The following is a 40697-nucleotide window of genomic DNA, read 5'->3' as shown; positions in this document are numbered from 1 at the left end:
CATTAGCCCTCCAAGACTCGCTACGAGTGAATGGCTAGTTCTTTCTCGACGGGAATCCCACCCGCTATATGATACGACCTAGGCTCGGCCGCACAAGCACCTCGTTAGTTGAATAAGAACTTATTTCTTTTATTAAATTCATAGTTGCCTAATTAAATAACTACTTCTCAATACTATGTGGAAATATTACTCCTTATTTCTTGAGAATATAATTTCCATATAAGAAGCACTTCCGTAAGTTGATGTTCCGGGTGTAAATATTTGTACAAGTTCCCATCCTTCTTTAGCGTAATTATGAATTATTTCTTGATAGTCTTCTTTTGGTTTGCTTTTTAAACCTTTTATTCCAGAATAATCTATTTTTTTAAATTGATACTCTTTCACACTTTTCCCTCCTCATAACCAAATATTCTTCTTCAACTAACCTGCCCTTTACTTTCATACGTTCGAAACGTATAGAAGTTTCAATTATTAGTTAATTTTCCATTTGAATTAACAAAAATCGATTAACTGCTTATTGAACTAAACTGCTAGTTAGTTCAATAAGAAAAAGCTACCCTCACAGGCAGCGACTTGTTTAACTAAAGCTACCCGTTAGTTGAAGCACATTCTCTTTTTTGGCCATTATGAATGCGATATTATTCATTATTCCAAATATCATCTTCATCCAGAATCAGATGTACATTAATGTTAGAATCAGAAATGGTAATAAGAATCCAATTCAGTTGGTTACTAATTATAAGTACCTCTTTTCTTGTACCATTCATCATTACTTTCATGATTTCCTTCGTCAACATGGTTTCTTTGTAATTTACTAAAACTATTCGTTTGCAAAACTAGTAATTCAAATTGTATGGAAGCGTGTAGGTTCACTTAACACTTAACCATGATTTTAGATAATCAATGAACTTTTTCGTAGCCGGAGCAAGGGATTTAAAAGAAGTAGTAGCAATACCAAGTGTACGATAATTTTCTCCCTCTAACTTAAGAATTCGAACGTTGTTTGGAACCCGATGTAAAACCATTTCAGGAAGGATACTAATTCCCATACCATTTTCAACCATTGAAATAATTGCTTGATCATCTGCAAGTTCAAATTTTATATTAGGTGTGATATTGTTTTCTTTTAAAATTCGTATTAAATCGTTATCGCTCCCTTTTTTCGACTTAATGAGAGGCTCCTCGTTAATCATTTCAAAACTAATCTCCTTTTGCTCGGCAAGTGGGTGTGCATCTGAAAGGACACAGAGCATTCTATCTTTTTTTAATGTCATCGCTTCAAAGTGTTGCAAAGTGGGAAGTGACACAAAGCCAAAATCAACCAAACCTGTTGATATCCAATGCTCGACATCATCATAATCCCCTTCCATCAGTTTGATTTCGATAGCAGGGTAATTTTCATTAAACTTTTTCATGATTTCTGGTAGCCAGTGAATCGACACACTCGAGATCGTTCCAATCCTTACTGTACCGACTTCCAGGCCATTGATATTAGCTATTTCTTGAACCATTTCTTCATTCCACTTTAGAATTTCTCGTATGTACTTTAAGATTCGTTCTCCGTTACTGGTCAATTGGATACCCGAACGTCCTCGATTGAGTATAGAAAATCCACATTCTGATTCAAGGCTGGCAATGGCATGACTTACAGCGGATTGAGTTAAACCAAGTGTTTCACCCGCTTTAGTGAGGCTCCCTAATTCTACAACGGCACTAAATATTTCAAACTTAGCAAGAGACAGTTTTACCACTCCATTTACATTAATTTATTTCATGCAAGCATTTAAAAACATTCATTTTTCTAATCTTCATCTTACAATTATACTAATTAATAATCAATTCGGGATAAGGTAGGTGACCAGAAAATGAATCAGAATAAACTGCTTGGGATAGGAAATGAGAGAAGATTTGACACTCAATTAAAAGCAGATTTCATGATGTTGATTGTTACTATATTATGGGGTACATCCTATTTGTTTATGAAGATGGGTCTCGATTCTCTACAAGTGTTTAACTTAATAGCATTACGTTTTGGCATAGCCTTTATTTTAGCCGGGGCTGTATTTTACAAGCGTTTAATTCGTATTAATTTTAAAACGTTTTTTTATGGATTTATATTAGGATCCATCTTATTTTCATTAATTTCTGTTGTCACTATTGGATTAAAGTTCACGTCTATTTCTAATGCGGGATTTTTATTTAGTCTCTCAGTTGTATTTGTCCCGTTGTTATTAGCGATATTTTTCAAAACAAAACCCGAAAAAAGAGTCGTAATTGGCGTGGGTATTGCTATTATAGGGATTGCTCTTTTAACATTTAATAACGAATTAAAGATAAATTCCGGAGACTACCTAATCATTTTGGGTGCATTGTTTTATGCGATACAGATCATCGTTACAGCTAAGTTGACGAAAAATGTTGATTCGATCACACTTGGAATTATACAACTGGGGGTTGCAGGAGCATGGGGACTGCTATTTTCCTTATTTTTTGAAAAGCCACATCTTCCTAGCACGACTGAATCATGGGTTTCAATCATGGCATTAAGTGTCCTATGCAGTGCTATTGGATTTATCGGCCAAGCTGTAGCACAAAAACATACCACTCCAACGCACACCGGTCTTATATTTTCATTAGAACCAGTTTTCGCGGCATTATTTGCTTTTATTTTCGTAGGTGAAACACTCCCAGTAAAAGGATATGTAGGGGCAATCCTAATTTTAATAGGTGTCTTAGCTGCCGAAATCAGTTTTAAAAAGCCCTTTATGAGAAAGAAATTCAACAAAACAGTTGACGGCTCTGAAGCCTAGCTTACTATCGCAATAGAATAAGGGATGCACTGGGGAATATAACTTCTTCAATGCATTACCCTAATGGTATTTTTAGTTAATAGAAGATATTGCACTTTAGTATAAGTACAATCTTTTTTAACTAAATACTATCATTAACATACATACAACTTTGCTTGAGATATTCTTTCTCCATTAAATTGCCCAATTGTTGAACAAAGTTAAAACATGTTTATTGAACTAACGTCGTGCTTTAGCTAAACAAGACCATCATTATGATGGTCTATTTTTACGTCCAAAACATCAAGATTGATTTCGGCGATACAATGTGAAATGTTACACTTAAACCAACGTAGCAGTTTAGTTCAATAAGCCATATAGATTTTTACTTATTATAAATGGAAAATTTATATAAAATTGGAACATCTATTTGTTTCAAACGTATTAAAGTAAAGCAGCAGGTTAAATGAATAAAGAAGATTGAAAGGAAAGTAATTCATAAAAAAAGGAGGTATAGAAGGTGGACTTATTACTCTGGATAACTACTGGTTTCATGCTAATCGGATTAGTTGTTCTCGTTTCTATGAAAAAAGGTATGGAAAGTAAGGTCGCTTTTATAAAAGCGAATATGGAAGACAAGGAAAATTTATCAAAAGCTAAATCTGTAATTTGGTGGATATGTGGTACCACTGCTTGGGGAGTAGGGGCTATATCTCTTGTTGGTTGGTGGTTTCATGGATAACTGTCGGTTTCGAATGTACTTAAAGTAACGGGTGCTTTACTTCAAAAAGGAGTAAAGCCTTTTTTTCTTATTGAACTCACGGGGCAGTTTAGCACAAGAAATGGGGGCAGATTAATTGGGCAGATGACTATAAGAACCATTTCTTTTGTATATTTGAAATGGGCTCTTTTTATTGATTTATACAGTCAAACTGTATACAATCAAACTATACAGTGTTAATGTATAGTTTAACTGAGTATTGGAGTGTTAAATGACATGGACTTAAATAAGCATTTACCGTTGACGGAAACAACATATTATACTTTATTATCCTTACTTGAGCCTGCTCACGGTTATATTATGATGCAAAAAGTCGAGCAATTAAGTAATCAAACAGTGAAGATTGCTGCGGGTACGATGTATGGAGCAATTGAAAATTTACTTAAACAGCAATTAATAAAAGCAGTAAAGAGTACGGATAAACGTAGAAAAACATATGTCATCACAGAAAAGGGCATAGAAATGCTGCGACTAGACTGTGAACGAATGAAGCATATCACCTATATTACTGACAAATTGCTACCGCCTACAGCATTGGGAAATGGAGGGGTTGAAGATGCATAAGTTTAAATTCTTTATCGACTTTGAAAAGGAAGAAAAATGGCTAGAGCAAATGGCAAATAACGGTTACCATTTGCAAAATACTTCCTTGGGTTATCAATTTAAACGTGAGAGGTCTGAAACGGCAACTATAAAAATCGACTTTAGAAAATTTAGGAGAAAAGAGGATTTCATCGACTATTGTACTATGTTTGAGGATAGTGGCTGGAAGCATCTCGCTGGCTCCAAAAGCTCGGGAATGCAGTACTTTAAAAAAACTGGTGATACCGATGGAGATGATATTTTTTCTGACAATAATTCAAAAGCTGCCAGGTATAAAAGGTATGCGAATATGAGTTTTGAGTTGGCTATGAGTTTTTTACCATTATTAGTAGTGTTTTATTTGACCGATATCATTGATTTTAAGGCGTTTATTAATCCAAAAGAACTCTATTTTACACCTGGTTTATGGGATAAAACAGGAACATCATTCTGGTTTTCCTTTCTATTTGAAACACCATTGGCACTAATGCGAGGTTTCGCTTGGTCATTTATTCCCCTTACAATAATTTTATATTTATTATTTGGTTATAAATCGAATAAACTTTATTTACAAAATAAATCTGATAAAAAATAGGCTTAAGCAATCGGACGCGATTGTTTAAGAAGCGTCTCTGTTCTTATTCAACTAACGGGTGCTTTAGCAAAAAAGGGCATCAAAATAAAATGAGCTTGGAGAACATATCCTAGCTCATTTTTTATGTGCATTTTAAAACAACCTTTACCTTTACCTTTAACATAGCCTTTTCTTTTTAAATCATGGTGACTTGCTGAAGTATTTTATGCTGATATATTAAGGATTAAGTCAATAATTAATAAATTTTATTGTTTGTACAATTTAGGTAGCTTTTGCAACTCTTTTTTTATTTATATGTTTACTTAGTGTATATGCAAGTGTATATACACATGATATGGTGAGAGTAACAAAGCAAATAGATAGGGGTAGATGGAAATGGCAAAACAAATGAACATCAGACTGGATGAAGTTCATGCAGCTCTTTTAGACAAAATGGTTGAGAAGTTAAAAAGCATGGAGTAGAAACGAATAAAACAGATGTGATTGAAAAAGCACTATAAGGGGAATTGGGAATGGGTGGAGTAGACCATTAAGTAAATATGAAAACATATACCTCTTTACACATCAAATGCTATCTGTTTACAATCACCGGTATTACAGCCCAAAATTTATTGATTAACTTGTGGCCGCACACTCGTGACTTTAGTCGTGGGAGGTTCAAATTCGAGTTAAAGCTTTTATGCCTTTATTGGAGAAATATAAAGATTACGATACAAATCTAGCAAATAAAACCTTTGAAAGAGTAATTACGAGAAGTGAATAATTGTAATGATGGATTTTATCAAGTATTATCTTTTAACACTATTGTAGGTGGCATCTGCGCTTTATGAGGGAAATATGTACAGCATTGGATAAGTCCCATGTCTATTCTTTCTTTTCATCAAGGAAAAGGAATAGCTACTAATTCTTACAAACACTATTTTTTAGGGACATTTCCTTAAAAGAGGGGTATAATATATTTAATCCAATATGTTTAGTGTGGATTAAAAAGGAGTGCGATAAATGGATGATTCTCTTTATGATAAAATGGAAACAGAAATGGTAGCAGGGTTTTATTATTTTATAAATGAAAAGATAGATCAAGGTATTCTATCCAATGCTATGCAATCAGAAATTAATTTAATTAAACGTACTGCTAAAAAAAGAGGAATCACATTAGAAGAACTGTATGAACAAGGTTCACATCTAGTTGAAATGCAAAGACAAAGCAAAGTACAGCCGTTCTAAAAAACACTGTACAGCCTCTTACATAACGCCTTACACGTCTTTAGAGTGAAGGAGATAAGAAGAAGGGGACGCACACATCACAGTAACCACAAGTGGACCACTGATAAAAGGGAAGAACTCCAAGTACAACAGCAACAAACAGCGACAATAGAAATGAAAGAGATACATAATATTTACCTATACAAAACTATATGTAGTTATTACTAATAGTAATAAATCCCACATCTATTATCTTATAAGCTCCTATATGGCGGGTCTACTGTATAAAAATATAAGCACTGCTTTTCAAACCTTTTTGACATAATTCAATCAGTAGTCACATTTCAAAACACTGTTTCCCCTTTATGATTATTGGGAAAGGTGCTTTTATTTGTCTCATTTGTTTAGGTCAGTGCTTTACGTCAAAGAGGCTCTTTTACATTGTGTATGTTTTCTTTTTTCCTATAAGAATATTTAAAGAAAGACAATTTTATTGGCTGTATTACTGTGTGGAGGAAAGCGAATCGAATTATTAGGGGTAGAAGCTCTAGAATTCAAAAAAATAAAACCAATCAAATCGAATTTTATATTCAATCTGACTGGATTTATGGAATGCTAGGGTACTTAATTTTAGCTATATTAATAAACATTCCTCCGTTTAATTAAGTTGTTTAATCACGCAAGATACTTATTAAGTAACTTATCTAATTCTTGACTGCAAGATACTACTTGTGGATGTGTGAACCCTAAATCTATAGCTTTTTCATACATAAATTTTCTTTTCATTTCAATTTCATGTTTTAATGTATTTTCTAACAAACCATTTTTCATAATAATTCCTCCATCAAATTTCTTTAGCTTTATTCATCGGTGATCCTTTAGTTTAAATAATAAAACAACTTTTCAATTGTATCCTATTGAAAACGTATAAAGTGTCGAATTATGCATCAAAAAAGAATTTTCACAATATTGTCATAAGTGATGGTTGTTCAAATAATAAATCGATTTAGTACTTGACTGCAACTCACTATTTGTGGATGTGTGTCTCCTTATAGTGTAATTGAATAGTTAAATATTCAACTTCATCATATATTTAAACGAAATAAAGGGGTGGACTGTGTGTGGACGTTTTACCTTGTTTGCTACGTACGAAGAAATAATAGATCAATTTGATATTCAAAAAGCATTTGATGAGCATTACTATACGGAGAGCTTTAATATTGCTCCTACGCAAAAGGTAGTGGCAATTATTAATGATGGCCGTATGAATCGAATGGGTAATCTAAAATGGGGGTTAATTCCTTCTTGGGAAAAGGATGATAAAACAGCTTCAAAGTTAATCAATGCACGATCGGAGACAATCCATGAAAAGCCTAGTTTCAAAAAATCCTTTTCTCAAAGACGCTGCCTGATTCCAATGGATTCGTTTTTTGAATGGAAACGAGTTGAAAAGAAGAAAACGTCAATGCGAGTTAAAATGAAGGACGATTCGTTATTTGCTGTAGCTGGATTATGGGATACATGGCAATCGCCAACCGGGGAAGCCATTCATACATGCACGTTTCTGACGACAGAACCAAATGACCTGATGAAAGATATTCATGACTGTATGCCTGTTATTTTACCGAAAGAACATCAATCTATTTGGTTGGACTCAACTATTATTGACTTGAACCGGAAAACCATTAAAACCGAAGATAAAATGCATTCATTTCAGCTAAATTTTGATGAAATTGTAGATGTAAATTTATTGACGTAATTTTTAAAAGGTAAAAGGAAATTTCTCTTTCATAACTCATTTAAAAAGTTATCCGTCTGCTAAATAGTGGACCACTTGTGGACGCTATTTAGAGGAAGAATCGTGCGTTGATTGTACTAAATATGTCATTTAAGTTGCTTCAATTTACTTGTCCTATCCTTATTTTTGCTTGTTCATTGCACTACTAGTGACCACTGATAGAAATACTCTAGATATTCTTTTGATTTTATTGTCCAACTTTTTTATTTTTGAATTATGCGATTTAACCTTGCTAACAAGGCTAAATCGCCCGGGATTTTTGAAATTAACAAGAACAAGAGGGGCGAAGCCCTCTTGTTCTTGTTAATTCATATATCCTTTTTCTTTCAGGCTTAAGTATGAACCTGGAGTCACAATCAGATGGTCAAGTAGCTCAATGCCTAATATAAGACCGGCTTCTTGTATACGTTTTGTGACTTCAATATCTTCGCTACTTGGTGAACAATTAAACGAAGGATGATTATGTGAAATTATTATACTTGCGGCATTGTTGAGAATAGCTGATTTAAATACTTCCCTTGGATGTACGATGCTTGAATTTAGTGAACCTACATGACAACGATGGATGGCTACAACATCATTTTTAGTGTTTAAACATAAAACAAGTAAAACCTCTCTATCTTCGCTACCGATTAAATCTACTGCTAACATTCCGCAATCCTTTGGACTACGAACCTTATACACTTCTGTAGCCTCATGATTTTCACGAACAACTTGTTTGATGCTTACGATTTCAAAGATTGGATTGAATTTTGTCATTTTTATTTCCTCCTATGTTTTTTGATTTTGTGAGCCGTAATCGAAGTCGGAAGGCTGAATTTTTTCCGTTTTCTTGGCTATGCCATGTAAACATGTGCAGCAATAAAAATGACAAGGAATTGCGTAGCAATAGCTTAAAATTTATTTGTAGGTGTAGCCGTTAAGCAAAAAAAATTTAACGGTCCTTGCGTTTTTAGGTGAAACTTAGATAGCAGTGTGGTAGGCAGAATCTGCCGCGCTGATTGCTATAGTTGAACGCACATGTTGAAGGAAACGCAAGATTTTGGCGTTTCCGTATGGCGAAAGAAATCGAAAAAATGCAAATAAAAAAGGAACGCTGCATTTGCGTTCCTTCCTTTTTAGAGGTCTTAGATGTACGTATTTTGCTTATTCTTGGTCTATGATCCGATTCTTCATGGCAAGTGTATCGCTGTTCTTTCTCCATAATTTCGTACAAAAGATTACTCTCAAACTGGGATAATTTACATTAAACGTGTATATTTTATACAGAAAAAACATACGTTCGCATATAATAGATATATGGGAGGGAACAAATGTGCGCATCGAGTTAGAGAGTTATTTAAATCGTGGTTGGATTGTCGAGTTAATGTATCTTTCAAGAATTGGTGAAATGAGTAAGAGAAGAGTGCAAATCATTAAAATTCAAGGTGATGTATTCCAGGCTTATTGTTTTAAAAGGAATTCGAAGAGAACTTTTCTGATCGAGAAAGTGCTTGCACTTGTTCCCGTGATTCCTAGAGAAAGAGGCTTGGCGGTCGATCTTAATATCATCCCCAAGGCTACATAACCCCCGCGAAGATGTGATGTGCACTCTATAAGGTGCTGAGTATGTCTCCTAAACAAATAGGAGAATTAGCACAAGGAAATAGGAGAATAAACGAAGTATACAAATCCCCTACTAGTTGACCTGAATCTCAGCTAGAGGACGCTTAATTAAAATATTCCAATAAGGATAATTTACTCTTAGTAACTAATCCTCCCAAACACTAACCAGCGTTTTTGAGTTTTGCTCTACCTTGTAAAGGTTCATCTTTTTTGGTTATCCGTTTGTCTTTTTCAAATGCTACAACATCATTAACTGTGACGTGAACCTAATTACTTTTTAAAATATCTTGCGACGACCCACTAATTTCACTCACGACAAATTGTTCTTCAAAACAAAATGGAATTCTAAATAACACCTAACAAAAGTAGAAATCTCTACTTTTGTTAGGTGTTATTTTGTTACTTTTCTTCATGAAACGCCTCAACCATGAAATCAAACTGACGTTGCTGACGATCTGTTAGCTCATTTTTTACGTAACTATCAATTAACGTTTGTAAAATGGTATAGGTTTTATTTTCATCCATGAAAGAGCCTAGTAAAAAAATTTCACTATGTATGACGGTAGGTACTTTAATGCTTTTTGTGCTGTTCATTTTGCCGACACCAAGCTTTTTACGTGACTGAGCAGGTTCTACTCTTGTTATTTCCTTCACTAGTTCTTGAGTAGGTGCAACTTCTGTATTTACTACTTCAGAATAGCCGAAATCCATTTCTTGTATTTTCTTGACTGGGGCAGGGGGCTGCATCAAAGGCTTTTTCTTTTTTTGGATTAATCCACCTTTTTGGTTATTCATATTTTCCAGCCTCCTCGAAGTGGTCAAGTTTTTCAACCATTTCATCGACTACATCTAAGAATACACGGTGTGCCTTTTTGTCATGTTGGTCATTATTCGTGATACCTGTTATATCCCAAGCCTTTAGTCGTTCTAAGTGTTTGATAACACTCTTCATTACGTTGTCCTCACCGAATATTTCCGTCGCACGTTCAATAGTAGACATGTCCACGCGCCCACCAGGACGAAGTAGAACAGGTAGAACACCGACTACTTGAATATTAGCATCATAGTTATCAGCCATGAATTGAAGGTATTTTACGTATGTCTCGGCACCTTCGAGTGACAGCTCTTGCGCTTGAAGAATGATTAATACATAATCAGACGCCATCATCGCATTATCTGAGAAGTCGCTTATTGTTGGTGGTACATCAATGAAAATATAATCATAGTCATCCCGAATAGGATCAAGTAGCTTCTTTAAATAGGAAACTTGATCGATTTCTTCTTTGACGTTTTGATATAAAAATTTGGGCAAGTTCTTAAACGATACTTGTGCAGGAATCATGTGCAGATTATCTGTCACTTCGACAATACATTCCTTTAAAGAACCATTTTTAAAGCCATCAAAAATACTTGTATTAATCTCTGGCACACCTGTTGAACGTGCAATCAGTGTACTTGCGTTTCCTTGTGGGTCCATATCTACTAAAAGAACTTTTTTATTACGTTCGTAAGCAAGTTCCCAACTAACCATAACTGAAACCTTAGTTTTTCCTACTCCACCTTTAAAGTTTCCTACTACAATTGTTTGAGCCATCCCTACATCCCCTTTTATTTTACTAGTTTTATATAGAGTAAATAACAATAATCTACTTTGCTAAAATCTACTTTGCAAATTTCTACTTTTGTATATTTTATCATATCGTATTTTTCAAAGATACAGTAGATCTTGTTTTTATAGATTCTAATTCCTTTATTTCGTTTAAAAGAACATAAATACACCTAAATAGAAAGAAAAATCTGTAAAATATTCTGATTTTGAATTAGACTTATGCCATAAGAAAATAAGGGGGATTTTAGTGGAAGGGATCTTTATATCATTGAAGATTGAACTGCATTTAAATGAAAGATCTAGCATCATGATAAAAACATGAATGCATTCAATAAAAAAACAGTTTGCTACTTTAATATGTTGGAAATTACAAAACTTGCTACTGATAAGGTATGGATTTGTCGTTTTCTTTATTAATAAATCTATGGAACGGATTAAGTTGATTTTTCCACTAGAAAAGTAAAATGGCGTATTATTTTGATGAAAAATAAAATGTAACACAAATGTAATATTTCATAAACTTCTCGCAAAAGTAGAAAAGTAGAAATTTCTACTTTTGCGAGAAGTTTATTCTACTTAACAAAAGTAGAAATTTCTACTTTTGCGAGAAAATATGATATTTGAGAAAATGATGAAAACCCTTGCTATTACTTGGTTAGCAAGGGTTTTTTAATAATAAAAAAACAGACTATTATTAATTTCTACTTCGCAAAGGTAGAAAAGTAGAAATTTCCACTTTTGCGAGAAACATGAACTTCCCAACAAAAGTGGAAAAGTAGAAAAGTGTGGAGAAAAGTAGGTTTAATAATGATTTCTAGCAGTTTACAACACTATTATTTTATGGTTTCATGGTAATTAGATAGTTTTAGGCAAAATAAAAAAGCCATTCCTTAAGTCTTTTGCGGGACTGGAATGACTTTACACAATCTTGCCTAAACAATAAAAACTTAATAGGTGAACCTCAGTCTTGCCTAAACAATAAAAATTTAATAGGTGAAGCTCAGCCTTGCCTAAACAATAAAAACTTAATAGGTGAACCTCAATGGTACATTTTATAATCATCGTGCTACCAACACTTTGATTATGTATTTTACTAAATGTTAATGTACTTATTATAACAAAACCGGTTCTTATTTTCAATATAGATGATTGAAAATATTCTTTGTGTACTCTTTTTTAGTATACGAAATATACATATTTGTTATAGCCATTGGCGTTCACCGAAATTATGGAGGTGGATTCTGATGGCTATTTTTGCGCTTCAGGAGCATAAAACGGATGAAAAGTTAACACGTGTAATCAATATATTGATGCAAGAGGGTTTAACCAAATATAAAACGAAGCATTCAAAAGCAGCTTTGCCAATGCGAGTAGAAGCTACAAAAGCAGATATGCTCCATAAAAAGGGTGCTGTATTTGCTGTGCGTGATAAAAGTCATTTTACTTCTGGAGGCGTGAAGGGGTATATCATTACGTCGAACGAAACGTTAATTGAGCAAGCTAATAAAATTACACATTTCACACCAAACGTTTATCGACGCTATCAATATGCCGATCAAGACCGACGTTTAATTAAAGGTTTTGTAGAAGAAAATCTACAGCAGATTAATACCTTTGTGGTCGACATTGATACCAAAAAGCATAGCGTACAGGATATTTTACTTGCATGTTTAGATCAAAGCATAGGTCAACCAACACTTATTTTGTCATCAGATCGAGGCTACCATGTATTTTTTGCACTTGAGACACCTATTTTTATTTCAAACAAGAAAGAGTTTCGTAGCATTAAAGTAGCCAAACGTATTTCGGATAATATTAAACGTAGTTTGCAGTCGGTCGATGCAGATATGTATTGTAATGATTTTGGCTTTTTCCGTATGCCAAATAGCCATAATATCGAATGGTTTGATGAAACAGCCATTTATCATCCAGGGACACTTATTAAGTGGTCACAACAGAAAGATGATGATCTGGGACGTTCTTTATATATAGTGCCGAAAAAAATGCACGTAACATCTTTAATTCATTCTGAGTGGTTTAATAAATTGATTCACGCAACAGACGTAAAAGGAGAAAAAGGACAAATTGGGCGAAATAATGTATTGTTTACGCTAGCTTTAGTATGTTTTCAAGATGGACAAGAGAATTCTCTTACATTCGATTTACTAGATCAATATAATACTAATTTACGATATCCATTATCTGCTCAAGATATGAAGGCAATTATCTCTTCGGCATATTCTGGTCGTTATAAAGGAGCAAAGAAGGAATACGTTGAGCAGTTGCTTGCATTATATGTACAGGGAGCCGAGAATATTCCATTGTATTTCGGCAATAAAGTTTGGTACAAGCATAAAAAGGCACGTGAGGATCGTCAGCGTAGTCATTATGATGAATGGGAAGAAGATATGGTCAAATATATTACGGCAGAAAAAAGCAGTTCTGAGCCGTTTATTTGGCGTACGCAAAAGGAGATATGTGAAACTGTAGGTATTGCCAGTAGCACACTCAATAATTTGATTAAGCTATCAACTAAGTTACTAAAAACAACAACGGGGAAAGGTCGCCACTCCAAAACAGGCTGGACAACGGTAGAGCTATATATCGCGTATATCATTCAATTGAAAAAAGATTCAGCAGTGCGTTTTACAAAATATGTACAAGAAATGGTAGCTGAACAAATTGAAAGCTTAGAGATTATTGGTGGCTATCATCGATTAATAAATTACTTAGATAAACTGAGGAACGACAAGGATTTAAACGTACACTTACTCACTGAAGTAAGAATAAATAACACTGGTTAATTCAATACTCCACTATGCCTTTACATATTTCTTTTCTCCTTTGGTTTGAATCTAGATAGACTATGTATTTGATACTGATCTTATCTTGGTTTGTATGGTTATAGAGAGTATATGAATTAGTTATTATTTAAGTAATCTTCATCCTTGTGACTTACCGTGCTCAGCCACAAGGGGAATACCTGGTGTACTCAATCTTTTCATATCACGATGAATGGTACGTTCAGTTACCTCTAATTCCTTGGCTAATTCTCTGGTTGTCAATTTTTTTTATGTTGCAGCAGAAGTAAAATGGAAATAAGCCTATCACCGCATATAACTACCCACCTAAATAATTATTTAAAAGATATTTAATTATGATAATAGATGTCTGTGTAGATATGGAACTTATTTATGTAATAAGTATTAGGGAGATACAAGCCTGATTTTTATGCTTACGATGTGAACCAATATTACTTAGGGGACATGATCATGCTAGGTGAGTGGAGATGAAGTCAAAATTTCTTTTTGTATGTAGGAGTCCCTGCAGAAAAAATGGATGTTTACTATTACTTTCTCTCGTTTTTTATGTAGGTTAATGATTAACGTAATATTTGGTTACATTACTACACACAGGCCATATCTATTTGATTAAAGGGAGGAAGAATTATGTCCAAAAACGTAGGATCAAGAAGAATAATTTTAGATTTAGCAGTAACTTTAGATGGTTTTATTGAGGGAAAAAGTGGGGAAGTTGATTGGTGTATCATGGATTCTGAGATGGGTTTTATTAATTTTTTAAATCAAATTGATACTATTTTATATGGTAGAAAAAGTTACGATCAATGGGGACAATATATCCCGAAAACGGAAGAACCTGATAGTGACAAGGAAATGTGGGATCTGGTTCATAGTAAAGAAAAAATCGTGTTTTCCAAAACGCAAAAAGGGACAGATAAAAAGGCAATATTCATAAATGATAAAGTTCTTGAAGAAGTAAATAAATTAAAGATTAAGCCGGGTAAAGACATCTGGCTATATGGTGGTGCAAGTCTTATAACAACTTTTATCAATTTAGGGCTTGTTGATGAATTTAGATTATCTGTTCACCCTGTTATTTTGGGAGAAGGAAAACCGATGTTTATTGATATAAACCAGAGAATTAATTTAAAAATGGTTAATACAAGAACGTTCTCCTCTGGCGTTGTGCAACTAATCTATCATTTGAATAGGAATTAATAATATTGCACATTCGAAAGATAAAATACATTAAATCATTAGGAAATATTTGATAGTAATTTTTACTTCTTCCATAATAGGGCGCTTTAATGGCGTAATCGAATTATTGAAATGATAGGCCTATCAAAGTTAATGAGTACAAGGAAAAAGGATATGAATGACCTAATGGAGTCATCAATACTTAATAACTGTGATCTAGTTGAACTTAAAAAGCATGTAGATGAAGTAGTAACATATTTATCATATACCGTTCAATATAATTACTTATCTTGGGATGAACTTCTTGAAAAAAGGGCATTATCATTGTCATAAGAAAAAAATCAACATGTAATAAACCTATAGAAAGGAGGAACTAACATGACAAACTTCGTTAAAGTAGGTGCTTCTGTTAATAATGATAAAAGAGTTTTAACTGAAAAGGGAACATCTTATGGTAAGGGGACTGCTGTACTTGCTTCGCAATTGTTAAATGATTTAGTTTCCTCTAATCATGATTTAAACAACAATGAAAAATTAAGCCGTCCTCAATTACGTAGGTTAGTTAAAATGAAGTATAGATTAGATAATGAGCGAGCAGACGATGTAGCAAAATTTGTACACGTTCATTTACGAAGTGAATAAAGATTAGCAGATGTATACGCTGAAGTAGATGCCTATTTAAAAGGTTAAATTATGGATAGGATAACCAAATATAATGAATTTATATTCGAAAACCCTTTCTCAATTGAAAAAAGGGTCACATCTTGTCAAAACGCTAAGACAAGTACTGACGTTCTAGAACACTAACGGGTAGCGTTAATCCAAGAAGGATTGATGTTTTTTAAAAACTTATTGAAGTAACTGGAAGTTTAGTTTAAGATGGGGTACGCTTGATGTAAGAAGATAAATAAAAAAGCCGGTTTCTTTGAATGGAATCGACTTTTTATTGGGTTGAAGAATAAATGTTTTTTCGACCAAGCTTTCTCCATCTACTCCAAAATGATTGATATTTTAATAATGAATAGCGTTGTCTGTACCTCTACTTACATCAATAACATCGCCCGTAATAGAAACTGACAATGGTGAGGAGAAGAATGTAATCACATTGGCTATCTCCTCAGCTTTAACTAAGCGTGCGATTGAATTCCTATTCTTCGTACTTTCTACAACTTCTGTTTGCCATACAATTCATGGGATTAAGTGAAGGCTACACCAGCTCAAAAGTAAACAATTTACGATGAAGGATATTATTTATTTTAAGTAGGTTCTGTTATCTTTCGTTGTTGATTTACTTTAATAAACTATTTGGAAGTTTTGTATAACAAGTTGTAAATTTAACATTTTAAAGTAAGAGCATTTCTTTGTAATGAGAAATGCTTTTTATTTTTGTCAAAATTAAAAGGATATTTCAATAACAATGATAATATAATGAAAAACAATGAAAATTTATTGTAAAACGATAAATTTCATGATAAAATCATGTTGTCATTAAATAAGTGAGGTGTTTTAAATGAATGTTAGACGAGGTTCAACTACTTTTTTAAAGGTAATAATTTTTCTAATTGGAATTGCAGTGTTTGCCCTGTGTATATTTTTGTTACCTGAAGCAGCCAGAAGAGACGCGATAGAGCGTCCAGGTGATTATTCGTTATATCCACTTTTGGTATGTGCATATGGAATATGTATTACGTTTTCTATAGCGTTGTATCAAGTATTTAAACTTTTAACCTACATCGAAAAGAACAATGCTTTCTCTGAGTTATCACTTCAATGTTTGAAGGTAATAAAAAAATGCGCTTTTACTATCATTTTCTTCATTTTGTTAGCAATAGTTTATTTAAGGGTGCATGCTCAATTCACAGGTGATGATGCAGCAGGTCCTATATCACTAAGTCTAATGGGTATTTTAGCAACAAGTATCATCGCAGCCATTGTGGATGTACTTCAAAAGCCATTAAAAAATTTCCCAGATATTAAGTCAAAAAATGATTAACGGTTTGAGAAAATTTAATTAACGAGGTACTTTTTATGAAACTAGTTACGACACTCTTTTTAAAGCTAGCTGTTATTTTTATAGGAATAACAGTTCTTGCATTGTGCATATTTTTAGTGCCCCATATGGCAAATTTCGTAGCAAAATTGTATCTAAATATTGCCCCAATGAAATATCTCATTTTCATCGTAATGTATGGAGCGACTGTGCCTTTTTACTTTGCTCTCTATGAGGCTTTCAATTATTTACGGTACATTGACGAGAACACAGCGTTCTCGGAATTATCTGTAAAGGCGTTAAAGAACATAAAGTGCTGTGCGATTACAATCAGTGGTTTGTATGTATTAGGTTTGCCACTCTTTCATTTTATAGCGAAGAAAGTTGACCCTCCTATTGTATTAATGGGACTCATCATCATTTTGCCTCTATGGTGATCGCCGTTTTTGCTGCTGTTCTCCAAAGACTTTTACAAGAAGCTAATAATATAAAATCAGAAAATGGTTTTATGCTTTGAGGTGATGTTGGCAAAAAGGAAAATGAGCGTAATAGAACTTTCGGAGAGGGTTGAAATTACTATGGAGAACCTTTCCATTCTGAAAAATGGGAAAGCAAAAGCGGTTCTTTCCTCAACATTAGAAGCGATATGTAAGACTTTGGATTGTCAGTCGGGTGATATTTTGGAGTAAAAAAGTGACGAAGACACTTAATAAAAACAGACAACAACTTTCTTCAACCAACGGGATTAGATAGTGAAATTAAGATGAAAAGATAGTGATTAAGCTATCCATTCTCTGAGTTTATTATTGTTATTTAATTAGAGAATTCCATTGATATTAGTGACAAAAAATGTGATGTGATTTGCAATGTTTGCACCTCAAAAGGGAACCCGTTAATAAATTATGGATTCTCTATACGATGAAATGGAAACATTATGTATGGTAATTATTTATAGTATTCAACGTACACAAAGATAGGAATTTACTTGGAGGGGTGGGTATGATAGGCTGGGCTGCCTGATGAAACACGTGCTTCAGCCTTTCAAGACGAATCATACTCACAGAGGCTCCAAGTCAAGTCCTTAAACGTTTATCTATGGGCTACATGTACACAATGATAATAGAGGCATTCTCTCAACCTTTTTTCGCTGATACTGTAGATAACTGATGCTTTAGTTTAAGTAATTATTGTTGTGTTTTCATATAGGTTAAGGTTACAATGGGAACGTATGTTTCTATACAGAGAAAGAAGCCTTTACTAATCCGCAAACAGATGAACCATAAATATCTATAAAAGAAAGGAAATAAAATGAAAAATATGAATTTTAGTGAAGTCGTAGAACGTTCTATACAATTAAGAAAAGTCTATCATCGTTTAGAACGACAGTATCATGAAAAAGAATGGACAGTAGAAGAAGATGCGTTAGCTTTCCTGACAGATGCTGGTTTGGTCGGACGTCTAATAATGTCTCAACAGGGTCGTTGGCCAACAAATGGGGAAACTGAATCTGAACTTGAACATAAGATCGGAGAATGCATATGGTGGCTGATTAATTTGGCTGAACGTACGAATATTGATAGCGGTGAAGCGTTGGAAAAATTCTTATCCAAAACGGAAAAAAAATTAGAGGATTGAACTAACGTGGTGCGTTTCTACAATAAGTGGAGACGCTTTTTCACTAAAGGACAGTTTAGTTGACGAATGGACATAATAATATAAGTTGATTATATTTAGATAATAGACACTAAAAGGAGTAGATTTATAATGGAAAAGGTAACATCATTCTTAATGTTTCAAGATGACAATGCAGAAGAAGCGATGAATTATTACACATCCCTCATTGAGGATTCTCAAATTACAAGTGTTGTTCGATATGGATCTAATGAATCTGGGAAAGAAGGAACTGTAATGCAGGCTACTTTTACTTTAAAAGGGCAAGAATTTATGTGTATTGACAGTAATGTGAAGCATCAATTTTCTTTCACTCCTTCATTCTCAATCTTTGTGACTTGTGATACTGAAGAGGAACTTGACAACCTTTATCATAAACTCATCGAAGGTGGACAAGCACTCATGCCTTTAGGTGATTATGGTTTCAGTAAAAAGTTCGGTTGGATAAATGACCGCTTTGGAGTTTCTTGGCAACTAAATCTTCCTAAATAATATGAAGAACTTAATGAGCCAGTTGATGCCAATAATAAAAAAGAATAAATTGTTAAACAAACAGGTAGCTTTAGCTAAACAAGACCATTATTACGATGGTCTATTTTTACGTCCAAAACATCAAGATTGATTTCGGGGATACAGTGTGAAATGTTAAACTAACGAACGGTTTAGTTTAACAAGGAATTAAAGAATACATCATCCGATTACTTCCTAAAATGTAAAAGTGGAAAGAAGGTGTAGTTTTGATAAAAATAGTATTTGTAGGTTTAATATCATTTATCAGTGTAAGCAGTTTACTTTTATTGATTGGATATTTGTTTAATTTTAAATTGTTCATGTATAGTTTTTACAAAGAAACTTCAACAGGGTTCGAAGCAGGAGGTTCAGTAATTACTTTTATTATCGGGATAATTTGTAGCTATTTTATCGGTAATTACTATCAAAAAAGACAACATAGTTGTTAAGGTAACAGGTAGTGTTACTTTAACAATCGATTAATTGAAATTAGTTTTTTTATAGGTAAAAACTTCTGTAGCGTTGTAAATCTGTATTTTCTTGACGCTACCGAATTAAGCAAAGAAATTAGGCTGTATTACTTTTTCTTACTGGTTCTTTACTGCTGTTATTTGAAGCTAGAGTATGCATCAAAACAATCATATTAAATTTAAAGAAATACAAAAGTGTACTTTTCAAAAGTAGAAATTTCTACTTTTGAAATAAAGATAATTGTATATATTTATTTCAAAGTGTTGTTAAATAAGGACTTATTAATGAAATGAACAAAAAGCATTCTTAGCATAAGTAGAAATTTCTACTTATGCTAAGAATGCTTTTTGAATTTATCTTTACTTGGAGTGTATTTATACTGGGTTGCTAGGTCTCACATATTTGCTTGGGGAACCGTATTTACAGCTGTCATTGGATAATAAAAGATAGTTAGGTTTAAGTTCACAAAATGTGTTTACATCGTGGTAATACGGTCATCGAAAATTAGTTTCGCAATAGGGGCGAGCGTGAGAAAAATGTGGATTTCAAGGAATCGATTATTGAACTAAAGCACCAATTTTCACCTATGTTCCCCTAGTTGAGTATCTTATTGTTGAAACACAATAATTAAACGGAGTGAACAACATGGGATACTTTGTTACAGTGGAACCTGGTGTAAGAATATATGTAGAGGATGTAAACCCAGAGGGAAATAAAACCATTCTATTTATACATGGTTGGCCATTAAATCATAAGCAGTTTGAATATCAGTTTAATGTTCTTCCAGCAATGGGATATCGATGTATAGGGATTGACTGGAGGGGTTTTGGTAATTCGGATAAACCATTCACTGGCTACAATTTTGACAGATTGGCAGATGATATCCATGCAGTAGTAGAGGCGTTGCAGTTAAAAGACTTCACACTAGCTGGACACTCCACGGGAGGCTCGATCTCGATTCGATATATGGCTCGATATAAAGGTTATGGCGTTTCAAAACTTGTCCTAATAGATGCTCAATCTCCGTCTAGTTTACAAGAAGAAGTAGCAAATACGTTTATTACAGAAACACTTAATGATCGTCCTAATATGTTGCGGGGACTAACGGACACTTTCTTCTTCCAATATATTACTGTGCCATTATCTGACTGGTTCTCTCAGCTAGGATTACAAGCTGCTGGTTGGTCGACTGCTGCGGTCATGATGTCATTGAGAGATGAGAATGTGTACTATGATCTTGGCAAAATATTAGTTCCTACGCTAATTATTCACGGCATACATGATAAAGTTGTTCCTTTTAAAAATGCACAAGAAACAAACAAATTAATAAGAAATTCACAGCTCGTCCCATTTCAATACAGCGGCCATGCTCCTTTCTATGAAGAACGTGACAAGTTCAACAAGCTATTAATACAATTTATTGGATGATAGTTCAAATTATGTCTCATAATATGTTTAGATGATATTCAACTAAGGCAACTGTTACTTCAAGAAGGTACGTAATAAAGAATTAGGTTTCTTCTTTAATTAAGAGGTGCTAATAAGATAACCGACACGCCAATTAAATATATAGTTACACCTATCCAATCATATGAATCAGGTGTTTTTTTATCAATGCTCTATCCCCATAATACAGAAAGAACGACAAATACCCCTCCAGAGGAAGCATAGACTCTACTGAACATGGGGAAGGATTGAAATGTAGTAATAATATCATATAAAGCCAAATCTAAACCTAAACCTCCAAAGATCCCCCAATAGCTATCTCATCTGAAACATTGTGGATGAACAGAGAAGAATGCGAATGAGTTGACCATACAAATGGCATTCTAAGCGTTCTTTTTTCATCTCTTTAAATGGTGAATTTTGAACAAGGACTTCCATGTTTTAAATAAGATTTCAATTTGCCATCTAAGGGAGTAAAGTACATGGATGGATTCTATCGGCATGATTCGTGATGGCATGTTCGTTATATAAACATTCATCCCCATTAATTTTTTACTCTTTTCTTTCATAATGAATCCTTTTTTCTTTTCACAGATCGTTTGATTGTGTAACCGTGTTTGGGTTTGTTTTTCTGTCAAACGATGAAGGATGACACGAGCTTCTTTCAAATCAAAGTAACCTAAATCAGGTAAGCATAAATCTCCGCTTTCCACGGTTTTAAGACAAGTCGTACCATAGGTCTTATCGTTACGATTTCCGGGACTAACTTGTACATGAAGAAATTGACCACGGAGTACATCGTATTCGAGTTGAATCTTAACTCCTGCCACCTGACCCTGGATATTCAGAAGAAAAGACATCTGGTAATTGAAAAAAGGTCACATCTAAAATGCGAATTCGTTTGAATAGAGACATGGTCTGAGGCGATAGGGATTGTGATGAACAGAGTTTTTGTGTTAGAAGGGATGTAAATACTGCTTGTAGAAAGGCTACAGTGGTCTTATTAAACCGTTGATTTCAATAATACACCTGTTGAAACATGTAAGAGGATACATAATTAGGTAAGAGACGTACTCGCTACTTCATGACTAAGCCATGTACAAAGCGCGAGCAATTCGTTAGCTTTATATTTACTGAGGCGTTGAACAAATCCTACTTGATTGGCAAGTTCTTGTAAGACAGTTGGAGATAAAACAGTTTGTAACTCTTCTGCGAAAAGATATAGTTCTTCTGAAATAATAGACATAAAAAACACTATCCTTTCTCGTAAATTTCTTACGAGAAAGGATAGTGTTTTTTGACTTTTCGGGTAGCATTACAGCTTAGCTTGATGGGTATGTGACTGTACCCCAATAGTAAGTTTTAGGACATATTTCATCAGCATAATTGGCTGCAACAGGCTTTATATTTGAATGAATTTGTAAACTAGCTCAAGATGTTCTCTTTCAGGTAAATCCTGTATTTCTGTTAATTTAGGAGGGAGAATTATCAATTTTGGTTATATTAAACTCAGTAAAAAACAAAAGTAGAATTTTCAAAAGTAGAAATTTCTACTTTTGAAATAAAGAATTCCGTATATATTTATTTAAAAACGTTGTTAAATCAGTATTTATTAATGAACTTCGCAATAAGTATTCTTAACATAAGTAGAAATTTCTACTTATGTTAAGAATACTTATTGCAATTCCTCGTTGCTCGGAGTGTATTTATGCTAGTCCGTTAGGCTCACATAATTGCTTGGAGAGATGTATTTACAGCTGATATTGGGTAATAAAAGATAGTTGTGTTTAAGTTAACTGAACGTGTTTACATCGTGACAACATGGTCATCAAACATTGGTTTTGTAAGAGGAAGTTCTAGGGTATATTTCATCAGCTTAATTGGCTGTAGCAAGGTTCATATTTCCAATGATTTTTTCTTTTTTTAGATCTCATTCAACAAAGGAATTTAGCTGAATTATTATTCTTTTTAAATCTTTTATTTCCGTTATTAGAAGGTGGAGTATGCAACGAAATGATTAAAATAAATTTTAATCACACAAAAATATACTTTTCAAAAGTAGAAATTTCTACTTTTGAAATAAAGAATTGTGTATATACTTATTCCAAAACGTTGTTAAATAAACATCTATCCATAAATTAAACGAAAGTATTCTTAGCATAAGTAGAAATTTCTACTTATGCTAAGAATGCTTTTTGAATTCCTCGGTACTTGGAGTGTATTTATACCGGGTTGCTAGGTCACACATATTTACTTGGAGAAACGTATTTACAGTTGTCATTGGCTAATAAAAGATAGTTGAGTTTAAGTTAACTGAACGTGTTTACATTGTGACAATATGGTCATCAAAAATTGGTTTCGCAAGAGGAAGTTCTAGGATATGTTTCATCAGCTTAATGGCTGCAACAGGGTTCGTATTTTCAATGAGTTTGTAAACAAGCTCATTGCGTTTTTCTTTGTTGTAAGGATGTATCAGATCTATTAACGAATCAAACGAAAAATATTTAACTAGCTTTTATTTTGCATCAAAAAAGCATCCACCGATAATTAATGGACGCTTAATCTTTAGAGTTTTGTGAAGTATATGTTTCAAATTTCTCAAGGAGATTTTCAAGTTGCTGTGATTTAAAATCTTCTGCAAAAGCTCTGGTGAATACTTCTGATGGGTTAATATCAAGGACATTGCAGTAATGAATGATCCAACCAAGTGACAGGTTTAATTTACCATTTTCAGCTTTGGAAATACGTGGTGCGTATTGATCACTCATTTTTTCAATTTGTTGTAGAGTTAACTTTTTTTCTTGACGGATATCTTTTAGGGCTTTTCCTATTTTTTGATATATATCCAATTCTAAATTTGATGTCATAGCTGAAAAGTCCTTTCAAAGCAATTGTATTCTTTGTGAGCTGATTATGGTATACTTCATCTAAATTTTATTCTATATGTTAAAAAACTCCATTTACTATGCTTTTGTTAGTTTGATGACTAGCAAGAACAAAGTACTAGAGTAGAGAGTTATTTTTTCGGTTATCTTCAGTATATCATGGGTTATAAGAGTTGTGAACAAAGACAGTTTTATTTCTCAATTGCCTAGAATGATGACGTAAAAAATACTTTTTTGGAGTTTTCTCATAGATTTGGAGAAAGGAGATGCCTTTTTGTGACGAATACATTTAAAATTACTGAGCAAGTGGCAGAAAGATTTTATCGACTCCCAAAAGTGTTTTTTACAAACTGTAGATATAAAAAAATGAGCAATGATGCCAAGATAGCCTATGCATTATTACAAGATCGACTTGAATTATCGATTAAAAATGATTGGTTTGATGAAGAAGGTAGCATTTTTTTCTTGTATGGCAATGAACAGCTGGGAGAGATTTTGAATTGCAGTAAACCAACTGTGATTAAAATAAAAAAAGAACTGCAAAAATGTGAACTTTTATCGGAAAAAAGGATGGGTTTATCTAAGTCTAATCGTTTATATCTGTTAAAACCAGTGGCGGATATGGAAGATGTAAGAGCTTTAACTTCAGAAGTCGATACACTTCAATCCCTAGAGCCGCAACAGAAGTTAAATATTTTAACTTCAAGAAGTCAAAATTCTTTACTTCAAGAAGTTAAAATTTTTAACACTAATGATACTGACTTTAGTGATACTGACTTAAACGATACTGAAGTATCCATCCATCATATGGTTGTGGAACTTGAGATTCCGACTTCGCTAAAAGATGTCTTGATGCAAAACCAAATTCGATTGATGGATGACAATATTGAAATAAAGGATATTGAGCGTCATTATAAAGCTCATGCTGGAATCTTAACTGATTATCAATATGCTAGTGCACTGCAGTATTCCCTAGAAAAGACGCCTGGAAAAATTAAGAGTATTTCAGCAAGGCTAACAAAGGCTTTAAAAGACAAACAAAAATGGTTAAGCGAGCAAAAACAAGGTTCTTCTAAAAACGCAAGAGAAGAAATTGTACCCGATTGGTTCAATGAACATAAAGGTGAGCGTGGTAAAGGTGATCAGGGAATAGATACACTAAGTGATGAGATGCAACTTGAAAGAGATCAACTACTTCAAGAGCTAAAAGGTTAACTTCTTTTAGCTCTTTTTATTTTATAAGTTAAAAAATATTTATTGATTATTTAATTTTTTCCAGGGTGCGGACACTTTGATATCAATAAATATCAATACTTTTTAACCATTTAAAAAAGTATATAGTGCCTATAATTATTTTAAATTTAGGTCTTGTCTAATTATTGGCAACTCGATAAGGTAATATAAATACAAGATTCAGGAGGTGGAGGAAATGTTTGAAAGAATTCAAGGATTTTTAAATACACTATTTAGCGATATGCAAGGAACCTTTATTACCGTTTTTGCAATTGGTTTACTCATTTGTGCAATTGGAGTTTGGGCAGGTGATGAACAATCAACTCCTAAATTTAAAAACGGAATCAAGTTATGTGTGCTAGGGGTTGTTCTATTCTTACTCGCTCGTCCAGTTATTGAATATGTTCAAACGAATCTGTAACTAGAAAGATGTGATTTAGATGCGTTCAGAAGAATATTTTGATCGACAAGAACGATTAAGGGCTTCTGGAAAAGTGGATTTGCCTTTAAATATCGATACGAAGAAATATCTATACGGCAATATTTCATTTCAGGATGTTTTTGTGCTATCGCCTTTTGTCCTACTGGGTATTTTAATAACTTATCTCTTTTATCGTTTTGGAATATTAGATCAAAGGATGATATTAATCGCTTTTGCGCCTACATTCCTTGTTGCGGTTTTTCAATTAAACAAGCATCCTATCAGAAAAAACTTATCGCTTTTGCAATACAAAATCTTTTGGAAAATAAAAGCGAAGCATCGTCAAAAAGAGTTTTATTATGCGAAAGGGGAATTGCCGATGAACCGGAAAAAAGGCGATACACGAACTGAGCTTGGTATATCAAACATTGCCAATGGTTGCATCGAATCCTCGAGTCGTCAATTAATTAAAGTATTTGAAGTATCATCCGTTAATTTGTCCCTGATGAATGAATTGTCGAAAGAACGAGTGCTAGAAGCTTATCAAGCTTTTATCAATGACACGGGAGAAAAACAAATCCAGATGATGCAAGTGGCACAACCTGTTAATTTAACGAATTACCTAATGTGGTTCAATGATCAACTAGATACGGACTCTTCTTACGCGAAGCGAGTCCTGAAACAGGGGTACTTCAATCAAATTGAGCGCATTCAGAAATCGAAGAATATGGTGACGAGAAAACGGTATGTTGTTATTTCAACGTCTATGACAAGTTCTGATAAGGATTACATGAAAATCGATACTACGGCGAATATTCTTAAAGCAAAACTGGAACAAATGCTTAGTGGTTATGAAAAGTTAGACGTGAAAATTCTTAATAACGATGAATTGCTGAAGTTTTACTATGCATGTATTGATTTTGAAAGTGCGCAGGCACAAGGAGAGAACATCATAAGTAAAATGAACGCTAGTGCTGACGTAATTATAGGGAAAAATACGGCAAAAGAACTTTTAAACTATTACAAGAACCAGATAAACGAACGATTCGAATAGGAGGTGTCGTGATGAATTGGTTAAAACAGAGGTTTTCTCGTAAACAACAGGAAGAGACTTTTGAAGAGACAGTACGTGGGATGAATAAATCACTATTAACGGTACTCGCTCCCGATAATATCACGGAATACGATTCGTATGTGCGTGTAGGTGCTAACTATACCCGGTCCTTACTGATTGTTGATTATGATCCAGTGCAAGACCAAAATAAAATTCAACAAGTTACGGAGATTCCGGAAAATGTTTCGATTATCAATTATGTCCAGGAATACCAAACAGGGGAAGTTCGTGCGCAACTCGTTAAAAGTATTAAGCAAAACCGAATGAAAATGAATACTAGGTTTGCAGATGAAAATACGATGATTGATGCACAAGGGCAGATTGATAGTGCTTCAGAAATGTTAAAAAATTTAGCGTACCGTAACGATAAAATCTTCTTATTTCATACAATTATTCATTTGGTTGCGAGTTCTGTTAGTGAACTAGACCAACTGACAACCACTGTTAAAAGCAAGTTCTCCAAAATCGGAATTGTCCATAACCCGACAGATCGTGCCATCGATGCCTTCCGTTCCTTTTTGCCCCTGAATGAAAACAAAGTGGATGAGTTAACGTACAAGATGACGAACTCAGAAGCCATATCTTACTTCTTTCCATTCCATGAAAATGAAATGTTTTCCCAAACTGGACTTATTAAAGGTCGAAATATGACGACCGGTAATGTCGTAATTGTTGATGATACAACATTATTAAATCGACATGAGTTTGTTATTGGGATTTCGGGAATTGGAAAATCAACGTATCTCTTTGCGAATATGACTAATAAACACATGCTCGGACGTAAAATCATCACTATTGATCCAAAAGGTGAGTTTGGACGAGTTTATGCTGATTTAGGTGGGGCATGGGTGAAGTTCCAGCTAAAAGGCGGTAACCGGATCAACCCCCTCGACTTACCGAAAGTAAATGACAAAATCAAGCTTGAGGAAACGGAGTTCGGCAATATTCTGTTGACGAAAATATCGAATCTTCTCGTTATGTTTAGGCTAATGTATAGCAGCATGACGGATCTACAGGAAGAGATCTTAAGTAGTTATATTCAGAAGGCATACGCTGGAAAAGGCATTAGTGACTCGACGAATACGAATAATTTAACCGTAACGGATTTCCCTACGCTGCAGGATTTATACGATTTGATTGAGCGAGACAAAGAAGAGGATTTGTATTTATATGAATCTATGCAAGATTTTCACACGACGCTCAAAACGTATGTAACTGGGATGTACTCGGAGCTCTTCAATGGCTACACGAACATTAACATTGATAATGAACTAGTTTGTTACGACTTGAAAGAGATGAGTAACAACGAAAAGATTCAACGTATTCTTTTTTATAATATTCTATCGCACACAACTTACGAGATTATGAGTGGTGATCGAAGGCCAAGTGAAATTTTTATAGACGAGGCACATGTTATTGCGGATCCGAAAGTTCCAAAAGCAATGGAGTTTATTTATTTCATGATGAAAGTCTTAAGATCGTTTAATTGTGGAATTACAACAGCATCTCAATCAGTGGAAGATTTCCTATCAGCAAGAGACGAGAATCGGAACTACGGAAAGGCGATTATCACACAATCGATACAACGACTGTATTTGCCAATGAGTGAGGAAGAACTGAAGTATTTAGAAGAAGAATTAGGCAATACCTTTTCCAAAGGGGAAAGAGAGACGCTTATCTTAAAAGACGGTAAGAAAAAGGAACAGGCAGGAAAAGGGATATTCTACACGGGTTCCAAAAAGATTAAACTCGAAGTCCAGCTCAATGAAGTAACGGAAATGTTGTGGTTTGACCAAAAAAGTATTAACGATATAACGATTTAAAAAGGGGGTGGGGAGATGAACACAAAAGAAACTGCCAAATCACTTGGACATTTCCTCCTTCTGAAAATCTTGTTTAATCCGTTCGGACTTATTGTATTAGGGTCCATGTTACTGGTCCTGATTATACCAATTTTGATATCAATGAACGGAAAAGATAAGTCGTTTGATCTGGAGAACCCTGACACTAACATAAATGCCCTCTCAAGCTTCGCAGGAGGTGCTTATTGTGCGGTGGATGGAGAAATCAATCAAGGGTTGTGGGAAGGCAGAATGGATACGTCAGGCGTCTTCTCGACTAAAGGGAACCTGATAATAGAGATTGCGACCAGGCAGGGGATTGATCCAGTATTGATGGCTGCCATTGCATTACATGAAACGACGAATGGTACATCGCGTGCTGTTGTGACGAAGAATAACCCTGGAGGTTTAATGGGATCTAATGGATTGATGACATTTTCAACATTAGACGAAGGATTAGAAGCGATGGGTCGGACTTTACACAATCGTATTATCAAAGATGGATTGGTGACGATTGAGGATTTAGGTTCGGTATACGCGCCTATTGGTGCAGAAAATGATCCAGCCAATTTAAATACCCACTGGGTACCCAACATTACAACTTTCGTCAGTTCGCTTGGTGGTTTGACGATGAATTGTACTGTCCAGTCTGGTGATTTCGTGCAACCAGTTCCGAATGTCACCATTAATTCTAACTACGGTTTACGTATTCATCCAATAACCGGAAAGGTTAGGGCTCATGAAGGTGTGGACCTTGCTTGTAGTAGACCGGATTCAATCTATGCAGCAAAGGACGGGGTAGTAGTTTTCGCGAAGTTTCCAGATGCTCCTCTTCATACGTACGGTAATATCGTGGTCATACAGCATGAAAACAATGTGTACAGTGCTTACGCTCATCTGAGTGGGATTAGTGTTGAAGTAGGACAAGAAGTTCGTCAATTAGAAGTTATCGGGCAATGTGGTACTACTGGAGGCTCAACGGGTGATCATCTTCATTTCGAAATCCATGTTGGTAGTATGTTTAAAAACCGGGTCAATCCAATGACATATCTTTCCAAAGAGACGAAGGAGTGAGTAAGGAGATGCGAGGAAAACCAAAACTCTCGAGTATTTTACTACTCATCGGACTAGTGGCTGCATTATTATTGGCTTTTAATTTATGGTCATCTAATCAGGATTTAAAGAACAAAAACCATCGGCTCTCGAATACTATTGGGCAAATGGAGACAGTAGCGAGTGAAGAAAAGGAACTGTTTACGAAGACAGAATCATTTTTGACTGATTCCATGCAAGGTAAGTCAATGGATTATTTTTCAGAAAGGTACAAAAAGGAAGCACAAGAAATAATTGATTCAGAAGATATTCACCAAGATGGTGCCATCAGTGAAATGAAAGAAATTGACGTTTTTAATATTTCAGTTCGGAAACAGGATAAAGAAGTCCGTGTGTATGCCATCTATAAGGTGACTTTGACAGGAATTGAGGGTGAATTTGTAAAACCAGGTGATCAATCCGTACTATTCCTCATGTCGACCATTGATTGGGTAAAAGAAAACGGTGAATACAAGGTAAATAATCATACATTAGAGCCCCTTAACTCTGCTGAACAGGCAGTAAAGAATATCACGTCTTAAATGAGCGAAAGGAAGGTGTACAGAATGGATTTATTAGGTGTAATCCACAGAAGGCAACAGCAATTGCAACGATTTATGAACCAAATTATCGAACGTCTTGCAAGAAAAGAAATAGACAAATCGAAACGTTATTATGAACTGCAATACGGCCAACCATTGAGTGAGCAAGAAGAAATTGAAATCAAAAAAGGCATAGTGCTACGCCTCGGTTTCTTTGTGTTCATTCCACTTCTTATTCTTTTCCTTACGCTCATGGAGAGAGGGATGTCGGGATGAAAAAGATTTTAGTAATGATTTTGTTCATGATTGCTACTCCGTTTGTAGAATGGGATATTGTTCACGCAGCTGAAGGTGAATTTATGAAAGATACGTTAGATAATTATAAAAACACATCAGAAATAAGTACAGAAGAAGTTAGTCGTGCCGAGGCTTATATGGAAAATGCCTTATTTCTAGATAAATATGATTACGAAACGAATCAATTCGACTGTAAGTGGTATGAAGTAATGTGCCAAACGAATGGCTTCATTTTTACAACTGTCAGTGGATTTGTATTTGCAGCAATTGATAGTTTCGGAAATTTTCAGATTGATTCATCTGTAATTACGGGAACTGCCATATATGAAGGGTATATGTTGAACTTCAAATCGTTGGCATGGACGATAACATCTATTTTTATTTTGTGGCAGACGGTTAAAATTGTCATCCTGTATTCAGGAAATGGTGATGAAGGCATGAACACCCTTTATGAAAAAATGGTTGCGGTAATAACAGGAGCCATTTTGCTTGGTATTTACCCACAATTATTCAATTGGATCTTAGAGCTAACACATCTTTTAACTGAGACGATGTTAACGAATCCTGCAACACACTATGATGTCATGCAAGTATTGGCTGTTAATTCCGTTGGATATGGCATCATCTTAATGTTTGTAGTGTCGGTCATACTGTTTGTTTATTTTTTATCCATTATGTACCGAACGGTGTTGTTTGTGATTCTATATATTTCTGGTGTATTAGCGATTCCAACGATTGTAAACGACCAATATAATTTTTTTGGATTATGGCTCAAAATTGTAGTTAGTAACGTTTTGACGTTAATGCTCCAATTGTTATGTTTTGTATTGGGTGTAAAAACGTTAGTTAGTTTAGAAAGCGGAAATATGTTAATGGGTATGTTATTTTTCATCGTGGGATTATCGATACCTACGTTACTAAATCAATTCGGAGCTTCTACAGGTTCTGCTAAAGCTGTTGGATCTACCGTAAAATACGTAGCTCGTTATGCGAAAAGATAGGGAGATGAATTTTAATGAAAAAGAGGTTTATGTTAGGCATTTTTTCACTGTTTCTTATATTGCTAGTTACTGGATGTAATCAAGAAGAAGAACCAGGTAATAACATCAAAAAGACAGAATCATTTTTTAATGAAAAGGATAAAGAAAAAGCCATTGGAATGATTGAGGACTTGAACGAAAAACTCATATTGTTCGAGAATGAAACAAATGAAGCAATCTCTAAAGGGGAAATTGATGTTGGAAATAATGAAGTATTTAGGCAAAAAGTGGACAATATGAGTGAAAATATTGTTATCCAACCTTTTCTTAAAAAATTCCCAAAAAGTTTAATTAGTGAAAGGGGAGTTTTGAAAGTTACTTATACTTCAAAGAGCACTGATGATTGTACTTTTGGCAACTGTAGTTATGATTCCATCGTAGTTCCTACATTAGAGTTTAATGAAGAGGAGTGGGAGATGTATAGTTCTGAGGAATTTGAAATTACGGAATTAATATTATCAAATGTAGTTATGTCTTATTTAAATAAACCAGATGGTGAATCAACGAATATTAGGTTTGTAAAAGGCGCATCTGATGAAATATTCTTTTCTTTTAATCCGATAATTAAGTCACTGAATTTCAATTTAAAAGAATGGGATGAAGAATTTCAATCAATAAAATCAAATGTTCCAGAAAGTGAAATTGAGGCAGAGGAAGAGGATTTTAAACAAGAAGTAGAAGAGGTTTTAGCAAAGTATCCGCCACTTCAATAATAAAACTGAGTTATAAGAAAGGGTGAGAGAGATGGTACTTCGAACGATTGCCAATAAAGTCGGTACTTTTGAGGTGAATGGAAATGCCGTTTCCTATTTGCAACCATTATCGACTTTCAACACGCAGGAAATGGATCTAATACAGAAATGGTATAGGGAAAAAGTACATTCGCTGCAAGGGTATCCGCAGGTGGTTCCTGCAAAAGATATCAACTTTCAATCTGGGCAAGTTTGTTATGCTTATGACGTTACGAGTTATAAGTCATTTAATACGTTGAAAACGATGTATTTAGAAGAAAAAATGCCGTATTATTTATCCCTTATCGAACTAGCGAAGAATAAAGAAATAACACTTCTGTGGAATACACAAAATCTGATGGTAGATGAGGAAACTCAAACTGTTAAAGTACTAGTCATTGACCATAAGGCATTTGATATAGACAATGACAAATCAGATTTAATCACATTAAAGGAACTCATCGTTATTACTTTAACTAATTTAGAACAGGTATATGGGCGCCCGAAACGCAGTGACTTCTTTGAACAAAATGAAGAAGTTATCCAATTCGCCGAAATGATTTATTTGCACTTGAATTCACTAGATCATATGAAAGAATATATTGAAGCAATGAATCGTGAAGTTAATGAACGAAAGCAAAGCGAACATGAGGAATTAGAAAAACAATTGGCAAATAAAAGGCGTAATCCATTGTTTAAGTATCTACCTTTTCTATTACCACAAACTAAGAAGATAAACCGACTCGATATAGATCAAACAAATAGGATTCAATCACAGAATAAAACGGCATCGCCTCACAAACAAAAGGACAATAACAAACGTTTTTTAATTGGGACGGTAGCTATTATTATATTTGCAATTTTACTCAATTTTACTCTGACAAACGTTAATAAAAATGCCCTATCAAAAGAACAGCCGTTGTCATCCACAAGTTCAAAAAAAAGTATGGAAACCTTGTATTTACAAGGGCTTCTTGGTCAAAAAGAAAAATTGATGGATACACTGGATGAAAAAGAGTATGATTCCTTGAGTAAAGATCAAAAAAGCTTATTAACTCAATTATGGGTGGAACATGGTGAGTATAAGAAGTTGCTGGAACAAGATGGAAAAGCAATTAGTCAAATCACGGAATATCTAACTAATCAAAACCAACTAAAAGAACTGGATCGTCTGCAAGAAATAGTAAAAGTGGAGAATCCGCATATTATTTTTGCTAAAGGAGTTCTGGCTAAAGATTGGGATGTAATCATAAACAACAGGAACTTAGTTGAACTTACGGAAGAACGTAAAACGTATATCGTGAAGGCATTGCTTCAAAAAGGTGAAGTCGAAACAGCTAAAGGCTTTGTGAGTGATAAAGCTTCAGAAGATGATGGATTGATGGATACTGTGTTAATTGCCGAGAAAAACGTTGTGGAGTTGAAAGCATTGCAAGAACAGCAAGCTTTATTGCAAAAGACCATTGATGAAAGTACAGACCAAGAGAAAGTTACGGAAGCGGAACAGGAGTTAAATGTGGTTAAGAAAGAAATCACCAATTTAGCACAAACCACTGGATTGTGAGGTGTTAAGCAATTGCATACGAAACGAATTGGGAATTTAGGAAGAATAGTAATCCCAAAAGACATTATGGACCGATTTCAATTAGGAGCTGGCGATCTAATTGATATTTCATCTAATGAGACCCAAATCATTCTAGAACCCCATCGTGAATCCTATGTATGTGCAATTACAGGGAAAGTATCAAAAGAAGCCGTAAAAATTGGTGAAGCGTGGGTAAGTAAAGAAGGTTTAAAGAAGTTAATTGAATATATGAATCAATGATAAAAAGACGATTAGCCTGTGTAAGGGTCAAATCGTCTTTTACTATTTAAAATAATATTCAGATACGATTTTGTAATACGGGCATCCTTAGGATATGCCTTTTCAACGAGAATAGATGATTGCTATAGGGTCATTATATCATTATTTTTGTTTCAGATTAAAGTTGACCTCAAATTGTATTAGCTGTACATTTATGGTAAATACTTTAGAAGAAAAGAAGAAACGTTTCTACCAATAAAACAACGAAGAATATTCGGGGGTGTTAAATTGGCTATTACGATAACAATGGGAATTCAAAAAGGTGGATGTGGAAAGTCTACCACTACTGGAATTCTAGCTCATTTACTGAATAATGATGGTTATCGAGTTCTTGCGATTGATATGGATTCACAAGGGAATTTGACAGAGCTTTTGTCCGGAGAGTCGTCTAATGAGTTTATAGGTAAATCAGTTCTTGAAGCGATGCAGCAGAATAATGTAAAAGAATTTTTATATTCGGTAAATGAAAATTTAGATCTATTACCGGCGAACAATTTCCTTGCGACTTTTGCAAGATGGATTTATACAGGGAAAACGTATACAGGTGATATGATTCCTTTTTCAGGAAGCCCTACGTTGATTTTGGATAATCTATTGGAACAAGTAAGAGAAGACTATGATTTTATATTAATTGACACGCCACCATCTCTAAGTGAGCAAACAACAAATTCCTTGTGTGCGAGTGAATCTGTTGTTGTCATGTATGAATGCTCGAATTGGTGTTATTCTGCTGTACCTAATTTTATGGATTCAGTCGAGAGTGCTAAAGAGTTTGGTATACGTGGTACTGAAGTGATCGGTATTTTAAGGACAATGAATGATGTGCGAAGAAGTGATGCGAAAGCATTTAACGAAATCATAGCAGAGGACTTTCCGGAACTCGTATTTCAAACAGTGATTACGAGAAAAGCTCCCGTCGGACGATTGTCGTTATATGGATTCAAAGAAAATAAAGAGCTTAATAAAGCTCTAGAGCTTTATATACATTTTTACAAGGAGTTGATAGAACGTGTCAAAAATCGATGAAATTAAAAATTTAAAAAGGCAACAAAAAATAGTATCACCTTCTCAGGTTTTATCAGAAGAAATAAAAGAAGGAACGAACGAAAGAATAAAAGAAGAAAACAACGTTTCTTTAAAGATTGAAAGAAAGCGGGTTTCATTTGACTTGCGAACTGATATTCATCAAGAATTAAAGATGCAGTCTGTTATTCAGGACAAAAACATTTACATTTTAATTGAAGAAGCTTTAATGAACTATTTAAAACAAAAATAACTTGATTTACTTTATCGATGAAAATATTGACCTTGCAGAGTTACTTTTACTGTGCTCAAAAAGATAACTTAAGCGTCAAGAAAAAAGAAATCCATCTTCTTCGGGGGTGGATTTTTACGTTCTAATTATAGGGAAGGACAATACAATAACTACTTGTTGTTTAATCATTTATTTTTAATTTTTCAGAAACAATCCATTGCATTGAAGGGGTTATTTTTTTATGCAATCTTTTTTCTGAGGTTACAATAAAAAAACAGTATCATCCTCGCAGGTTTTATCAGAAGAAGTAAAAGAAGAAAACAACGTTTCTTTAAAGGTAGAAAGATTGTTTTATTTGACCCGCGAACTGATATTCATCATGCTAAAGGTTTTGTGAGAAAGCTCTACAAGATAGTAGATTGATGGATACTGTGTTAAGTGCTGAGAAAACCAATTAGAAGAGATTTTTGTGCCGTTTTTAATTAGAAGCTGGCGATCTAATTGATATTTCATATTATGAGATATTGATTCAAAAAAAAACATATATTGAGAGGTTAAATAATGAAAACCATAGCATTGTACAGCTGCTATGGTTTTTTTCATTAATATAGCTTATTGTTTTACATTAAATGTATAATCTATTTTACTTGAACCTGTGTTTTCTAACTTAATACGATATGTTGCACCTTGAGTAACATCATAAAAAGTCAAGGCAGTATAGCCATTTTTAGTAGGGTATTTTGTGCGGTAATTTTGCCAAACACCATTTACAGATTTTTGAAGAATCGCTTTGAATGTTCCTGTTTCTGAGCTATTAGCTTGTACACCAGCTAATATTGTACTCCCACTCGAAGGTTTAATTGTTCTTTGGTATACATAACTAGAGAAAGAACCAGAATGATAGTATGTAGTCCAAATACTTCCTGTTGATGTCCAATCTGCGGCTACAGCTTTTTGTGTGCCTCCTAAACTTGAAAAGCTTAGAACAAGAGCAAGAGCAATTGCAAGAATAATACGTTTTTTCATAATGCACGACCTTTCCTTATTTTTCTTCACTTTTTACTTTATCACAAATATTTCCAATTTCTATGATCTCCTTAAAATTCAAAACCTTTTACCTATCATTTCAAGAGTCGCCTAGTAACTTACCACTAAATATAATTCCAAGTGACCGATCCTAAAGGTAAAAGGAAAGGTTGTTTTATTTGACTTGCAAACTGCATCAAGAATTACAGCTGCAATCGAAGCTCTGATGAATTACTTAAAATAAATACAACTCGATTTACTTTATAGATAAAAATATGAACCTTTCAGAGTTATCTTTACTGTAGTAAATAAAATCATCTTCTTCGGAGGATGGCTTTTTATGCTCTAAAATATAGGGGGTGACAATACAATAACTACTTGTTGTTTAATCATTTTTTTAAAATTTTTCAGAAACAACCCATTGCAATGAAGGGGTTATTTTTTTATGCAATCTTTTTTCTAAGGTTACAATAAAAAAACAATATCATCCTCGCAGGTTTTGTCAGAAGGAATAAAAGAATAAACAAAGGAAGTAATAAAAGAAGAAAACAACGTTTCTTTAAAGGTAGAAAGGAAGATTGTTTTATTTGACTTGCGAACTGATATTCATCAAGAATTAAAGCTGCAATCTGTTATTCAGGATAAAAACATTTACATTTAAATTGAAGAAGCTTTGATTAAACTATTTAAAACAAAAATAGCTCAATTAACTTTATAGGTAAAGATATTAACCTTGCAGAGGTCTATTTCCTCTTTTTCTTGTTCATAATTGAACGAAAAGGGAGTGGTGTTATTGTCCAGTAGTGGTGAAATCATACGGGGATGCCACATTCCTAGTAAAACTACATAAAGGATACACAAATGCCCACCCGTTTCGACTAGGTGGGCATTATTTGGCGCTTACATATAATTTCAAAATCAATCATAAAATTACTTGAGATAGTTAAAGGGTTTATATAGTAAATGTTGTATGATAATGAAAACTTAGATAGATATTCAACTAGCGGGGTTGTTGAAAAAGAATAGGGGGAAAAATTTGAAATTAAACGAGGTTAGAAATGAACTATCAGTAAGAGGGAAAAACGGGATAGGATTTTTATTTTCAGCTATTGTAATTTGGTCAATAATTACAATAATATTTTTACAGTCAATAGAAATTAATCAGAAAAACACCTATATGTTGTTTTCAACAGGTTTAATGTTCCCATTATCCGTCGGAATTTCTACTTTAATAAAGGCTGATTGGAAACTTAAAAATAATCCATTAGGTAATCTAGGTTTATTGTTAAATCTGGCTCAGCTTATCTATTTCCCTATACTTTTTTGGGGAATTATAAAAAGTCCGAATGATGCTATCGTATTTTTTGCAATTATAACAGGAGCCCACTTTTTTCCTTATGGCTGGTTTTATAATGCTAAAGCCTTTTATGTAATGGCACCAGTGATTTCGGTCTCAATTATGTTTTTGGGCTTGTATCTAAACGGAGATAATCTATGGTTGATACCAATTTCTATTACCATTTTTTTGTTCTTTTTAATTTTTTGGCTTTACTTAGATTATAGGAGGAAAATGAAAGGGATTGATTATCCTAAATAGCAAAACCCACCAATCCAATCATTTTGGCCGGTGGTTTTTTTCGGCTGGACACCAAGTAATAACGCTATGGGGGTACATATCATACTGACTGGCCAAGCGTGCAGACAATATGAAGCAAATAAATCAATACCAAACATCATAACTAACACGAAGAGAACACTAGCGCGACATAAATTTACTCGCATCGATATCGCAATCGATGACGAGCACGATAGAGTAATAGTCTTTGATAAATTTTTAAAATACAGTGAAGATGGCAATATTTCAAGCTTATGGTACAAGTACTCGCTACTGATGGAAAAAAGAATTTCAGATACTGAAAACCTAGGTCGAACACTCTACTTCGGATCAAAAAAATCAAAGCTCTTCATGCGCGTGTACGATAAAAAACTCGAACAAATAAAAAAGTTAAAAGTAAATCAAGAACAAAAAGAAGAGCTACTGAAAGCGCAGCCTGAATGGACTAGAATGGAGCTAGTATTTCGCGAAGAACGTGCAAATATGGCCGCAGATTATATTGAAATGCAAGGTCAAATTGGTATACTAATAAGAGGTGTACTCAATCAATATATTCGATTTTTAGAACCAAATCCAACCTCCAAAAACCAACAAAAACGCCGCTGGGACACAGCTCGCTGGTGGGAAGAGATCATCGACGACGTTAGCAAAATCCAACTAAAACAAAAGAAAGCAGATAGAAGAATTGAAGACATGCAAGATTGGGTTGTTAAACAAATTTCTCCAACACTCGCAACAATTCTAGAAGCAACGCAAGGCGACATGGGATGGCTTGTTAACGTAATTGTAGGTGGTAGCAATCGATTAAAAAATAAACACAAACAAGCAATTCAACAGTATATGACAGAACAAAAAAAATAATAAAAAGCGAGGGATTTTCTATGGATTTTACTGAAGAAGAGTTCGCACTAATACCACTGGATTTAATTGATGATACAACAACATTTGCGTCTCCACTGGACAAACTTTTAATGATTTGTTTTATACGAAATGAATATGAAGAAAGCATACGTACAGAACAATTAGCGAAGATGACATGTACAACAGTAGAGGAAGTAGAAGAAAGTTTCATGCGCTTGATTGAGATGGGCTTGCTTCAAACACACGATTTAACACTTCAATGATGAAGTAAAATAAACTTAATGGTTGATTTGGTATGGAAAAATGAGCTTAGAGAAGCATTTCCAAGCTCATTTTTTCCTGTCTTTTTTTCTAACGCACCCGTTTGTTCAATAAAAAGGCTTCATTCTGAGGTCAAGTATCTGTGGAATCAGCGGATTCTTTTTTTGTTTCTTGGACCTTTTGGGTACTAAGGACAAAACTAATGATTGCTACAATGCTACAAAAATATGGAAGAAAAGGATATCCCCAATTAGATATGACATAACCTCCAATTATGGAACCAATGGTAATGCCTATATAGAGAGCCGTGTTATTCCACGCCAAAACAATTCCTCGTTCCTCTGGATATTCGACAGCTAATCGTGCTTGGTATGATGTAAATCCTGCATACCCTACCAAAGCCCATATGAATAGAAAGAAATAAATCCAATCACCAGAAGAGAAGAATATACCTAAACAAATTAGTATTAGAGTCAAAAAAAATAGCGTGACTTTCGAAATCTTCCTTTCTCCAAACCTATCTGTGAATTGTCCACTTATAAGACTTCCTAAAACAGCACCGATACCATAAAAAATAACAGCTAATGCTATTTCTGATGATGAGAATCTATTTTCGGAATAAAGAGCCGCACCTAAGTAAACATAAAGAGCATACATTGAAATCGCCCAAATGGTGGTAACACTTACTGAACCAAGTATTCTTAGCAGATTTCCTTCTAATTGATTTCTTGTTAAATCACTTCTGGGAACATATTTCCACGTTTTGAAATTTACTACAGCCAATATAGTCCCTAAAGTAGCCATTACAACAAATACTGAACGCCAACCAAGAAAATACTCTAGTAATATACCTAATGGAGCACCTGCCCAAAGAGCTGTTAAATGTCCTGAAACCACAATAGAAAGCCAAGTTCCTCTTCGGTTTGATGGTGCAATATCCCCGATAATGGCATAAATCAAAGGGGTAATCGCAGCAACGGACAAACCAGCTAAAATACGACTAATGATTAACCAAGTAAAAGAAGGTGAAAAAGCAGTTAAGACATTAGAGAAGGAAAATAACAATAACCCAAATGTAATAAAAATCCCTCTTCCGTTTTTATCTGAAGCCCAACCAAAGAAAGGTGCTGCAATTGCATATGTTACAGCAAAAACAGTTACCATCCATCCTGTCATCGCTGAACTAACATTATACTCTTCCGAAATGAACGGTAGTAACGGAGACACTATAAATAAATCAGTCCCCATTAGAAACAAAGTTACCCAACCAACACTTAAACTTACTCTCCCTCGCAACCCCATTGCATCCTCCATTTACAGTTATTATTACATGTATATTATTCAGAGGTGTAAAAAGGACTTCTTGTTCAAGTAAACTGCTGCGTTAGTTTAGGTGTAACATTTCACAATGTGTCACCGAAATCTACCTGAAGTTTTGGGTAAAAATTAGACCATCGAAATGATGGTCTTGTTTATAGTGATAGGTAAGCCTTTGAAGTTATCTCCAGCTTTTCCCCCACTTCACACCGTACGTGAGACTTTCACCTCATACGGCGTTCCAACTAATC

The 40697-nt window shown here is 34.2% G+C and carries 41 protein-coding genes and 4 pseudogenes; 33 read left to right on the top strand and 12 right to left on the bottom strand.

Going from position 1 to position 40697, the window contains the following annotated elements:
- Positions 1–186 precede the first annotated feature (186 nt).
- Positions 187–384 carry a DUF4177 domain-containing protein gene (locus C7437_RS15635; RefSeq protein ID WP_111440940.1) on the bottom strand — a complete coding sequence of 66 codons (198 nt, stop codon included), beginning with the start codon at positions 382–384 and terminating at the stop codon, positions 187–189.
- A 485-nt stretch (positions 385–869) separates the two neighbouring features.
- Positions 870–1742 (bottom strand): LysR family transcriptional regulator, encoded by an 873-nt coding sequence (locus C7437_RS15630; RefSeq protein WP_111440941.1) that lies wholly within the window; start codon positions 1740–1742, stop codon positions 870–872.
- A gap of 123 nt (positions 1743–1865) precedes the next feature.
- Between C7437_RS15630 and C7437_RS15625 the strand changes: the two genes are divergently transcribed.
- From C7437_RS15625 to C7437_RS15600, 5 genes are all read left to right on the top strand, one after another.
- The gene (locus C7437_RS15625) at positions 1866–2810 is read left to right on the top strand and encodes a DMT family transporter (RefSeq protein ID WP_111440939.1); all 945 of its coding nucleotides are present in this window, start codon (positions 1866–1868) and stop codon (positions 2808–2810) included.
- Between the two features lie 499 nt (positions 2811–3309).
- Positions 3310–3531: a hypothetical protein gene (locus C7437_RS15620; RefSeq protein WP_111440938.1), complete on the top strand. Its 222-nt coding sequence runs from the start codon at positions 3310–3312 to the stop codon at positions 3529–3531.
- Positions 3532–3786: 255 nt separating this feature from the next.
- Positions 3787–4134 carry a PadR family transcriptional regulator gene (locus C7437_RS15615; RefSeq protein WP_111440937.1) on the top strand — a complete coding sequence of 116 codons (348 nt, stop codon included), beginning with the start codon at positions 3787–3789 and terminating at the stop codon, positions 4132–4134.
- On the top strand, positions 4127–4747 hold the full coding sequence (locus C7437_RS15610) for a DUF2812 domain-containing protein (RefSeq protein ID WP_111440936.1): 621 nt from the start codon (positions 4127–4129) through the stop codon (positions 4745–4747). Before C7437_RS15615 ends, C7437_RS15610 begins: the two co-directional genes overlap by 8 nt.
- 1002 nt (positions 4748–5749) lie before the next feature.
- On the top strand, positions 5750–5974 hold the full coding sequence (locus tag C7437_RS15600) for a hypothetical protein (RefSeq protein WP_111440935.1): 225 nt from the start codon (positions 5750–5752) through the stop codon (positions 5972–5974).
- 654 nt (positions 5975–6628) lie between these two features.
- Here the strand turns inward: C7437_RS15600 and C7437_RS15595 are convergent.
- Positions 6629–6784, bottom strand: coding sequence for an aspartyl-phosphate phosphatase Spo0E family protein (locus tag C7437_RS15595; RefSeq protein ID WP_111440934.1), 156 nt, complete (start codon positions 6782–6784; stop codon positions 6629–6631).
- Between the two features lie 286 nt (positions 6785–7070).
- Between C7437_RS15595 and C7437_RS15590 the strand changes: the two genes are divergently transcribed.
- Positions 7071–7712, top strand: a complete 642-nt coding sequence (locus C7437_RS15590; protein ID WP_111440933.1) for an SOS response-associated peptidase — start codon at positions 7071–7073, stop codon at positions 7710–7712.
- A 342-nt stretch (positions 7713–8054) separates the two neighbouring features.
- Here C7437_RS15590 and C7437_RS15585 read toward each other — a convergent pair whose 3' ends face one another.
- Complete coding sequence (locus C7437_RS15585) at positions 8055–8510, bottom strand: JAB domain-containing protein (protein ID WP_111440932.1); 456 nt, start codon at positions 8508–8510, stop codon at positions 8055–8057.
- Between the two features lie 556 nt (positions 8511–9066).
- On the opposite strand from C7437_RS15585, the gene C7437_RS15580 reads away from it, so the two are divergent.
- The gene (locus C7437_RS15580; protein ID WP_111440931.1) at positions 9067–9318 is read left to right on the top strand and encodes a transcriptional regulator; all 252 of its coding nucleotides are present in this window, start codon (positions 9067–9069) and stop codon (positions 9316–9318) included.
- A 437-nt stretch (positions 9319–9755) separates the two neighbouring features.
- Here the strand turns inward: C7437_RS15580 and C7437_RS15575 are convergent, their stop codons facing one another.
- Positions 9756–10151: a hypothetical protein gene (locus C7437_RS15575; protein ID WP_111440930.1), complete on the bottom strand. Its 396-nt coding sequence runs from the start codon at positions 10149–10151 to the stop codon at positions 9756–9758.
- Positions 10144–10950, bottom strand: coding sequence for an AAA family ATPase (locus C7437_RS15570; protein ID WP_111440929.1), 807 nt, complete (start codon positions 10948–10950; stop codon positions 10144–10146). The genes C7437_RS15575 and C7437_RS15570 overlap by 8 nt, the downstream gene beginning before the upstream one ends.
- Before the next feature lie 1259 nt (positions 10951–12209).
- On the opposite strand from C7437_RS15570, the gene C7437_RS15565 reads away from it, so the two are divergent.
- Entirely contained in the window at positions 12210–13769 is a 1560-nt protein-coding gene (locus C7437_RS15565) for a primase C-terminal domain-containing protein (RefSeq protein ID WP_170122394.1), read from the top strand.
- A gap of 141 nt (positions 13770–13910) precedes the next feature.
- Here the strand turns inward: C7437_RS15565 and C7437_RS15560 are convergent.
- Positions 13911–14083 (bottom strand): annotated as a pseudogene (locus C7437_RS15560) (HTH domain-containing protein); the annotation flags it as partial.
- A gap of 331 nt (positions 14084–14414) precedes the next feature.
- On the opposite strand from C7437_RS15560, the gene C7437_RS15555 reads away from it, so the two are divergent.
- From C7437_RS15555 to C7437_RS15520, 9 genes and pseudogenes are all read left to right on the top strand, one after another.
- On the top strand, positions 14415–14984 hold the full coding sequence (locus C7437_RS15555) for a dihydrofolate reductase family protein (protein ID WP_111440927.1): 570 nt from the start codon (positions 14415–14417) through the stop codon (positions 14982–14984).
- A gap of 111 nt (positions 14985–15095) precedes the next feature.
- Complete coding sequence (locus C7437_RS17020; protein WP_281269980.1) at positions 15096–15296, top strand: DUF6036 family nucleotidyltransferase; 201 nt, start codon at positions 15096–15098, stop codon at positions 15294–15296.
- A gap of 45 nt (positions 15297–15341) precedes the next feature.
- Positions 15342–15605, top strand: a complete 264-nt coding sequence (locus C7437_RS15550; protein WP_111440926.1) for a hypothetical protein — start codon at positions 15342–15344, stop codon at positions 15603–15605.
- A gap of 868 nt (positions 15606–16473) precedes the next feature.
- On the top strand, positions 16474–16956 hold the full coding sequence (locus C7437_RS15545; RefSeq protein WP_111440925.1) for a DUF2975 domain-containing protein: 483 nt from the start codon (positions 16474–16476) through the stop codon (positions 16954–16956).
- Positions 16957–16991: 35 nt separating this feature from the next.
- Positions 16992–17470 (top strand): annotated as a pseudogene (locus C7437_RS15540) (DUF2975 domain-containing protein).
- A complete protein-coding gene (locus C7437_RS15535; protein ID WP_111440924.1) occupies positions 17454–17642 on the top strand; it encodes a helix-turn-helix domain-containing protein in 189 nt (62 codons plus the stop codon). The pseudogene C7437_RS15540 and the gene C7437_RS15535 overlap by 17 nt, the downstream one beginning before the upstream one ends.
- A gap of 619 nt (positions 17643–18261) precedes the next feature.
- Positions 18262–18588 (top strand): nucleoside triphosphate pyrophosphohydrolase family protein, encoded by a 327-nt coding sequence (locus C7437_RS15530; RefSeq protein WP_111440923.1) that lies wholly within the window; start codon positions 18262–18264, stop codon positions 18586–18588.
- A gap of 129 nt (positions 18589–18717) precedes the next feature.
- Positions 18718–19116 (top strand): VOC family protein, encoded by a 399-nt coding sequence (locus C7437_RS15525; RefSeq protein ID WP_111440922.1) that lies wholly within the window; start codon positions 18718–18720, stop codon positions 19114–19116.
- A 1134-nt stretch (positions 19117–20250) separates the two neighbouring features.
- Positions 20251–21033 (top strand): alpha/beta fold hydrolase, encoded by a 783-nt coding sequence (locus C7437_RS15520; protein WP_111440921.1) that lies wholly within the window; start codon positions 20251–20253, stop codon positions 21031–21033.
- Between the two features lie 95 nt (positions 21034–21128).
- On the opposite strand, the pseudogene C7437_RS15515 reads toward C7437_RS15520, so the two are convergent.
- From C7437_RS15515 to C7437_RS15505, 3 genes and pseudogenes are all read right to left on the bottom strand, one after another.
- Positions 21129–21362, bottom strand: a pseudogene (locus C7437_RS15515) (YnfA family protein); the annotation flags it as partial.
- Between the two features lie 7 nt (positions 21363–21369).
- Positions 21370–22297 (bottom strand): annotated as a pseudogene (locus C7437_RS15510) (IS4 family transposase); the annotation flags it as partial.
- Between the two features lie 1312 nt (positions 22298–23609).
- The gene (locus C7437_RS15505; RefSeq protein WP_111440920.1) at positions 23610–23918 is read right to left on the bottom strand and encodes a helix-turn-helix domain-containing protein; all 309 of its coding nucleotides are present in this window, start codon (positions 23916–23918) and stop codon (positions 23610–23612) included.
- Between the two features lie 294 nt (positions 23919–24212).
- On the opposite strand from C7437_RS15505, the gene C7437_RS15500 reads away from it, so the two are divergent.
- The 13 genes from C7437_RS15500 (at position 24213) to C7437_RS15440 (ending at position 35387) form a co-directional block, all read left to right on the top strand.
- Entirely contained in the window at positions 24213–25151 is a 939-nt protein-coding gene (locus tag C7437_RS15500) for a replication initiator protein A (protein WP_111440919.1), read from the top strand.
- Positions 25152–25365: 214 nt separating this feature from the next.
- Positions 25366–25590 carry a hypothetical protein gene (locus tag C7437_RS15495; protein ID WP_111440918.1) on the top strand — a complete coding sequence of 75 codons (225 nt, stop codon included), beginning with the start codon at positions 25366–25368 and terminating at the stop codon, positions 25588–25590.
- Positions 25591–25609: 19 nt separating this feature from the next.
- A complete protein-coding gene (locus tag C7437_RS15490) occupies positions 25610–26644 on the top strand; it encodes a TrsD (protein ID WP_111440917.1) in 1035 nt (344 codons plus the stop codon).
- 11 nt (positions 26645–26655) lie between these two features.
- Entirely contained in the window at positions 26656–28527 is a 1872-nt protein-coding gene (locus C7437_RS15485) for a VirB4 family type IV secretion system protein (protein ID WP_111440916.1), read from the top strand.
- A 231-nt stretch (positions 28528–28758) separates the two neighbouring features.
- Positions 28759–29619, top strand: coding sequence for a peptidoglycan DD-metalloendopeptidase family protein (locus tag C7437_RS15480; RefSeq protein WP_245909312.1), 861 nt, complete (start codon positions 28759–28761; stop codon positions 29617–29619).
- A gap of 8 nt (positions 29620–29627) precedes the next feature.
- Positions 29628–30179, top strand: coding sequence for a hypothetical protein (locus C7437_RS15475; protein WP_111440914.1), 552 nt, complete (start codon positions 29628–29630; stop codon positions 30177–30179).
- 24 nt (positions 30180–30203) lie between these two features.
- Positions 30204–30455 (top strand): hypothetical protein, encoded by a 252-nt coding sequence (locus tag C7437_RS15470; protein ID WP_111440913.1) that lies wholly within the window; start codon positions 30204–30206, stop codon positions 30453–30455.
- A complete protein-coding gene (locus C7437_RS15465) occupies positions 30452–31477 on the top strand; it encodes a conjugal transfer protein TrbL family protein (RefSeq protein WP_111440912.1) in 1026 nt (341 codons plus the stop codon). Before C7437_RS15470 ends, C7437_RS15465 begins: the two co-directional genes overlap by 4 nt.
- A gap of 14 nt (positions 31478–31491) precedes the next feature.
- Positions 31492–32229: a hypothetical protein gene (locus tag C7437_RS15460; RefSeq protein ID WP_111440911.1), complete on the top strand. Its 738-nt coding sequence runs from the start codon at positions 31492–31494 to the stop codon at positions 32227–32229.
- A 31-nt stretch (positions 32230–32260) separates the two neighbouring features.
- The gene (locus C7437_RS15455) at positions 32261–33811 is read left to right on the top strand and encodes a hypothetical protein (RefSeq protein WP_111440910.1); all 1551 of its coding nucleotides are present in this window, start codon (positions 32261–32263) and stop codon (positions 33809–33811) included.
- A gap of 12 nt (positions 33812–33823) precedes the next feature.
- Entirely contained in the window at positions 33824–34072 is a 249-nt protein-coding gene (locus C7437_RS15450; protein ID WP_111440909.1) for an AbrB/MazE/SpoVT family DNA-binding domain-containing protein, read from the top strand.
- A gap of 267 nt (positions 34073–34339) precedes the next feature.
- Complete coding sequence (locus tag C7437_RS15445) at positions 34340–35137, top strand: ParA family protein (RefSeq protein WP_111440908.1); 798 nt, start codon at positions 34340–34342, stop codon at positions 35135–35137.
- Positions 35121–35387, top strand: coding sequence for a hypothetical protein (locus C7437_RS15440; RefSeq protein ID WP_111440907.1), 267 nt, complete (start codon positions 35121–35123; stop codon positions 35385–35387). The genes C7437_RS15445 and C7437_RS15440 overlap by 17 nt, the downstream gene beginning before the upstream one ends.
- 591 nt (positions 35388–35978) lie before the next feature.
- On the opposite strand, the gene C7437_RS15435 is transcribed toward C7437_RS15440, so the two are convergent.
- Positions 35979–36392, bottom strand: coding sequence for a hypothetical protein (locus C7437_RS15435; protein ID WP_111440906.1), 414 nt, complete (start codon positions 36390–36392; stop codon positions 35979–35981).
- 1036 nt (positions 36393–37428) lie between these two features.
- On the opposite strand from C7437_RS15435, the gene C7437_RS15425 reads away from it, so the two are divergent.
- From C7437_RS15425 to C7437_RS15415, 3 genes are all read left to right on the top strand, one after another.
- Positions 37429–37989 (top strand): DUF7010 family protein, encoded by a 561-nt coding sequence (locus tag C7437_RS15425; RefSeq protein WP_111440905.1) that lies wholly within the window; start codon positions 37429–37431, stop codon positions 37987–37989.
- A 66-nt stretch (positions 37990–38055) separates the two neighbouring features.
- The gene (locus tag C7437_RS15420) at positions 38056–38868 is read left to right on the top strand and encodes a replication initiation factor domain-containing protein (protein WP_111440904.1); all 813 of its coding nucleotides are present in this window, start codon (positions 38056–38058) and stop codon (positions 38866–38868) included.
- 20 nt (positions 38869–38888) lie between these two features.
- A complete protein-coding gene (locus C7437_RS15415; RefSeq protein WP_111440903.1) occupies positions 38889–39131 on the top strand; it encodes a hypothetical protein in 243 nt (80 codons plus the stop codon).
- A 130-nt stretch (positions 39132–39261) separates the two neighbouring features.
- Here C7437_RS15415 and C7437_RS15410 read toward each other — a convergent pair whose 3' ends face one another.
- The gene (locus tag C7437_RS15410; RefSeq protein ID WP_111440902.1) at positions 39262–40431 is read right to left on the bottom strand and encodes an MFS transporter; all 1170 of its coding nucleotides are present in this window, start codon (positions 40429–40431) and stop codon (positions 39262–39264) included.
- Positions 40432–40697: the final 266 nt, after the last annotated feature.

It is taken from the genome of Psychrobacillus insolitus (assembly GCF_003254155.1).
In the GTDB taxonomy this organism is placed as follows: Bacteria; Bacillota; Bacilli; order Bacillales_A; family Planococcaceae; genus Psychrobacillus; species Psychrobacillus insolitus.
The sequence above is the reverse complement of the archived record's forward strand: the minus strand, read 5'-3'. Positions and strand labels throughout refer to the sequence as shown.

What these genes read in the sequence shown, in the direction of transcription:
- C7437_RS15410 (WP_111440902.1), bottom strand. Translation starts at nt 40,431, where the DNA reads ATGGGGTTGCGAGGGAGAGTAAGTTTAAGTGTTGGTTGGGTAACTTTG.
- C7437_RS15545 (WP_111440925.1), top strand. Translation starts at nt 16,474, where the DNA reads ATGAATGTTAGACGAGGTTCAACTACTTTTTTAAAGGTAATAATTTTT.
- C7437_RS15490 (WP_111440917.1), top strand. Translation starts at nt 25,610, where the DNA reads ATGCGTTCAGAAGAATATTTTGATCGACAAGAACGATTAAGGGCTTCT.
- C7437_RS17020 (WP_281269980.1), top strand. Translation starts at nt 15,096, where the DNA reads ATGATAGGCCTATCAAAGTTAATGAGTACAAGGAAAAAGGATATGAAT.
- C7437_RS15625 (WP_111440939.1), top strand. Translation starts at nt 1,866, where the DNA reads ATGAATCAGAATAAACTGCTTGGGATAGGAAATGAGAGAAGATTTGAC.
- C7437_RS15485 (WP_111440916.1), top strand. Translation starts at nt 26,656, where the DNA reads ATGAATTGGTTAAAACAGAGGTTTTCTCGTAAACAACAGGAAGAGACT.
- C7437_RS15475 (WP_111440914.1), top strand. Translation starts at nt 29,628, where the DNA reads ATGCGAGGAAAACCAAAACTCTCGAGTATTTTACTACTCATCGGACTA.
- C7437_RS15575 (WP_111440930.1), bottom strand. Translation starts at nt 10,151, where the DNA reads ATGAATAACCAAAAAGGTGGATTAATCCAAAAAAAGAAAAAGCCTTTG.
- C7437_RS15495 (WP_111440918.1), top strand. Translation starts at nt 25,366, where the DNA reads ATGTTTGAAAGAATTCAAGGATTTTTAAATACACTATTTAGCGATATG.
- C7437_RS15565 (WP_170122394.1), top strand. Translation starts at nt 12,210, where the DNA reads ATGGCTATTTTTGCGCTTCAGGAGCATAAAACGGATGAAAAGTTAACA.
- C7437_RS15595 (WP_111440934.1), bottom strand. Translation starts at nt 6,784, where the DNA reads ATGAAAAATGGTTTGTTAGAAAATACATTAAAACATGAAATTGAAATG.
- C7437_RS15525 (WP_111440922.1), top strand. Translation starts at nt 18,718, where the DNA reads ATGGAAAAGGTAACATCATTCTTAATGTTTCAAGATGACAATGCAGAA.
- C7437_RS15570 (WP_111440929.1), bottom strand. Translation starts at nt 10,950, where the DNA reads ATGGCTCAAACAATTGTAGTAGGAAACTTTAAAGGTGGAGTAGGAAAA.
- C7437_RS15415 (WP_111440903.1), top strand. Translation starts at nt 38,889, where the DNA reads ATGGATTTTACTGAAGAAGAGTTCGCACTAATACCACTGGATTTAATT.
- C7437_RS15505 (WP_111440920.1), bottom strand. Translation starts at nt 23,918, where the DNA reads ATGACATCAAATTTAGAATTGGATATATATCAAAAAATAGGAAAAGCC.
- C7437_RS15455 (WP_111440910.1), top strand. Translation starts at nt 32,261, where the DNA reads ATGGTACTTCGAACGATTGCCAATAAAGTCGGTACTTTTGAGGTGAAT.
- C7437_RS15465 (WP_111440912.1), top strand. Translation starts at nt 30,452, where the DNA reads ATGAAAAAGATTTTAGTAATGATTTTGTTCATGATTGCTACTCCGTTT.
- C7437_RS15520 (WP_111440921.1), top strand. Translation starts at nt 20,251, where the DNA reads ATGGGATACTTTGTTACAGTGGAACCTGGTGTAAGAATATATGTAGAG.
- C7437_RS15435 (WP_111440906.1), bottom strand. Translation starts at nt 36,392, where the DNA reads ATGAAAAAACGTATTATTCTTGCAATTGCTCTTGCTCTTGTTCTAAGC.
- C7437_RS15470 (WP_111440913.1), top strand. Translation starts at nt 30,204, where the DNA reads ATGGATTTATTAGGTGTAATCCACAGAAGGCAACAGCAATTGCAACGA.
- C7437_RS15535 (WP_111440924.1), top strand. Translation starts at nt 17,454, where the DNA reads ATGGTTTTATGCTTTGAGGTGATGTTGGCAAAAAGGAAAATGAGCGTA.
- C7437_RS15615 (WP_111440937.1), top strand. Translation starts at nt 3,787, where the DNA reads ATGGACTTAAATAAGCATTTACCGTTGACGGAAACAACATATTATACT.
- C7437_RS15585 (WP_111440932.1), bottom strand. Translation starts at nt 8,510, where the DNA reads ATGACAAAATTCAATCCAATCTTTGAAATCGTAAGCATCAAACAAGTT.
- C7437_RS15610 (WP_111440936.1), top strand. Translation starts at nt 4,127, where the DNA reads ATGCATAAGTTTAAATTCTTTATCGACTTTGAAAAGGAAGAAAAATGG.
- C7437_RS15555 (WP_111440927.1), top strand. Translation starts at nt 14,415, where the DNA reads ATGTCCAAAAACGTAGGATCAAGAAGAATAATTTTAGATTTAGCAGTA.
- C7437_RS15550 (WP_111440926.1), top strand. Translation starts at nt 15,342, where the DNA reads ATGACAAACTTCGTTAAAGTAGGTGCTTCTGTTAATAATGATAAAAGA.
- C7437_RS15420 (WP_111440904.1), top strand. Translation starts at nt 38,056, where the DNA reads ATGGGGGTACATATCATACTGACTGGCCAAGCGTGCAGACAATATGAA.
- C7437_RS15530 (WP_111440923.1), top strand. Translation starts at nt 18,262, where the DNA reads ATGAAAAATATGAATTTTAGTGAAGTCGTAGAACGTTCTATACAATTA.
- C7437_RS15600 (WP_111440935.1), top strand. Translation starts at nt 5,750, where the DNA reads ATGGATGATTCTCTTTATGATAAAATGGAAACAGAAATGGTAGCAGGG.
- C7437_RS15460 (WP_111440911.1), top strand. Translation starts at nt 31,492, where the DNA reads ATGAAAAAGAGGTTTATGTTAGGCATTTTTTCACTGTTTCTTATATTG.